This is a genomic window from Mogibacterium sp. CM50 (genome assembly GCF_000293155.1).
Lineage (GTDB): Bacteria > Bacillota > Clostridia > Peptostreptococcales > Anaerovoracaceae > Mogibacterium > Mogibacterium timidum.
In genome coordinates this window covers 1-45,127 of record NZ_ALNL01000004.1, presented here as the reverse complement: position 1 = coordinate 45,127, position 45,127 = coordinate 1, and the positions used below count along the sequence as shown (strand labels likewise).

Here is a 45,127-nt window from a genome sequence, read left to right as displayed (position 1 = left end):
CATACCTTATTTACGCTTACTTCACCGTTGCTTGGAATCTCATATGTATTGGTAATCGCATTGCCTTCCTGCGTTACTGCATACGTATGCCCATTCACAGTTACTTTATTATCTACTGTTACGCCGGCCTCCTTAACAGTGTATTTTATTTCACTGCCGGAGGTATTATATTTCTGCAAATTTGTCCACTTATATGTGAATTTATTTGCCGTTCCGTTTGTCGGTGTCACTGTCGGTGTAACATCAGTTTTCTTAACGCCGTCAGCATATAATTCAAAGCTCGGAGCTGTGTGATCAGCTTCGGGGCCGTTCACCCAAGTCTTGCTTGCTGTTACTTCGGTCTTATAGTCGTCACCTTTCGGTCTGTTTATTACCTCCACCGAAGCTTCCTTTCGATCTATCAACAGGTCTACCTTGCCGTCGTTTGTACCGTCGCTGTCAACAAAAGTCGGTGCAGGTTCATGACCCGGCTCTGAAACAGTATAGTGACCATAAGGAAGGTTATCTATTGTCCTTTCTTCCCCTGCAGACAATTCATGAACCGCCCTGTAAACTTCATCATTTCCGCCATAAGGATTAGTACCTACAACGGTAATTGCATACTTCGGAGCCGAACGATACAACGCACTCCTCGGCCCATAAATACCTCTGCCATTTGCAGAATCAGGGTTGAAGGTCTTCTTCAGCTTCAGCTTTCCAAGCTTTTTTTCTTTATTGGTAACAGTTATCTTTGTGTTCAGAGGATTATTGTCACTGCCGCCTCTAGGTACAACAAAGCTATCCAGTGATGTTCCTGTAACAGGTGCTGCGCTCTGAGTTCCGTCCCATGTTTTCCATTGTATTTCAGAATTATAATCGGAAAGACTGCTTGCCGGGCTGCCGGAAACAACATTCTCTTTAAGCTGATATGTTTTATCGACACGCAGGTCAACCATTACCTTGCTTTTGTTTCCGGGAACGAGATAATTCTGATTGAAGCCGGAGTCCTCTTTAAGCTTCATGTTGAAATTAAACTCACGCCCGTTTGCATAAGCGGCGGGAATCTCTCTGCCTTTAAAATCGAGCAGCCTTTTGTGCAGCTCCACGATTAACGGTTTTGCTTTCGGTTCAGGGAAAGCCTTGGTCTGTTGAACACCGTCTATATCCGTATAATGAACCGATGCTCCTGCATTGGTATTATAATTTCCATCTGAAGGTGATACCACATCCAAGATGCTGTCATTAATAACAACCTCGTACGTCATCTCTGCATAACGCGTCATCGAACCGGGTGAAACCGATGTCGTAAGAGTTCCCACATTCCAATTGATCGTGTTGTTGTTAAGTGTAGCAGTTCCCTGTGTAACATGAATATTCGAGGCAGTTCCGCCCTTAACCTCAAAGCCTGCACCCATAGGATCGGAAACATTAGCATCCTTCATTGCAGCTGCAATACTGGCTGCAATACTATCGAAAATGCCGCTCAAGGCCGCCGGATCCTCAGTGCTGTATGAACACCCCGGACTGGCCATCTTCTCAAGCACATCATTTCCCGTATTTCCTGCATTTACTGCAACCGTATATAACTTTGCGTTCTGTTTCGCAAACCCTGCTTCAGCTATGGCACAGTTTCCGCTGTTGTAATAGTGGTACTCGCGATGACCATTTATCCAAACTTTATCGTAACGGTGCCACATGCTGTTTCCCGCACCTGTGGTTTCTGAATAATTAAACGCAGGTCTTGGAACATTCGCACTCGTCTGTTTCTCATAGGCGTGACTTCCGGGTCCGCCATTTACCAGGTAATTATCCGGATTATGCAGCGCATAATTGAACGTAGGCACACCATCAGACAGCAAGACTATGTTCTTAAAGTCTGCCTGCGAATTATTCAACAAATCGGAAGCCGCCTTTATACCGCCTTGTGTAAAGGTACCTCCTCCGGCCCTAAGATCATCTATAGCATTTAGAAGCTGCTGCTTATTAGCGTAATTTGTAAAATTTTTCTTTACATGCACATTGGTTTCAAATGTTACAAGTGCAATTCTCGTATTAGGATGGTTTTCGTCAAGAAGTTTATTTACGAACTGCTTCGCCGCTTTTTTAGCTTCTCTCATTCGTCCGTTGTCATTCATACTGCCGGATGTATCGACAACCATGACGATATCATTCTTCTGTTCTTTATCTGTCGCCTCCATGCGAAGCGTCACCTTGAAGGTATTAAGCTTCCCCGGTACAGGTTCCGCCTTTTTTGTCAACGCCACCGCACCTTGTGCAGGTCCGCGTAATCCGGTTCCTGATGCAGATCTGAGCATCATTTTTTTGCCATTTGCACCGAGATATTGATCGGCTTTTCCGCCCGAAACATCGGGGGATGGGTTAGCTTTTTCAGGAGACTTTAAATGGTCCGGGTTAGGTGACTTTAACCATTCTTCTTTTTCCTCAGCGTTAACCGTCTTTTCATTTGATGCTTCTACCTGAACTTTCTCAGGTGCACGAGTTTCAGCCGTTTTCTCTGCTGCAGGCGCACTTTCATCTCCGGCAGCAAAGGCAAGGCTAATCCCCGGAGTACCAAAACCGGAGATTATTACAGCAAAACTCATAATCAACGCCAGTATGGAATTGCCTCTTCTCTTGTCTTTCTTCATTTTCCGTACCTCTACTAACAATTTACAAGCTTCTTCCTATACAATTTTAGAATTTGTTTCTCTAAAATATATTTATATATAAACGCTCTTTATACCGAGCGATAATTATATACACGTTTATATACCCGCTCATCGAGATGACATCTGCGGGAATTTATTTTTTCAATTTCCATCCATTGTTCTCAAGCGATTTAGTGAATTTCTTCAACGAAATACTTTTATCCTCCTGTGTCTCGACCGGAATCAGTTTTTCTTTCTTTATCTTTTCCATTGTTTTTTCATTGACCGGGATTGAGATGCTTTCAGTAATTTTATTTTTCCCTTTCTTTGTTGAATACTCCATGTCGTCAATAGCTTTATATGTTTTCTCCATTTCCTTTATTCTATATTCAACTTCTTTGACTTCCCGGTCTGAGTATCCTTTTATGTTCAATTCCGAAACCTGTTCGATCTTATATACGTCATCATTCTCGGCAAATACGGACAATTCCATAGATACATTTTCATCAGAGTATTTATATACTTCTGTCTTCTTTTCATTCATCCCACACGAACACCAGGTTAATGTAAAAATCAACATCAACAAAATTATCAAGATTTTTTTCATATTTTTTTGCCTTTAATTACAGTTTAATTTAAGATTCGCAGATTCTATTATTGCTTACCTTGCTAAATTTTCACATCTGCAGATTTCCCTTGTAAATTACTTTGCATATACTGTTTAAGTTCTTTTCTTCCGGATATATTAAGCTTCTGATAGACACAATCCAGATGTGATTTAACCGTATTCGCAGAGATTCCCATATGTCCGGCAATCTCTTTGTTCTTCCAACCGCTACTTGCCAACATAGCAACTGAAAATTCTGTGGTAGAGAGTATGTCTGCGACTTCTACGCCCAGAACTCCCTTATAAATCTTTCTCCATCCTGTACTGAATTGATAAACAATATCGACAATTTGATTAAAATCACTTTTATACTCATTTTTCAAGCACTTTTCCACGAGCCCTCCAAGAGAACCGTGATGCTCTCCAAACGCTTCAAGAAGACTATCTGCAGAAGCCGTTTCCCATGCCTTCATAAAATATTTCTCTGCATATTCAACCTTTCTTAAAGCCATATAGTTCATTGCCATAACAATATTGAGATATATTGAAGGAACAGGATAAATCTGTTCCTTCAAGGCCATAACACCCTTTATAAACCCGATTGACTCGCAATATTCACCTTTGAGATACATGCTGTACGCAATAACATAGCTTCCAAACGGTTGAAGGCCGTTAGGCAAATATTTTAAGCGATTGATAAGAGAACACTCTTCTTCTCGCTCAATATGAAGGAGAGTTCTGTATAGGAACGAAGCAAAGGACAACATTGCCCTACACGTATCATCGCAAGCATCCGTATCCTCCGCAAAAGTATTATCCACATACGCAAGCATCCTCTGTGTTTCCTGCACGCGTCCCAGAGTGAGGTTAGCAAAGCCGTATATCATATACCCGGAGAATCTTGCTGCAAAGTCAGGTTCTTCCAAGAGCTTTTCGGCCCGTTCAGATGCCCCTTCTGTATGACCCGTAAAGTAATAATACTCAGCCCATGCAATTTTCCGCATTTTGCAATCCGTCATAGCCTCAATTGCCGAATGTGCATCACCTTTCTCAAAGCAAGAGTTTACAAACGGCATCAAATATTTTCTGTTTATGGTCTCTTTGTTCGGATTCATAAGCGGAACTCCATTTTAGTTCACTATTATTTATGAAAGCATCTGCAAGTATAGGATAAATTGTATCGTATTTAACGCTTATATAAAATCACCTGTTTTTTATACGGAATGGGGGTTGACAACAAGATTGGCAATAGAGAAGTTTATATTTTCAAATTGCCAATAAATTAAAAACGGCTTACAGGAGACCGCTGATTTTAATATTTAAGACATATTTCTTCAGTTGAAAAATCAAATCCGCTGTGCATTAGAAGCATATAAAATTTTAATTACCCTGAGAATCAACCACATGCACATCCAGCTGGTTATATGGAATCTCGAGGCCCGACTCAATGATGCACTTCTGAAGCACACCCATCGCTGCTCTTCTCATCACCCATTTATCTTTAGGCTTGCACCAATACCTGATCCTATAGATAACAGACGATGCTTCAAAATTCTGAACAGCCAGGTATTCTGCGTTCCTAATACCTTTGATAGCTTTAATTTTCTTGGCACAGCCGGTGAACACTTCCTTGACATGGTCCGGGTCCTCGTCATACCTGAGCCCGATGTTGATATCGTAGATACCGCTCGACACGGCGACCTTGCTGATGTTGCGGTTGCATATTGTAACGTGGTCACCTGTATTTATACTGGTGTATTGCGTCGTCTGAAGCGTGAACAGTGTAACGATACCCTCATCTCCGTCAATTTTGATGACATCTCCGACCTTGAAGGACTTATCATTGATGATATGCATACCCATGAGGACGTCCTTGAACACATCCTGCATTGCCATACCGAAGACAGCGCCGGCAACACCAACACCGGCGATAATCGATGTTATGCGTATGTTGTTAACTTCGAGTACAGCAAGCAGCGCAATCAGCCATGCGGTTGTCTTGATCAGTCTGAACGTCGAACGTACAATTGCGTTCATCTGCACGGTGTTGTTTGTCTTCTTGAGATATATTCTATACCCGTGCTCAATAATAACCGTCGCAATTATGCCGAATGCGATGATTATGATGCTGCTTATAAAGTGTTGCGAAGTCACTATTTTAACCACAAAGCTCAATGCGTCCACCCTATCTATCAAACACAGATAAATCATCCCAACTAAACAGAGATGACAACACACCGAAACCCTCTACGTCCTGATAGTAGCCCTCGATAAATCTCGCCCCGTAGTGCCTGTATATCTCCTCCGCCTTGGAATTGCCTGCGAATACATCTATGACCATTTGAGAATAACCCGTCTGCGCAGCTCGTTTACCCATTGCAAATAAAAGCTTACGACCGCAACCCATATCTCGATACTCCGCTTCTACGTGAAGCATCTCGAGCCAGAAGGCACCGAGAACATCCGGAGATGGAGTACCGGCTACGAAGCCCTTGATTTGTTCCGAGCAACACGCAACCAGCAGCTCATTACCCGGAGCCAGATAATAGGCATCCATCCTGGCTGCGCAGCTGTCAGGATTTACCGATGCCATATATCTCCTGTCCAGTATGTCGGCATACGTATCGTGGTAATTGTCCGACATGATGCGACCTATCTCCGGGATATCGGGACGGTGCGCTTCACGGATTATAATGTTTGAGTTATTTCCCATAAATATGTGTCCTCTCATTCATCTTTCATCTTTGCAGACGACATTCAATACTTCTTTCATTACATCAAGCTTTAGCCCCGAAACACCGCACTTTGCGCTATTTCCATTTAAAAGTATCGGCTATTTGCTTGGCTGCTTCGTCACAATCGGATGAACCGTCAAAATTTGTCTCATACACCATGACGTATGAACGGTCACCGACTATATAATATTGAGTGCAGGTTCTATCACTCAAGGAAAATTTATATACTAACATTGTATCACCATGCTTCGTAGTTGTTCCCGAAGCGGTAATTTGTCCAACAGTCTATCCCCGCGTCTGCATGCCGAGCTGTTGCAATATTGAATTCCCGAACTCTTGAGACTGCTCTTTGGAATAATGATTCCTGCCGTACTCAATAGAGATATTATCGGGTACCCCATTTCCATCGTATCCTTTAGGAACAAAAAACGGCTTATCAGATGTGGAATCATCTTTATCTTTTGCCCATCCGGATGGCATGTCACAGCTACCGTATTTTAACTCAAATGCATTATTAGACGAAGTTCCGTCGGGCTTATGTTGTGATCCGCAGCCCGCGCAAAGGATTGCTGCAAACATTAAAGCAGTAATAAAGCTGATGTTTTACGGATTTTGCGTTGTTGCTTCATCATAGCTCCTCCCACCGCACACTTGAGCAGAATATACCTTCCGAACACAGACAAGCTCCCCCGGACAATCATTTCGACTCAAAAGGTCACTTATACCGATCCTGTGAAATAATTGAAATAATTGTAGATGCGGATATGACGGCACATCCGCCCCATTCAATCAGGCTTATGTGCTTGTGCAGTAGCATTCCCGGAATAGCCGAGTATTTCCAGAATAACTAAAAATCACATCTCAAGTCCAATCTTGTGGCCTGAAATATTCCCATAATCGAGACGAATGCGACGTTACTCCTTGTCTTGTCGTTCATATAACCTGAGCCCCCGGATTATAGACATTATAGCATGGGCATTTATCCTTGTGAACAAACTTGAATCATCAAATCTTGTCGGGTTATCACTACTGATGTGCATTTTTTGATATAATGAACAATTAGTTATTAAGACTATCAGACGCTTTTATTTCTACAATAAAGAATATTAGATACTATCAATAGGAGGAATCAAACGTGATAGAGACTGAACATATTATACTTCGAAAAGCATCCTTTGCCGACTGTGATCTCTTTGCAGAATGGGAGTCACGTCAAGACGTTATCGAACACTTCTGTACTACCGGCAAACGCGATCTCGATACAATCACTGACGAGTTTCACACAGTTATCCATGACCCAACCCGTGAGTGGCTAACCATAGCTGAGAGTAGCACCAAAAAACCGCTTGGAAAGATTGATATCACTAATATCGACCCTATTAACGACTCTCTCAATATCGCCATCATCTACCTGGCAGACGAATCAGTGCGCGGCAAAGGCTACGGAACAGAAGCAATGGAAGCACTGCTTATCCATGCATTCGAGGAGCTTACGGCTCACCGCGTTACGGTTTCGCATTTCCCGGATGATGTCGTTGCTTCTCACCTATATACGAAGCTCGGATTTAGAACAGAAGGTATACTCAAGCTTGCGGGTAAACGCAGCCACGAGTACTTTGACATGGAATTACGAGCTATTCTCAAGGAAGAATGGGAAGAGCAGAATGAAATGAAGGCTTTAAAAGCTTGACTTTAAGCGCTTCGGATAATATAATCTACGGGCGCATTGTGCAATTGGAGCAGGGTTCGCCCGGCAGCTCCGACACTAAGTTATTTTTAGTATGTCGAACAAGATCCTCGGATCCCAGTAGACAGTGCCGAAACCGATCCCTTGGATCTGAGTAGGTAGAAAGGGAACAAAATGAAGTCTTACATCGCTAAGCCTGCAGAGATCGACCACAGATGGTACGTTATCGATGCAGAGGACAAGACTCTGGGAAAGCTTGCAGCTGAGGTTGCAATGATCCTAAGAGGAAAAAAGAAGCCTATCTACACACCTCACGTTGACTGCGGAGATTACGTAGTTGTTGTAAACGCTGAGAAGGTTGCAGTTACAGGCAAGAAGAAAAATCAGAAGATCTACAGGAGCCATAGCGGTTATCCCGGTGGTCTCAAGGAAACAACTCTCGCAGAGCTTCGTGCTAAAAAGCCGGAGGAGATCATCCGTCACGCCGTTAAGGGTATGATGCCTAAGGGCAAGCTCGGCAGACAGATGTTCAAGAAGCTAAAGGTATACGCAGGACCTGAGCATCCACATGCTGCACAGAATCCTGAAGAGTGGAAATTCTAGGAAGGGAGGATTAGAAGATGGCTAAAGAAATGTATCAGGCAACCGGAAGAAGAAAATCTTCAATTGCTAGAGTCAGATTACTCCCTGGAACAGGAAGAATCGTTGTAAACAAGAAGGATCTTGAGGATTACTTTGGACTTGAAGTCCTGAAGAACGAGGTTAAGAGACCTTTTGAAATCACCGGAACAACCGGTAAGTACGATGTAATCGCGCTGGTTAACGGTGGTGGTACAACAGGGCAGGCCGGAGCACTTAGGCACGGTATCTCAAGAGCACTTTGCGAAGTAGATGCTGAGGCTAACAGACAAACACTTAAGGCCGCCGGCTTTCTAACGAGAGACCCTCGTATGAAGGAAAGAAAGAAATACGGGCTCAAGAAGGCCAGAAGAGCAAGCCAGTTCTCGAAGCGTTAATTTCACAGGATTGGCAAGTCCCTGAATTCGTTGGAATTTAGGGATTTTTCTTTGTCTGTATTCGTGCGTTTTCGTCTGCGTTAGTAACAAATAAGTGACAAAACAGCATAAAAAATAAGCTCGTAATCACCTAATATGATTATGAGCTAAAATCCACCAATTTACCGCAGAAGGCTAATTTACAGAAAAAGGTTTACACACGGAAATTTCATACGATCTTCTGCAAAATTATCACACAAAACACGCTAGCCGCTCTGCTGCTACAGGCGCTCCTTTTCTGCCTTCTTATCCATCTTGAACTGCTTCCGGAAGGGCAAGGCAAGACCATTGGATAAGAATGTTGGATTAATCGTTCCTATCATCCCGTCTGTTTTTATTGCGAATTCTGCATGTCTTAAATTAGTAAAGATGGCACTAAAAAAACACCGCCGATGAACTGCACCCCGAAAATTTAACTTTCGGGGTGCAGTTCACGATGCAGTGCTTTTTATCTATCTCTAAATGTTTAAGGGCATATGCTTTACATGCATATGCCCCGTAGGCTCTCAACTTACAGCGCAGCCTTGATTGCCGCCAGCAGATCGTCGAACTCATCAAAGGCCGGGATCTCCGGATACTCTGCCTTGATTGCATCAGTGCTTCTAAATAGGAAGCCTGCCTTGCCGGCCTGAATCATGCCTAAATCATTGAAGCTGTCTCCGGAAGCTATAGTCTCGAAACCGCAAGACTGCAGGGCCTTGACGGTTGTCAGCTTTGACTTCTCACAGCGCATCTTAAAGCCGTCAATCATGCCATCCTCACCTACAATCAATTCGTTGCAGAATAGAGTTGGCCGGTCCAGCTTCTTCATAAGCGGCTGTGCGAACTGCGAAAATGTATCGCTGATGATTATTGTCTGAACGGTCTCGCGGAGCTCGTCCAGGAATTCTTTGGCTCCCGGCAACGGATCAATTCCGGCGATTACAGCCTGAATCTCCTTGAGGCCGAGTCCATGCTCTCTCAATATATTCAATCTGTAGTTCATGAGCTTGTCGTAATCCGGCTCATCTCTAGTGGTCCTCTTGAGCTCCTGAATTCCGGTTTCTTCTGCAAAAGCTATCCAAATCTCCGGTACCAATACTCCTTCCATGTCCAAGCAAACAATGTTCATGTTAACCCCCTAATAATCTGTTAATCTTGCAATTATCTCCGGCAGCTCCTCTATCGAGTGTGCCCGCGCATCTGTCTCGTCGAGCTCACCTGCTCGTGCATATCCGTAGTCGCATGCGATAAACAGGATACGGTTCTTGACCGCGGCTTCCCGGTCGTTGAACCTGTCTCCTATCATCACGTATGTCATCTCCGGATTGTCGGCTATAATTGAGCTTAACACATCCGCCTTGGACTGCCAATCCCAAGATTCACAATCTACATATCTCTCGAACCACTTATCGGTTTCAAAGCTGTCTCTATTAAAATCGGCATACTCGTGATCCGAGTTGCTGAGAATCATCATCCTATAGCCTTCAGCCTTTAGCTTATCCAGTATCTCTCTGGTACCGGAATACCAGGGGTCAACACCTTCGCGAACCAGAGCGCGCATGTAGGCGGCGACCCTCGCCGCCGCGGCCGCCCTGGCGTCCGCGGAGAGCGCCGGGGCGAAATCCTCCCACATCTCTTCGTTGCGGAGCCCCAGCCAGCTCTCCATGCGCGCGTAGCCGGGATTTTCGACTCGATATCCGTATATATTGCGCAGTCTCTTGGCCATATCCAGAACGGCCGGCGCATATATTTTCATTGTTTCCTGAATAGTGCCATCATAGTCGAACACCAGCATTATCTTGCTTCTATCGACCTTGCTGCCACCGACAGCTGTGTCATCTTTAGGAATTCCGGTCCGGTTCTCCTCACCGGCTTGATTGTTTCCCATACATATAACTCCTACAGCTGATTTATCAGATTAACCATCTCGATTGCAGATAGTGCACAGTCGTACCCTTTGTTGCCAACCTTACTTCCTGCACGAGCAATTGCCTGCTCAATGTTCTCGGTTGTGATTACCCCAAACATAGTTGGAACGCCTGTCTGCATCGACACCTGAGCGGTTCCCTTTGCAACTTCATTGCACACCAGATCGTAGTGAGAGGTCTGTCCTCTGATTACAGCACCGAGTACAATTACAGCATCGTACCTGCCGGACTCGGCCATCTTCTTGGCTACAGCCGGAAGCTCAAATGCGCCCGGTACCCAGGCAGCTGTAATATTCTCCTCTTTGACGTTGTGACGAACAAGTCCATCAACAGCGCCGCCGAGCAGCTTGCTAACGACGATTTCATTGAAACGAGCAGCAACGATGCCGACCTTCATTCCTTCCTTAGCTACAACCTTGCCCTCTAATAGATTGATATTGTTCATGACGATTCCTTTCTACTTATCCAGCTCTATTTCGTTGAAAATGTGTCCCATTTTACTCTTCTTAGTCTTGAGATATACGTAATCGAACTTCTGTGGCGCAATCTCAATCGGCACTCTCTCGGTGATGTCGAGCGCAAAATCGCTTAGTCCGTACACCTTATCCGGGTTATTGGTCATCAGTCTGAGCGACCTGCATCCCAGGTCACGCAGAATCTGAGCCCCTACCCAGTACTCTCTGAGATCCGGTGCAAATCCAAGCTTGACGTTAGCCTCAACTGTATCGTAGCCCTCTTCCTGAAGTGCATATGCCTTGATCTTGTTAATGAGTCCGATTCCGCGGCCTTCCTGTCTCATGTAGAGCAGAACTCCGCGACCTTCCTTATCTATCATCTCCAGCGACTTCTCCAGCTGCAGTCCGCAGTCGCATCTGAGCGATCCAAAGGTATCTCCTGTGAGACACTCTGAGTGCACTCGGCACAGCACATCTTTGCCGTCTCCGACTTCTCCCTTTACAAGAGCTACATGATGCTCACCTGTGATGTCGTTGATGTATCCGTACATCGTAAAATCACCGTATTCGGTCGGCAGCTTAGCAACTGCTTCGCGGATTACGTGGCACTCGTTGATGCGCAGATAATCCTGAAGCTCCTTGATTGTTATGAATGCAAGGTCGTATTTCTCTGCGATTTCCCACAGCTTGGGCGTCCTCATCATGGTACCGTCACCGTCCATAACCTCGCAGCACACGCCGCACTCCTCAAGTCCGGCCAGTCTGAGCAGGTCAACAGTTGCCTCTGTGTGACCGTTTCTAACCAGCACGCCGCCTCTGCGAGCTACTAGCGGAAACACGTGACCCGGTCTCCTAAAGTCCTCCGGCTTTGAATCAGGATCAACACACTTTCTCATAGTATATCCGCGCTCCTTAGCCGAAATTCCTGTAGTCGTATCCACATGATCGATAGATACGGTAAATGCAGTCTCATGGTTATCGGTATTCTCCGACACCATTGCCGGGAAATTCAGCTTCCTGGCATATTCCGAGCTCATCGGCGTGCAGATCAGTCCCTTGGCAAGGCTGGCCATCATGTTGATATTCTCCTGCGTTGCAAACTCCGCAGCACAAATCATATCACCTTCGTTCTCTCTATCCGGATCATCCGTGCAGAGGATTATCTTGCCTGCTCTCAGATCTGCAATCGCGTTTTCTATTGAATCGTATTCGCGTTTTCTATTGCTCATCATGTCTCCTTTCAGAATCCATTCTCTGCCAGAAATTCCAGCGTCAAACGGCTTCCTCCATCTCCGTCACTTGTACCTGAGTTGTACAGTGTTGGATTGCCTAACCCCAATAACTTCTCGACATACTTGCCTACTACGTCATTCTCGAGATTGACCTTGTCGCCCGCATGTCTTGTGAGCAGCGTGGTTTCTGCTCCCGTGTGAGGGATAATCGACACCTTGAAGCGTTCGCTATCTACGTGGGCAACTGTCAAACTGATACCGTCTATAGCAATCGAACCCTTCTCAACTATCAGATTGAGAATCTCCGATGCCGCCTTGATGCTGACCCACACAGCAATTCCGTCATCCTCGAGCGACTCAACCGTACCGACTCCATCAATATGGCCTGACACTATATGCCCACCGAACCTGCCATTTGCAGCCATCGCTCGCTCCAGATTGACTCTATCACCTACTCCGAGTCGGGCAAACCCGGTTCGCGAGACAGTCTCGGGCATCACATCAGCAACGAAGCTGTCGGAATTAATCTCAACAACCGTAAGGCACGCGCCATTTACAGCAATGCTGTCGCCGATATTTGTTCCCTCCAGAACCTTGGACGCCGAGATCTCTATGCGCCCTGTCGCTCCGGAAATATCTAGAGAGCGCAGTCTCCCGGTTTCTTCAATAATTCCTGTAAACATTACTCTTCTCCATCCTCATCTTCCGGAATATATGTTCCGAGATTATCGATTCGCTTGCAGGTAATCATGAGGTCTGAACCGATTCTCTCAACGTCATCGAACGAGAATTTATATGCCATGTTGGGATGCTCAACTCCAAGTCCTTCAACCGGGCTCTTGGCCTTTCCTCCAAACACCTTTGGAGCGACAAATATCCTTACCTCATTGATAATACCCGCTCTCAGCGCACTTTCGTTGAGATTACCCCCACCCTCCAGCAGCAGACTGTCTATGTCGAGCTTGCCCAGGTATTGAAGCAGCATTATCAGATCCACTCTGCCGTCATGCCCGGGAAAGTTGAACAGTCTGACGCCTTTTTCATTTAGCTTGGCAGCCTTCTTGGTAAATTCGGCTCCGCCGAATTTCTTGGCAAGTGCCTTTGCCGGCGGATTGGTATTCTCGTCATCCATGTAGAGCGGAGCCTTCTCGCTAACCCGGATTTCTCCCATCGGAAGTCCTTCAACAGAGCACACAATAATTGTCTCGCTGTCGTACTCGTCCGCAGTCCTTACCAGCTGTGCGTCGCTTGGTATCCGCAGCTTGCTGTCGCAAACTATCCTGATTGGATCTCTACCGTCCTGAAGCCTGCAGTTCAGCATAGAATCATCGGCGATCACAGTGTCAACACCAACCATAACGCTCATGCACTCGTGGCGCATCTCATGCACCTTGTGGATTGCTTCCGGTCCTGTCACCCATCTGGAAGCTCCGGTCTTAGTTGCAATCTTGCCGTCTGCGGTCATTGCATACTTGAGACGTACATATGGACGCCCTGTGGTTATGTAATGGAAGAAAATCGGATTAAGAGCATCGCATTCCTCCATCAAGAAATCCTCTACTACTTCGACTCCGGCTTCTCTGAGTATCTTGACGCCCTTACCTGCCACCTTTGGATTAGGATCCTTTGAACCAATTACGACCCTGGATATCTTGTTTTCTATGATAGCAGCTGTACAAGGCGGGGTCTTGCCGTAGTGACAGCAAGGTTCCATCGTTACATACAACGTTGCACCCTCCGCGGATTCGCGGAGCGATGCTATCGCATTTCTCTCCGCATGCATCTGTCCGCACTTCACATGATAGCCTTCACCTATAATCTGACCGCTCTTGACAATTACCGCTCCGACCTTCGGATTGGGATTAACCCAGCCTTCACCTTTCTTGGCAAGCCCGATAGCTCGGCGCATGTACTCCTTATCCAGCATCATCAGCTCATCAGCTCTTTCTAGCAACATGTCTCTCTCCTCATTCCAATAAATATACAATTGACCCGTCCATTTAGAATGGATATGAATTAAAAAAGAAGCCCATTCAGAGCTCCTGCAATTCGTTCCCGTGCAGTAATCTGCACTCTTCAGAATAAAAGCTTCTCCCATCCAGACTATAACTGTCGGCTTCGGAATCTAACCGAATCATGCCTTTCGGCTCGCGGGCTGTACCGCCGGTAGGGAATCACACCCTGCCCTGAAGTCAATTACCATATTTATCAGTTCCTCATCATCCCGAGTTAAAACGGAATAACTTGAAACTAATAAGTATAATAGAACTTATAGTGTGCTATGTCAATAGCTGCACTCATTCTAAAATGTGTTGTTTTTAAGAAATAATTGTGTACTATTGAATTTTTCGTAGCATTATTTAATTGTTCGTGTATAATCAAGCTATAGAAACCTAACATTAATGGTTATTAAACACCGGAGGTGAATCTTATGAACACTAAAAAAGTTACAGTAGCCGGCGGCGGAGTTCTCGGCAGCCAGATTGCGTTTCAGAGCGCATTCTCAGGATTTGATACAACAATATGGCTAAGAAGCGAGGGTTCAATCGGCAGAGCTCAGCCTAAGCTTGACAGACTTCACAAGCTATATCTAGCTGATATCGAGTCTGTCAGAGCCGGCCTTGGTAAGCCGAACGCAGCTGCACCCGCAGGATTTGGCCTGAAGCCGGATGAACTCACTGACGAAAAGCTCGATGAGCTGGCAGCCAGGGTCGAATCTGCGTATAAGAACCTGAAAATCACGCTTTCCCTAGAGGAGTCAGCAAATGATTGTGATTACTATATAGAGAGCATGGCAGAAATTCCGGAGGATAAGCACGTATTCTACCGGAACCTCAACGAGGTTCTTGAGGACAAGACAATCGTCATGACTAACTCGTCAACACTGCTCCCCAGCACATTTAAGGTTGATTTCACAAAACCGGAAAGATACCTCGCACTACACTTCGCCAACAACATCTGGAGGAGTAACTCCGCAGAGGTTATGGGACACGACGGAACTTCACAAGCCGCATATGATGAGGCTGTTGAGTTCGCTAAGGCTCTCCATATGGTTCCTATCAAGGTTCTCAAGGAGCAGCCCGGTTACCTTCTCAACTCGATGCTCGTACCTTTCCTAAATTCCGCTCAGTATCTACTAGCTAACGGAATCGGGGATCACGAGAACATCGACATGGCGTGGAAGATTGGAACCGGTGCGCCATATGGTCCTTTCCAGATTCTGGATATCGTTGGTCTTACAACTGCGTACAACATCGTTGCTAATCACCCTGAGGCAAATGATCCAACTACAAACGCCGGTAAGATTGCCGCAATGCTCAAGAAGTATATCGATGCAGGCAAGACCGGTGTCAACGCAGGCGAAGGCTTCTACAAGTACAGATAATTACACGATAAATCATCAGTGCCGGTGACGGCCTTCAAATTACAGACCACGGCAAGGATCATCAGATACGTCGGCAATTCCAAGTATTTCCAAGTATAATGGAATCACATAGGGAGGCTGCATCGCATCAGTGATGTGGTCTCTCTTATTATTCGGTAATGACCAATGTGCTCTGCAGTGTTATAATACCAATGCTTAATAAGAATCAGAGGTGAACAACATGGCATATATAAATTTCAAGGAAATCGACAACTCAAACGTGACGATTGAGAGCACTGCCAGCAGCTGCCCGGATAGTTACAAACTGGGCACATTCTCTTGCGAGGAGTTTCTGCAGCATCTCATCGGCAAAGGTATAGTCCCTGTAGATGAGGAAGAAGCCCCAATCCCACATGAGCTTAACACTGTCCGAGAGCTATATGAGCTCTGCAACAATAATCCCGGGGATATGCAGATTATGACCGATGCAACTGCAGCTCAACTGATAGCCTCCAGAGACAACGCTGAGGATAACCAATCAAAGTTCACCGGTTATAAGCTGCTCGAGCTCAGATACTACGACTGTGAGCCTGAATCGCAGATCATCAACTTAAAATATCCATATACTGAGAACAAGCAGTTCGGCTGTAACTTCAACGTCAAGATGTTCATCAACAACCCTATATTCTTCAACACAGTCATCAGACTTCTATACGAATATAGCGGACCTGTCCTCATATATGACTACTGGAGACCGGTAGGTATGGATCTGCTGGGAACCGTTGATGGCATTGAGCAGATTGCCAGAGTCTAACAGGCAGCTACCGCTGTGTCGCTCCACAATGTGCCTGTTGATAATGCTGCCGGGCGTACCGGTCTAGCTAACGGCTACCGCTATATCGCTTCACACGCTGAGATTCTCGGGATGCAGAGTTTTATTATTGTATTTATAGTAGCCGCCACAGCTGCTGAGCTTTCAATATCAATATATGTGTGTTTTCCTTCATTGACATGATGGGCTCTCGGTGATAAACTGAAAACGATTTTTAATTTCGGTTTTATTTTCCGCTCTATCATTCCCCCTCGGTTCAAAAAGGAACCGGCACGGAGAGTCGGAAAAGTGTTATAACCGAGATTGTTTTTTTGAAGGATCTGTATTTACATGTAACAAGACACGGAGGTATGTATGAATCGCAAAAAATTCACAAAGCTGTTTGCAATTATGCTGATTGCAATTCTAACCCTGGGAGCCCTTTCCGGCTGTGGCAACAAGACCGAAAGTAAGAAAAAAATAAAGATTGTCGCGACGACATTTCCGCAATATGATTGGATTAGGGAAATTCTAGGCGACAAGGCTAAAGATGTCGACCTGAAGCTGCTGCAAAAGAGCGGCGGTGATCTGCACAGTTTCCAGCCATCCGCTGATGATATCAAGGCCGTTGCGGACGCCGATATCTTCGTGTATGTCGGCGGCGAGTCAGATAAGTGGGTCAGCGATGTACTTAAGAAGAAGACTAACAAAAATCTCGTAGCTATCAACCTGATGGATGAGATGAAGGACAGCAAGAAGGCAGAGGAAGTCAAGGAAGGAATGCAGCCTGAAAAGGAAGAGCATGACCATCACGACCATGACGGCGACAAAGACAAAGATCACAAGGACGGCCATCATCATGAGGATGCTGAAGAGGTTGAGTATGACGAGCACGTGTGGTTGTCGCTCAAGAATGCAATCAAGCTCTGTAAGCCTATCGAGAAGGCTATAGCTGACAAAGACAAGGACAATGCCGATACATATAAGAAGAATCTTGACGCTTATACTGAAAAGCTGAAGAAGCTTGATAAGCAGTATGCTGATGCTGTTGCAAAAGCAAAGGTTAAGACGTTGGTGTTCGGCGACCGCTTCCCTTTCCGTTATATGGTCGATGATTATGGCATCGATTACTATGCGGCTTTTGTAGGCTGCTCTGCTGAATCGGAGGCCAGCTTCGAGACTATCCACTTCCTGTCAGGGAAGCTCAACCAGCTCAAGCTAAAGCACGTTGTAACTATTGAGAATTCCGATCACAAGATTGCCAAGTCGATTATCCGCGATGCCGACAGCACTAAACGCGACATCAAGACGCTCGACTCTCTGCAATCGATCAAGAAGAGTGATCTCAAGGATAAGACATATCTCAAGACTATGGAGCAAAACCTTGAGGTGCTAAAGGAGCTTCTGAGCAATAAGTAAGCTTCTGCGGCTAAGATTATTAGGAGTACAAATGGAACAGATGGTTAACGGGACTGAATCTTCGTTTAGTATCGACTGCGAAGGGCTTGCTGTAGGATATTCCGGCAAGCCCCTCTGCAAGGAATTTGATTTGGGGATCAATAATGGCGACTACATATGTATTGTAGGAGAAAACGGTGCCGGGAAATCGACCTTTATTAAGACCTTGATCGGTTTGATTCCGGCTGTAAGCGGCGATGTCGCGCTGCGCGGCGATATTGTCAGGAGCGACATCGGATACCTGCCGCAGCAGCGTGAAACTCAGAAGGATTTCCCCGCTTCCGTATGGGAGGTGGTGCTATCCGGCTGCCTCAACAGATTGGGCTTCAGACCTTTTTATGGAATCAGGGAGCGAAAGCTTGCCTCTGCTGCTATCCGAGAGCTTGACCTCGAGGATATTAAGAATGACAGCTTTCGCGAACTTTCCGGCGGGCAGCGGCAGCGCGTGCTCCTGGCACGCGCCATCGCCTCGTCCCCGAAGGTCCTGGTTCTGGACGAGCCGATAACCGGGCTGGACCCGGTTGCCGCTGCCAAGCTATACCGAATGCTGGACAAGCTGAATCAAAAAGGCACGACAATCATAACCATATCCCATGACGTCGGCAAAGCTCTGTCAGCAGCCAACAAAATACTGATAATGAACGATACGCCTCATCTGGCATCAGATGAGGAGAGAAAGGAGGTGCTGGATGTCTAGTACGCTGGAACTTATCCGCATGTACCTTTCTCATGATTTTGTCGTATATGCGCTGATCGTAGGCGTTTCTATAGCGCTATGCGCGGCAATGGTCGGAGTAACGCTGGTTCTGAAGAGATATTCATTTATCGGAGACGGACTGTCGCACGTGGCATTCGGAGCGATGACAATTGGAACCATCCTGCACATATCCAGCAACCTGTATATTACCCTGCCTGTCACCGTACTGGCGGCAGTCATACTCCTCAGGAGCAACAGGAACAGCAAGGTCATGGGAGATGCCAAGCTGGCTATCCTGTCAGTTGTATCGCTGGCCTTCGGCTATCTGCTGATGAATGTGTTCTCGACATCAGCCAATGTATCCGGCGATGTGTGTACTACATTATTCGGATCAACATCCATACTGACGCTGACTTCACAGGATGTCGTGCTCTGCCTCACCATATCCGTACTTGTCATAATTGCATTTATATTCCTGTACAACAGATTATTTGCAGTTACATTTGACGAAGAGTACACCAAGGCAACAGGGACCAAGACAGATACCTACAACCTGATAATTGCCATTATCATTGCGGTTATCATCGTTCTGGGCATGAACCTCGTCGGTTCACTGCTGATATCTGCGCTTATCATCTTCCCTGCCCTGTCGGCGATGTGCGTATTTGGCAGCTTCAAATCAGTAACAATCTGTTCGGTAATAATATCAATAGTTGCAGCCTTGACGGGAATGTTCATATCAATCCTGGGCGGGACCCCGGTCGGAGCAACTATTGTAACAGTTGATGCAGCTATGTATCTTGTATTTATAATAATAGGCAAAGCAACCGCCCGTGGATAATTTACAATGAGACAAAATGGCTAACAAAAACAAGACAAAACTTATAGTAATAATCATTTCCCTATTAGCTCTGGTTGTGGTATGCGTTGCAGTGACACTGCACATTGCATCAGGTAGGAGCTCCGGGACAGATTCCGGTGTAGACACAGACCTCAGCACTATGAGTGCCACAGCTATCTACTCGGAAGTGTCCAACATGATGAATAAGCCTGAGAAATATGATGGCAAGCACATCAAGGTTAAAGGTTATTACGTAGTCAGCATAGATCCGGGAACCGGTAAACGATACGAATACTGCTTGATTCCGGATGCTACTGAATGCTGCCAACAAGGGCTGCTCTTCAAGCTCAAGAAAGGCGAGCGTGATAAGCTACCCAAGGAGGAACATCGATTTGTAATTTCCGGCAAATTTGTCAGAAAAAAGGCTCCTGGTACGGACGACCCGAACGCATATACTGTTATGCTGGAGGACGCCAAAATCTACAAAAAATAGTGCTCTCGATAGCACATCAGAATCCTTAATAATTGCAAGAGGGCTGACCTGCCGGGTCAGCCCTCTTCTTCAAACTTAACTCTTTGCCGATGCGGACTAACAAAGCCTCGAATTGTCTCATCACTTCAAGTCCGCAGACTTTGTATAATCCGCCAAGCAAACATAATCAGCCGCCCACTGTTCGCAGTGTCTGCTATTTGTCGCTAACCTTCACATCCACCCCGTTCACCGTCAGCCCTTCACTGATTGGAATCATCAGATATTGGCGTCCGTCTATAATCTCCGTCTTGATGCCGAATGCGTGCTCAGGGTCAATGCTGACGTTCATCTCGGCAGTCTCGAGCTTGAACTGCTTACGGTTTATCAAGTTCTCGGGATTAAAGAATTCCTCACCCTCAAAATAGTTCTTGCAGGTATCATGGAACTTCTCTATGGCTTCATCGGAAGTGCCGCTTTTCATCAGGATTTCCTCAAGCTCATTGATATGAATCTCAGGTACATCATCAGCTCCTACCCCCTTGAGCACATCAATCCTCTCGCCAATCCGGCTGTGCAGAGCCTTCACTACATCCATGCTGCACTCATCACCGAGCGAGTCTGCGAGAGCGCTGTCAAAAGCGTTTTTCTGAGTATTTGCAGCCATTGGAAGTTTGTCGAGGTTGAATACCGCCTTGAGGAAATCTTGGTGCACATCCGCCGAGCTCCTCGTGTAGTACAGTGCCCGGTAGATGTTGGTCATCCTGTCGTCAAATGTCGGGAACATAAAGCCCATCTGCGGTGCCCCGAGTATGCTGCCCGTCGAAGCGGCACGGAAATTTTGTTCCTCAGCTAGATACCTGAGTGCGCCCTTCGGGTCCTTTACAGGGCATAGGCAGCAGATAAAATATTCGAACTGATCCGTCGACTCCTCCGACCACTCATCGCTGCCACCGTTCTTGTAAGGCACATCGTAAGAGTCCGAAGCGAGCAGGATTACATAGCCGACATCACCCATATCCACATTGTCTATAATCCTCTGAAACAGGATTTTGCGCATTGTCTCGTTGCTGAGATGTGATGTTCTGAGCGTCTGCAGCAGCCTGTGCTCATCGCTGTCCTCGACCTGTGCCGTTGAAAATTCAACATTGAGCAGATTCTTGCCTAGTGCTCCCGACAGAGTTTTCTTGAGAGTCTTCATGTACATCTCTCGTTCCTCATTTCCCATGAGCATCGTCGGCGAATCCATATACGCGATAATTTCATGCGCCGCATTGACATAGCACCCGTAGATATGACCGAAATTGTCCATATCCGGATTAAATCTCTTCTTGATTTCTCTAATTTCCTTGCGATTCATCGTATCTCCTATTTTAAAACTATTAAGCAGCTTGAGTTTTATCCGCCGCACCTATTTATTTAAATTCAAAGAATTTCTCTGTCTCATCCTTGCACACTAAGTCCGTGACTCCGCCGCAATCGCAGACCGTTACTCCACCGCAACCCTCGCACCTATGGATTCGCACGCGCCGGTGTGTTAATATAATGCATACGATTAATTCTATAACACATTTCGGAAATATCAAGGAGAACATATGCTCACAGGTAAGCAAAGAAGTTATCTCAAAGGGCTCGCACAGAAGATCGAGCCGACAGTATATATTGGCAAGGCCGACCTCACGGACAACATTGTCCGCTCCATCGACGAGAATCTCACTGCAAACGAACTCGTCAAGGGACAGCTTCAGGAAGGTTCTATGCTAAATCCGGCCGACGTATGCAGCGAGCTCGCCGAGACGCTGCACGCTGAGTTCGTCGCTGCAATAGGTCGCCGTTTCGTGCTCTACAGAAGAGCCAAAAATCCTAAGAACGTCAAGATTGAGCTGCCACGCGCACCTCGCAAATAATAAACGTAACTTTTATCCGGAAATATCAGCGGTGCGAATCTTGAAGCTAAATGCCGATACCATCTAGGTATTAGGAATTCCGGCGATGAGAAGCTTGACTCAGCTGCTCCGGCTTCCAATCCGGGAACGCTATGAGGTTCGTCGGCAACTACCCCCTCGTGGACTTTCACCACAGATTGACAGCATGCCCGCCATACACTCACAAGCACTTACCCTGCACGGGCAAGTGCTTGTGCTATGTATTACAGAAACAAATTTTCAGGCAGTTCAGCTCACCATCAGCCTACAGCCCGATATCGTCCGCAATCTCGCGCATAGCCTCCAGAGAAATATCTATAAACTCATCAAAGCTGATGCCGGTCTCCTCAATTGCTGCCATATACTGCCTGTTCGCGCCGGCTGCAAACCTGGATTCCTTAAACCGCTTGTTGACCGACTTGTGCTTGACACTCGCAATCTTTTTATCGGGATATATCTGCGCGACAGCCTTGCAGAATCCGCTCATCGGATCCGCCGCAAGCAGCGCAATCTCAAGCGTAGACTTCGCTACAACACCCGACTCGGGGTTGTGAGCACATATTGCCTGTGCCATAACCGGCTCATCGTAGCCCTCGTCCTTTAGAATCTGCGCAGAGACCGGTCCATGAGTGGACATATCGTTACGCCAATCAGCTGTCTCCTCGTCGAGGTCATGCAGCAGTCCGCAGTTCCCCCAGAACTCTATCTCATCCGGAGCCAGCCTCTTGGCCAGCCCCCTCATAATCGCTTCAACCGCATACGAGTGTGTTATGTAATTCTCACCCTTTACATACTTGTGTAACAGAGCATTTGCCTGTTCTCTGGTTATGTGTTCACTCATTTTTATTCTCCTCTTATATCCTCTTAATCATCTAGCAATCATCTAGATTTTAACACCATTGTCATCGGTTTACTATAATGAAAATTTCTATTGAATTTGACTGCACGCCCATCTTGCAATAAGATATTGAGTGTTAATTCTATCGGCATACTGCGTTCCGGTTATTCGTAATTTAATTACGCCGATTGAAGCCGCCCGACGGCACAAGCGATATACATTATATCCGGATTCTATATAACCCGGAGATATACCGCATATATTGATAGCTGCAAGAGCAAAGGATATATACATAAAGACCGGAGAATACAAGGACTGAAAAATGGAAAAAGTCATACATGATAAAAATAAAGGAATATTGTTGATAATCTCGTCAGCGTTCTGTTTCGCGTTAATGGGAATCTTCGTCAAGCTTGCCGGAGATCTGCCTGCAGTCGAAAAATCTTTCTTTAGGAACCTCATAGCGGCGATAATCGCTGTAATTGTTCTAATCAAAGAGAAACAACCGATTGTAATAGGGCGCAAAAATTATCTGCCGATGCTCATCAGGGTGCTGGCCGGAACTATCGGAATACTCGGGAACTTCTACGCCGTCAGCCACATTATGGTTGCTGACGCCAGCATGCTCAGCAAGCTGTCTCCGTTCGCGACGATTATATTTTCTATGATAATACTCAAAGAAGTTCCTAAGAGGTATCAGGTCTTCTGCCTGCTGTTAGCATTGATCGGAGCAATGTTTGTAATCAAGCCGGGATTCTCGGGCAATTCTATGGGAATGGCAGCCGGTCTGATCGGAGGCGTCGGCGCCGGTCTCGCCTACACAATGGTCAGGATGCTCGGCTCTAACGGGGTGCCGCAAGCTGTCATCGTGTTCTGTTTCTCGACATTCAGCTGCCTATCGATGGTGCCGCTGATGATAATCCGGTACCACGAACCCATAAATAAATATCAGCTGCTGATGCTGCTCGGCGCCGGACTTGCAGCTGCGGGCGGACAGTTCAGCATCACCGGAGCATATCGCTATGCACCGGCCAAGGAGATATCCATCTATGATTATTCACAGATCATATTTACGACAATCATGGGTCTGCTCATCTTTAGGGAGCTGCCGGATCTATACAGCTTCATCGGCTATGCGATAATCATAACGGCTTCACTGATTATATTCCTAAAATCAAAGCAAGAACAATGATGCTACTCATCCGTGCCATTACGCTGAACTCGTTTTAATTGTAAGAGCAAATAACTTAATAAGGGACAAAAGCTTCTCATCCTCAGCAACTGTGCATGCTGCTTTCACTCTATCTATTCGAGAAGTCTCATATTTAGATGCATATTTGAAAGTCCGGATCACTTAACCAAATCCGAAACCATCTCCGGAATCTTTGCATAATCCTCTTCATCCGGATTCCAGGATGAGCGCACATGCCCTTCTATAACCTCAAATCCCGCATCCGCAAGCTTAGCCTGCAGAATTTTAACTGACTCACCGCTCCAGCCGTAGCAGCCAAATGCAGCAGCCTTCTTATTCTTGAACTTCAAAGTCTTTAAGAAAGATAGCCATCCTGCGACACTTGTCAACACATCATTTACGCAAGTCGGCGAACCAACGACAATAGCCTTTGATTTGAAGACCTCCGTCATGAGCTCGTTCTTGTCTGTCTTGGCGATATTATAAACCTTTACAACAGTATCCGGTGTCTGCTTGTGAATCTCATCAGCGATTGCGTGCGCCAGCTTAGTCGTACCCTCCCACATCGTATCGTATGCAACTGTAATCTGATTCTCCCGATAAGCATCTGCCCAAGCAGCGTACTTCTCAACTATCTGTCCGGGATTGTCGCGCCATATCACGCCGTGTGACGGAGCGATTATGTCAATTGGTAGGTTCAGCTCTGCAATTTCTGCGAGCTTCTTGGTTACAAACGGTGCAAAAGGATTTAAGATATTTGCGAAATACTTCATCGCTTCCCTGTCAAGCAGCGCTTGATCTGCACTGTCGTTGAACATCTCCTCAACTGCGAAGTGCTGTCCGAACGCATCCATAGAGAACAGGATGTTGTCCCTAGTCATATATGTAGCCATAGAATCCGGCCAGTGGAGCATCTTCATCTCGATAAACACCAGCTGCTTCCCGTTTCCTATATCAAGGCTATCACCGGTCTTCACCACGTTGAAATTCCATCCCTGCTTGCCGTACTGCCCTTCAAGGCTCTTTACACATGCCGCAGTGCAGTAGAGCGGCGTGCCCGGAATCTCCTTGAGCAGCGCCGGCAACGAACCTGAATGGTCCTGCTCACCGTGATTTACAATGATTGCGTCGATCTTGTCCAGCACTCCTTCAGCCTTCAGATTCTCTATAAACTCATCTCTGTGTGGAAGCCATACGGTGTCCACAAGAATAGTTTTCTCTTCCTCAATCAAAAATGCATTTTGACTTGAACCATTTAAAATCGAATACTCATCACCGTGAAAAGTCTTGAGCTCCCAATCCATGTATCCGACCCAACTTACATTGTTTTTTACAAGCTTCCTCATTGTTTCCTCCGTATTATCAATTGTTGTACAGATAATGCTACACCTTTTTTAAGGCGGATTATCCCATTTATTCTCTGATTTCTCTAGATATTTTTTATTTTGTCTTGGCGCCTGAAGTAGATTTCTTTAGCCTCCTTCTCTCTTTCAAATTCCTCGCATATAGAAACCCTATCGCATGCACCGTCAATGCTGCCACCATCACCGTTGTGACATACAGCACCGCCGCGTCATTATGCGCAAGGTTGAAACTCGTCATAAACCCTGCCACGAGGATCACCGCCTGAACTGCGAGATATCGCCGATTAAACCGCAGGTACGGCTTGCTGTACCGATTATTTGCAATGACCGCCCACTGGAACATAAAAAGGCCCATGTACAGAAACGCCGTGACAAAGTGAACATTTGCCGCATTTTCGCTTATAAAAGTCATGGCAACGGTAATCATGATCAACCCGATATAAATCGGATAATGGCTGTACAGCATGAATATCCCGTGCGTGTTCCGGTGCTCGTCTACCGCGTGGTTGAACGCACTGAAATAGTACAGAAACAGGTTCGCAACAATGACGAAATACAGCACCGACTTGAGCGTAAACGTCTGAGGCGTGAAAAACCGGGCGATACCCATGATCATCTCGCCAAAATTTATAATAGTAAGAAGCGCAACTCTCTCGACTAGGTGAACGAAATTGATCTCGACCTGCTCCTGTCTCCTCCTGAAATTGATAGGCATCCAGAAAGTCACCGCAATCGTAGCAAGATATATGTAAAAACCCGGAAACAGAGGAAACATACCTGCCGTAAATATTCCGACCGCCCGAATCCCGGTAACTGCAAGGAATCCTTTAATTGAGTGTCTCTCAGCAGCAGTTGTTTCGTCACTATAATATTGGACAAAATACTGCAGGAACAGCACGATCGACAGCAGACAGATAGTCCAGCAAAGGTAATCAAAGTGGTCGTACCAGTCGTTGACAATCATGCCCGAGAACACGAGCAGTATCACCATCTTGATGAACATAATCGAGATATTGAGAAACGAATTCTTGCCGTACTGATTCGTAAATACAGTCTGCAGCATCCATGCATCGACGAGCACAAAAAGTGTGACAAGGAAAGTCAGAAAGGCATCGCCACCCACGATTCCGTCATGCAGATGGTGAATCAGCCCGGTTGTCTTGGATATGGCATATACGAACACCAGATCATAGAACAGCTCGGTAAATTCGACATTTTTGTGCTTGATAGTGGATTTTAGCATTATGTCCCTTCTGTTCCTATTACAACTCTGAATTTATAAAAAATTGCGGTTTTTTGCTGTCGTCTTCACACATCGCTGAGTACGGCTATGAGGGTTTTACGGGATCTTTTCATATTCTTCCGCTTACTTATTTTTCTCATCTTAATCTCCATATCGCCGTTCTCATCGGCGGCACAAACAGCAATGAAGGGACTGCACACCTTTCATATTATTCAAGTGTCAGCAGCAATGCCATCTTGAAATTAGCCGTGGCCTTTACAGAATGCAGCCCACCTTTAGCAAAGTGGAAATTCTCCCCTGCCTTAATCACGTGATCCTTACCTTCGTAACTGATCACGCCTTCGCCATCCAGTGCAAATATTATTGCTTCGCCGGGTGCAGCGTGCTCGGCAAGCCCCGTATCTTTATCAAATGCCATTACAACAAATTTCATCTTGTCGTTATTGACAAGATCCATGTTTACGATTTTACCTTCCTGATAAGGAATAATTTCCGCTAAATTGAATACCTCTCCTGCTTTAATTGCTCCGTTCATAATAGCCTCCTTCTGAACTGAAATCTCTATATAAACTGCTCCCACCGATGTACGTATACCTATCGGTGCATCTGTAGGTGTTAATATTATATCTCCGTCGTTCAATCCCCTGTTAAAGCCATCGACTCCATATACCTCTGCACTTCCATCCGCAACCAGAATCAGCTTGTGATACGGATAAATCTCAGCACTGATATCTGTTCCTGCTGCCAGGGAAAAATAAGTAATGTGCTCTGTGCCATTATATATTTCCTTTGAAATAGTGCATCCCGAAATCGGTCTGTTATCCTTTGCTATGGAGAAAACCTCTCCTTCCTTTTCTTTCATACCCTGCTCTCCTTCCGGACTGCAATATCGTAAATCCTGTTTTGATCCGTTCAATTACATTATATACGTGTTTTACAGGCAATTCTGCATCTACAGTTATATTTCTTGTATTTTTATGTATAATGGAAAGTCGAATCATTTTAATCTTAAGTCAAGGAAACCGGCATGACTTATTTAAATTGATGATTTCCCTACGATTCATCTCTATTGGATTTTGGATCCGGGATTTGAAGAATCAAACACTTTGGTTTCCCTCAAAAGAGATACATGTAAAACAATTCTTGCTTTTGTTTTCATGTATTATACGGTAAGGTTAGGTTGGAGGTGGGGTATGTCAATCGGAACCAAGATACAAGAAATAAGAAAGTCGCATAATCTCAGTCAGCAGCAATTTGCCGAAAGATTCGGCGTTACACGCCAGACCGTTTCAAACTGGGAAAATGATAAGCACTATCCTGATATGGAAATCCTTAAACACATAAGCAACGAGTACGAAGTATCATTTGATACGCTTATCAAGGAGGATGAGATATACATTAAGAGTATTGATACTACTAGGAAAAAGCTGTCATTGTGGAAAAAAACGCTTCTTGTATCTGTTGTTTTGATACTCGGTCTCCTGACAGCATTGTTTACTGTTCTCCATTTTTCATACAAGCCAACTCCTGACAAATCTCGAATTACAACTGATACTAATATCAAAATGATGGTTGATATTTACGGGAGTTCACCATCCTCTGCCATTACAATGACCTTTGATGCCGGCAGCTATGAGTCTTTTTCGGAATCAAAGAGAATTAATATAAGAAGTAATACTTGTGGCAAAATTGAAGGTGATGTACCTTGCGTATTCATAAAAAATCGAGCTGAGTCCTACGTGAAGCTGCGATTCCAAGACACTGACTATAAAAATCAAGCTCCGAAGATAGACAGTATAAAACTCTACACTGCACCGGGAATGCCTGTAGCTCCTCAAGAAAGAAAAGATAAAATGGTTACATATAAAAAGGATGATGCCGGGGTTACTGTGTTCCTGTCAGACTTTCTCTTTGAGGATGAGGTAACGTTTAGTGACAATCTTGATGAAAACAAAACTGCTGTCTGGTTCTGTATTTTCGAAATCAAATATTCGATCGGCAACAATAAATATGTGAGTTTGACTTCGGTTGCCGTCGCTTATAAAGCATAACTCAATAGCCTGCAGATAAAGCAAGAGAAGCCGGCTCAAATGGCTTGGCTTCTCTTTTGCTTTTTAAACACTGTTTTTCTCTACTCACGGTTCTATTATGTTGAAGTTCAATACTAGTGGAGACATATATTTGATAAGCCGTAGCGGCACAGTTTGATCTCCTGTTACGGAAATCCGCTCCATAACTTCTTTTTTCCCAAACATAAGCGAGAGTAGCTGCAGACGCTCTAAACTAATGGAACAATCTGCCTTCCTTTTGGCTTTTCCCTTATAGACGAGCAGAATACCATCTCTTCTTACTGCGAGGTACTCCTCGTTCGTATCGGTAATTTTAAGATTTAGGGTGAAATTATCGTCCTGTGCTGCCAGAGCATCTGTCATAATATCTATGTATGACAGCATCATCTCTGTCGTCATCCCCATCATCATTACTTCATTGCCCTTTACGGTTCCTTCGTTGCATGACTGATTTCCATCAAGAAGCTCCCACGCTCCCATAAGGTAGGCGCTGCGCCACGGACCGCTTTCAGACTGATAACCGAGCTGTTCAAGAGCCTTTGCACACAGTTCCCTTGCTTCCCTGAGATCCGGCTTGGCAAATACGAGTTCCTTTGTCAACTGAGCTACCCACTGGTATTCCCCCTTGTCGAAATCCTCCTTCGCCTTGCTCAGAACCTTTTCTAAATCACCAAGGTATGAAATCCATTTTTTTGCGGTATCCTCGGGAGTAAGCGGGTTGAGATTGACCGGATTGGCATCGTACCAGCCCATATATCGTTGATAAACTGCTTTTATATTATGACTTAACGTGCCGTAATACTGGCGACAATACCAGACTTTATTGAGCCTGTCCGGGAGCTCCAGTTTCCTTGAGATTTCCGCAGGAGTGAGACCCCGGTTGATGTAATGCAGCGTCTGATTGTTTATATATTGATAAACTGCAGCCGTATCCTGCATATACTCCTTTACGGTTTCTTTTCCCCAGTGCGGCCAATTGTGAGATTGAAAAACCACCTCGGTTTCATCCACGAAAAGATATTCGGCCTCCAGTATGAAGCGTGCCCACGCCTCGGCATCGCGCACCTGAGCCCCGCGCAGAGTGTAAATGTTATGCATAGTCCCGGTGCAATTTTCAGCCATCCACAGGCCTTTATATTTAGGGAAATATGCGTTCATTTCCACCGGTGCTTCTGTTCCGGGCGTCAGCTGGAAGCGAATTTCAAGCCCGTCTATCGTGATAGTATCATTGCCAGTTATCTCTATTGTAGGTGCCAGCAGACCGACCGTTCCTCGTGACTGGCCAAGTCCTATACCTATTGCCATACGGTCTTTTTCTCCGGCTTTCATAATTGAACCGTACTGATACTGAGCTCTTCTTCCCATAGCAGCGCCGCAGTAAATGTTTTCGCTCACTGCATGCTTTAAGAATCCTTCGGGCGCTAAGATCAGGACCTTACCGGAAGCGAGCTGTTCTTCTAAGCTAAGGCTCGCATCAGCCACCTGATCGGCATTTATCGCACCCATAATTCCGCCGTAGTGATCTATGTGAGAGTGACTGTAAAGAATTGCCTTGACATTGAGCTTTCCGAAATGCTTTTCCATGAGCGCCATAGCTGATTCCATATTTTCCTTGCACATCATAACGTCAAAAATTATCCAGCCATGCTCTGTTTTAATGAAAGTTGCATTCGCCATATCGTAGCCGCGCACCTGGTATATACCGTCACATACTTCAAAAAGTCCCGCGTAAGTGTTGAGCTGCGTATGTCTCCATAGACTCGGATTTACCGTGTCGGGCGCTTCCTTGTCCTTGATAAAATCGAAATCTCCGAGATCCCACGCCACTTCACCGTCGTCACGCTTAATAACAAGTTCTTCCGGTGATTCAATCAGACCTCTCAGTGCACATTCTTTTTCACGTTCATCCGAAAAATTAAGCAAAGAATACCATGTCCTGTTAGCTTTAGCCGTACTCGTCGTTGCGCACGAGCAACACGACCTGCCTAAAAATTTTCTATCTATTCTCACAATATTTACCTCCTGTTAATATGTTTCCCCGGCAGCAATCGCAGCAATCTTTTTTATAGTTAAGATAGCTAAGTTTTACTATATTGTCGGTCTTTAGCCGATTTTCGTTATTTTAGGCGCTTCCCATGTTCCGTTCAGCACGCTGTTATCGGGTCTGTATATTCTAAGAAAAAGATGAAATCCGTCACTACCCACAGGTAGCCAATTCTCCTTATTTTCATTCGGCTCTTCAGTCTGGAGTATTAAATACAAGGAATTATCCTCGTTTAGCTTGAAACTGCTTCGATTGCTTATTGCATAACGGTCCAGCGGATTGGAAATCAAGAAATCATCATCGCCATATGCTGTTACCGACCAAAATCCATGCTCTCCAACCGGCGGCAGACTGTTCGACATGAAATGCAGCAAGTATTTGTTTTTGGCATTTAGCTTCTCTCCACTGTCGTCTTCTTCCGCTTTGAGATATACGGCGGTCTCCACAGGATTTGCACCGAAACCTGCGATTGCAACAAGACAACGGTATTCGTATTCCTTACCGAAACGGCTTATCGGATCACCGTAGAATTTAAAGCTGCCGTTTCTGACCATGAATTTCAATGTTGCTTTGATCAATTTAGGAAGAAGCAGGTCTTTCATTTCACACCAGAAATCTTCCAAATCCTCAGAAGAAAGACAAGGGCTAAAGCTCAGGCCGGCGCCTATTCCCAAATCCGCAAGCTCTCGGAGCAACTCATTATCCTCGGGATATGCAGGATTATCCATAAGAAGTCTGTTGAATCTCCCAAAATACTCTGTCGGTGAAAGATTCATTGCAATCGTAAGAGGAACACCGTCTTTGCTCGCATCATAAGAGCCTTTTGATATTTCCCCGTTAGACATAAAACCCGACAGAGTCTCGGCATCCATCTCACTTTGCAATTTGTAGATGTTGGGTATATCTTCGGCACCATAGCAGATTGTTCTTCCGAGCAGCCAACCGATAGATGTAGGAACCTCAATCCTATCCATTCCCTCGGGAATATCCCCTCTGAAATAAGGTCCTGTAAGTATATATGTTTTTTCTCCGTCCGTATCTCCACCCGTTCCCAAGGTTGCCACGGTATTGGACCATGCGTCCATAATCTGAAATGTCAGATACCTATCTGCATAAGGCTTTTTAACGACAAGAGCATCGTCCTTTAAATCGAAAAAAACCTGAGAATAAAGCGTGTCAACATTAGGTGTGACAACCTGCCTGAACTCCGATGTAGCGAGAGCCTTTGCATGAAAAAAACAGTTAACAGGGGCCTTTGATTTTGAGGGTTCGACTGTGTTGGTGCTGACTTCCTTGGTAATGTCCATCAGAACAAGTGGAAAAGAAAAAATAAACGCCTGCTCAATAAGCGATCTTGCTCTGTCATGTTTCATTTCTTCTCTCATCTTAAAATCCTCCTTAATACTTCATATTAGTTCCGCGATATCAGTTTGGCGTAAACTCACACATAAGCATATCTCTGAGTAAAATAAGCTCCTTATCCGACTCGCTGTCATTTTCGTAAACAAGTCCCACCGCATATCTTGTGACAGCGGCAAGCATGAGATGCATTATAGATAAAAACATTGTTCTTTCACTCATTTCCGTGCACAGTGTTTTGTCATTCTCGCCTTTAACATAAGTTCTATGGAAACGCATTGCAAGTCTGTCAATCATTTCATTATATGAGTTCAAAGCCTCTTGAGGAACTGCTTCATTCCTGATGTAAATGTTAAAGAACTGATTGAAGCAGAGCAGTCTCTTGTGGTTTTTATATAATTCAAGAAATGAATCAAGGAAAAATTCAAGTTCTTCCACGGCTGTTGCCTTGTCCTCGTTTATAAGAGGCATATAGCCTATTATGAATTTGCTCCATGCATGGGTTCCGACAGCGACCACAAGCTCGGACTTGGTTCGGTAATATCTGTATAAGGTTGCGACCCCTATCCCCGCTTTGTCCGCAACCTTTGCCATAGAGACCTTGTCTATATTCATTTCGGAAAATATACTGAAGCCCGCATCAAGTATTCGCCTATTGGTTTCTTCTTTTTGTAAAGCGTCCTGCTTAGGGTCAAATCCCATTCCTTTCTCCTTTTCCCCTTCTAAAGACAGCTTGCCTGCTGATGATAGATATTATATCATCAGCAGGCAAAATTACAAAGCAATTTAGATTGTCTATAGGAATTCTTAAATGTCTATAGAAATTACTACTCATAGAATACTACTCAAAATCGCTCAAAATCATAACATCGAAAAACCGCATCCTCAGTGGTCCGAGGTGCGGTTTTTAAGCGTATTTATCTTACCCATTGTCATAACTAATGGAAATCACTTCTTGTATTGTCTCTCCAAAATCGCAATTGACAGCTCTGTAGGTTTCAGCTCCAGTTCATAGATATCCTTGTAGATCCTGGGCACCTTCTTGAGTCGAAAATTCATATCCTCGATATCAAAAGCATGTAGATCCGGTTTATCTGTTCCAAGCCAATAGGAATAGTTCTCATAAGCTTCACCGGAGCCTTTTTGAAAGGCCTTTTCGATTTCATTCAACCCCCAAGTACCGCCGCAGTCCTCAATAATTCCATACCCTTCGCCGGCGATGACCCGGGGAAGTTCTCTGCCGGGGAGTGCTCCATCCTCGAAGACTTCTTCCAAGGTTACTTCCACCTCCCAGCCATCACCGAAATCATATTCCAGGGTGCAAGCATAGCCCGGCTTTGTCAGATGATGCTTTACCAACGTTTCCGCAGCATCAAGGGATTCTTCACCGAAGCGAGCAAAGTCATCCATCAATTCAAGATTGACTTCGAGATAGGTCTTATACCTGCCTCCTTCTTCATAGACTTTGATGAGATAGTCGCATAACTCATCTGTGCGTGTCCTGCGAATGTTCTCCACATTGTCGATCTCAATGCGAAACAGGTGGCTCGCCTGCATCTCGAACATCGTCATCAAAATATACGCCAGTCTGGAAAAGCGCACGTCATTAAGTGTCTGAAATCGGCGCCAGACAGGAAAGGGTGCATCTTTTAATTCTGCATAAAATTGCATAATCGGTTTTGAAGCCATGATTACATACCCTCCCGTTTCATCAATGTATCAGCCGTTTCGTAATCTCTACAACTTCCTTTTAAGAGAAAGTATCCGCCTATCCCATCCAATCCAGAGTTTTCGACCATAGAACTTTGACCTTGATACGCCTTCGACTGTTGCCATGAAATAATCATCACCATTGTGCCTAGTGCCTCACATCATAGTGGAACTACTTATTCCGTAAGAGTTAATAGAGGAGCAACTCATACACTTCCCGGTCGCTGCGGAAGAACTTGTTCTTATCTATAATTATTTTGCTTCCTTCGTATATTGGAGCGAGGTCTGCTTTCTACGGCTGATGGTCCCGTTGATCGCATATATCGTGTAATATATGTACTCAATTCACCTGCATTTTATCATACGGCTTCTTGTCTCTCAACGAGGAAAAATACCAAACGTTAAGTAATCAATGTAAAGTGCAACTTCAAAGCCTTTCATCCAATCTGACTTTACTTCAATATCGATATTTAGTGAGGATTCACGCACTCACTATTTAGACTAACATCATTTTTATTTATTTTTATTTCTTTGATATTTTTACAAGGCCATGGCAATACAAAACGATTCACATTATTATGAAATTTGAATTTTATTATGTCTCCGTCTTTTATTCCGCCGCTGCTGTTTAACGTGGTTAAGCACACTCTTTTTACGCTTTCCGCTTTTACAATTATGATTTCATCCAGTGTTCCCTCGTTTATTTTATCGTCTTTAGGGAGAACCGCATACTCACTACCGACTCTCTTAAGCTTAGTTTCTGTAATATATAAATCAATTCCTTTATTGTTATATATATCTACCAAAAATTCTCATCTCCGTCTTCTCTTACAAGCTTCCCTTTTCTCTCGACATTTAATTCTTTATCTTGTAAATAAACAACTTGTACTTTCCCCATTCGTTTCCATAAATAGCTTATAAAAAAACCAAATATAACACCTAATATGTTGTTTGATGTCTTCACAAATTGCAAAATTTCAAGCAAAAACCATTTCATAAAAGCCTCCAAAACTCAATATACGGCGAGTATACCACGAAAGAAAACCCGATACCAAACAGTACCGGCAATTCGTATTAAATTGGCTAATAGATTCAGTCGTTATGTGCGAGTGTTGTGTGGTTTAAGAAGTGGCGAAACGGCTCGAATGAGGTTCTGCGGTATTGACGATGGGTGGAATTATCAATTTCTACAATACCCGGCGGATACATGGCTATTGCGGCTATAGATCTCCGCTTGAGTATCAGAAAAATTGTCCGTTTTCTTGACAGAGAACCAAGGTGACACTTGTCACACAATCTGCGATAAAACGTGTCAAATTACGACAACGGACAAAAAACAAAAAATCACCTAGACGTTGTAAATCAGCTGCTTTCAGCGGTTACACGATTAGGCGATTCAGTATTGGCGGAGGCGTTATGGCTGCAGCTCTGTACATTTTCTAGTTTCAAGGGTTTCAGAGCGCATCATGTAAATTTCTCTAATTTTCCTCTAATTATTTTCAACCGGTTTCAGGCTCAAATAAACGCCTTAAACTACAGTTCTTCTACTCTATAGATATTGTATCCTTCATAATAGTAACTGTGATCAATGCCCTTCATATACATTTCTCTGTCATCAATCTTATCAGTCAATGCATTTCTCAATATATGCTTTATTTCAATATCCTTAATCGGACTGCGTTCCATTGCCATAAGGTAGTCATCTTTATCAACCTTGCTCCAGTCAACAACCTTATTGATTTCCTTCTTTAGTATGAGATCAAGCCAGATGCGTGTACTTCTGCCATTACCTTCTCTGAATGGATGTGCTATATTCATTTCAACATATTTCTCAACTATTTCATCAAAGGTCTGCTGTGGCATTTCTTCAATATGCCTAATTGATGCTTCAAGATACATCACAGGGGCAAAACGAAAATTTCCCTTGGAAATATTCACAGTTCTTAACGCCCCGGCAAAATCATATATTTCGTCAAACAATACTCTATGAATCTCCGAGAGGGCAGCAAATGAACCTGCTTCAAGCTCATCCAGTCTGCCGCTTTCAAATAGCCATGCAGCCTTCTTCTTACTGATTCTTTCCTCTGCTCTGGCAAGCTCAGCAGAGTCTGTTATTCCAAACTTATTAGCAAGCGCCATTACCTTACCTCCGGTATATGTTTATATTTAGACCCCAATCTGTGAAATAGGTTTTAAGACCATACCACAAAGAACGTTATAGAATCATTTCTGGTGGAGGCGGTGGGATTTGAACCCACGTCCAGGAGCATTTCCGAAAGACCTTCTCCGAGCGCAGCTGATACTTTATAATTCGCTCATGTATCGTCATGTCAGCAGACTACACAATCGCTATCCCGCAATTCCCTTGCGCTACCGGGAGCTCACGCAAGGTTTTCCTGCATAATCGACGCCAGCTCCGTTACCTGCAGGTGAATACCGGTTGACGCGCGTTGCTGAACTAAGCAGCTAGTGCGAAATTGTTATTCTTTTTAGCGTTTGAATTTAACCGCCGCTTTTTACGTGGCTCGGCTCCACAGCTCGCTTATCCTTGTTCCACAATCCTGTCGAAACCTGACGCCCCCACAGTTGTCAGAACCTCTCGGGTATCCCCGAAAGAATTATAAAAGTGTTATAAAGACTATATGAGTAAAGTATTATAGTGGAATTGCTCCCTAATTTCAAGAGGAAAAGTCGAGAAATCTTTAAAATCAAGAAGTCAAGAAACCTTTAAAGTCTTCTTCGAAGGCTGTCCTTAATCGCTCTGTCCATCTTGCGATCGGCCTCCTTCTTGGCGATAGTCTCGCGCTTATCGTAATTCTTCTTGCCCCGACAAAGACCGATTTCCACCTTGCAATAGCCTGCTTCATTGATATACACATTAAGCGGAATCAACGTCAGCCCATCAGTCTTGATTAAGCCTGCCAGCTTGAAGATCTCACGCTTATGCATCAACAGCTTGCGCTCACGAAGCGGCTCGACGTTGAACCTGTTGCCCTGTTCATATGGTGAGATATGCATACCGAGGATGGTAATTTCGCCATTGTATATGTGCGCGTAACTCTCCTTAATGCTGACGCGGCCAGCACGAACCGACTTGATCTCGGTACCGGTGAGTGCGATGCCCGCCTCGTAGGTCTCCTCGACAAAGTAATCATGTCTCGCCTTTTTATTATTTGCTACTACCTTCCTGCTTCTTGCCATCTTTTCCCTTTGATATACTCCCTCTCGAAATATTGCAGCACGTAAATTTTACATGCGATCCCACGTGACTTTCCGCGTATGCCGCCGAACTGCCTTGTCAGCTCGTACTCTTCTTTATATTAAGCCGTCACGACGTTATAGCCTCTTAATCTTGTTGAATGGGAACAATCTCAGTATTGCCCTGCCCCTGATCGCGGACTTCTTAATACATCCAACCTCACTATACCTGCTGTCTACGCTGACAACTCGGTTATCGCCCATCGCAAAATACTCGCCTTCAGGCACCTTGAGCTTATTGACACTTCCGGTCGTGTATCCGTCTTTCAGGTAGTCCTCGTGATATTCCTTACCGTTGATATACACGCTGCCATCCTTGATGGTAACCTCATCGCCGGGAAGCCCGATTACTCGCTTAATCAACAGCTTGTCCTTGCCTCTCTCATCCTTGAGCTCGGACTTAAATATAATAATGTCACCACGTTTAGGCTCCTTGTCGCCGGCATAGGCGCGCCTGGCCATGATGACGTAATCATTTGGATTTAGCGTGTCCTGCATTGAAGTCTGCTTGACAATCGTCGGCCTGATAAATGTCAGGATGACTGCAGCCAGAACCGCTGCGACGATTATGTCCTTGATTAAGCTCTTTGCAAATTCACTCATTAATAATCCCTTTCGATTTCCTGCGCTTCTCGAATCCGCTAACAGGCAGCTGATTCGATCCGCTATCCTTCGGCAGAGCTCATGCCCGTTCAAGATGCTTCTGCCGAGTTTCATCAACAAAACTCGGCAGCCTCAGCAGGGTTCAGGCCTGTGCCTGTTCGAGCCCGCTGATAATTCTTTCAAATTCCTCCGGCAAATCTACCTCTATCGACCGTCCCGTCAGTCGCTCCAGAGGTCCGATTCCCTCCTTGAAGGTTATCCTGCAGCTGTGCAGCAGCTGTGTGCTGAGTCCGAAACGCTGCTTGAGCTTCCTGTTAACATCGGCAGCCTTACCTCCGGCATACTTGACATCTCCGATTACCGGATGTCCGACCGACGCCATATGCGCCCTGATCTGATGTGTCCTGCCTGTCACAAGTTTAATCTCGACTAATGTAAAATCCCCAATCCTGCGAATCGGCCTCGCTATCGTCTCTATCTCACGTCCTTCGGAAGCTCCTATATCCAGTATTTTGACGGTGTTGGTCTTCTGATCCTTGATGAGCCTGCCCTTCAAGTCAATCTCCCCATCGGGATGTCCATACACGATAGTCATGTAGTACTTGTCGACCTTGTTCTCTCGTATCATCTCGTTGAGCGTCTTCAGCGAAGCGCTGTTCTTGCCGAACAGCACCGCCCCGGTCGTGTTGCGGTCGAGGCGATTTGCCGGCGCCGGTGCAAATACACGTTCGCGTGGATTGTACTTCCCAGTTTCAATCAGGTAATCCTTGACCTGGTTGGCGAGGTGATTCTTCTTCTCGTTACTATCGCCATGAGTCAGCAATCCGAACGGCTTGTCGGCAACCAGGATATCCTCGTCTTCGTACACAATCTTGAAGCTGCGGCGCACCTTAGAACCAGCGCCGGTCTCGGACGAAGCTGTCCACTCCGCAATCTGAGCATCGCTCATATATAATGTAAGCATATCGCCTGCAGCCAGCATATAGCTGTTGCCCTCACGCTTGCCGTTGACCTTTACGTCCTTGCGAATGACCTTGTAAATCGTGCTCAACGTCGCCTTAGCGAGGTACCTGCGCATGAATTTGTCGAGGCGTCTGCCTGCGTCGTTGGAGTTTATCTCGATTTGCTTCATTTAAGCCTGCTTCCTTTTCTCTAATCGCATCGTATATTATATCATGCAAAACGCTGATTAACAAGGAACAGAGCCCCTCTATCGTTTGCAATCACAAGTAAAAGAATGTATAATCTGCAGTAAAGTTGCGCTTGGTGCCGCAGCGTTAAGGAGAATCAACAATGAAGAATTTCAAGGATTTATTGCACAACACCAACGATATTATTATCGCGGTCATAATCGTGGTGATGGCTGCCGGCCTGATCGTGTGGCGCTTTAATGTCATTATGAAATACCCGCAGGTTCTCGCAAGCCAGTCGAGTCGCAAGCAGTCCGAAGAGGCTCTAAACTCAGCTTCGAAGCTCAAGACCGGAAGCGCATTTAAAAACGGCGTTCTCAAGAAAGACGTCAGCGTCACGATCAGCGGTGGCGGTGAAGGCGATATCTCTGAGCTGATCGACAAGAACCTGTTTACCGATTATCAGCAGTTCGCTGAAGATGTTAAAGCTCAAGGTTACAACACAGCTGATGTGGATGCGGGAACTTACGCATTCAAGAAGGGTGCATCTGCGGAGTCTGTTATTTCAGATCTTGTAGGTTACTAATACGAGGAGGGATAACAAATGCTTGATAAATACAATCTGACTATGCTCACCGACTTCTACGAGCTCACGATGGCTAACGGCTACTTCCGCTCTGAGGTTCGTGACTACGAAGCTTGCTTCGATATGTTTTTCCGCAAAGTTCCGGATCACGGCGGATATGCGATCATGGCGGGACTTGAGCAGGTCATCGAGTATCTTAAGAGCCTAAGCTTCACAGAGGAGGACATCGCGTATCTGCGCACAAAAGGGATTTTTAGCGAAGAATTTCTGGATTATCTCAAGGATTTCAAATTCACCTGCGACGTATGGGCAGTTCCCGAGGGCACTCCGATATTCCCTCACGAACCGATACTCACAGTAACCGGACCGCTGATTCAGACGCAGTTTATTGAAACCTTTGTACTTCTCACGATTAATCACCAAAGTCTGATAGCCACAAAGGCAAGCAGAGTTGTGAGAGCAGCACAGGGCAGACCTGTTATGGAATTCGGTTCGAGGCGTGCACAGGGTGCATCAGCTGCCATATATGGAGCAAGAGCTGCTTATATCGGAGGATGTGCAGGTACAGCATGCGCAATCGCCGACAGGGACTACGGAGTATCGGCACTCGGAACTATGGCGCACAGTTGGGTGCAGACATTTAGCAGCGAATACGAAGCATTTAAGGAGTACACCAGAATCTATCCCGACAACGCTGTGCTCCTCATCGATACATACAACGTCCTCAAGTCGGGGCTTCCGAACGCCATCAAGGTGTTTAAAGAGATGAAGCCGACCAAGATGGGCGTTCGTATCGACAGCGGGGATATTTCATACCTAACAAAAAAGACAAGAGAGGTTCTCGATGAAAACGGTTTAGAGGATTGCGACATCTTAGTATCCAATTCTCTCGACGAGTGGTTGATCAGAGACGTGATACTTGAAGGAGCTAAGATTGACGCTTTTGGCGTAGGAGAACGGCTGATTACAGCCAAGTCCGAGCCTGTATTTGGCGGTGTGTACAAGCTGGCAGCTATCGAGGATAACGGCGTGATGGTGCCTAAGATGAAGATCTCCGAAAACGTCGAAAAAATTACGAATCCCGGCTTCAAGAGAGTATACAGATTTTTCGATAACGACACAGGCAAGGTCATGGCTGACCTCATCGCGCTTCATGAGGAGAGCGCCCCATTTAAGGATGTCGTCGAGATATTTGATCCTAACGCAATCTGGAAGCGTAAACGGCTGACTAACTTCACAGCCAAGGATCTGTTGGTCAGGGTATTTGACAAAGGCGAATGCGTATATGAATCGCCTGACCTCGAAACCATCCGAGACTACTGCAGGTCACAGATAGAGACTCTATGGAGCGAAATGCTGCGATTTGAGAATCCCCAGACATATTATGTAGATCTATCCAAAAAGCTCTGGAATATGAAGCATGAGCTGCTCGGTAAATTCAGTGAATTTCCTGAGGAATTATAGTCTGAATGAGAATATGAATACATAAAAAGAGCTTGTGCCGTTGCGTTTAAACCGCAGCAGCGCAAGCTTTTTACATCGCAGCTTAGCATCTTCTTGAATACCTGTGCTATACCTTTTAGCCAATGCTTATATACCGAGTATACCGAACGTCAGATGCCGTTTTTTGTTATCCACAGCGGCATTTCACACGGTTCCGGGTCTTATTCCTAAAATCTGATCTAAACAGGAATCGGCTGTGTCACAGCCGCTATTCACCACTGCTTTAATACAGATAATCTTCCGTCAGATGCGACTTTCTAACCATAGCACCGTACAGCTCCGAGCTCTTCATGAGCTCCTCGTGACTGCCTGAACCAACTACACGCCCATCATCAATAACTATAATTTTATTAGCCTTCTCTATTGATTTCATTCTGTGAGATACTACAACTACAGTTTTATCCTTTATCAGCCTGTTTATGCTGCTCTGAATCTCCATCTCATTTTCCACATCAAGCGAAGCGGATATTTCATCAAGCAATATTATAGGCGAATTCTTCAGAAAAGCTCTTGCTATGGAGATGCGCTGTCGCTCACCTCCGGATAGCTTTGAACCGTTTTCTCCTATTATAGTCGCATATCCATTCGGAAGCTTTGAAGCTATCTCATCCACATTTGCGAACCTCGCAGCTTCCAGCACCTCTTCATCAGTAGCATCCTTTCTGCCCAGTCTGATATTCTCCATGACGCTTGTGTTAAAGAGCTCAACATTTTGGAACACAATTGATATCTTATTAAATAGAGATGCTGTACTAATAGCCTTGATGTCTTCGCCACCAACTGTTATCTTGCCTTTATCGTAATCGTATAAACGAGAGAGAAGCCTCAATATAGTGGTCTTACCACAGCCGGAAGGTCCAACTATTGCTGTAACGGCATTTTGATCAGCCTTGAAACTTATTCCGTTTATAACCTTATTGTCGCCATATTGAAATTCCACATCCTTAAAGCAGATATCATAGCTGTTTATCGCTTTATCAGCTCCTGTCTGCACATCCTCATCCATTAGTCCTCTGATTCGGCCGAAGCTGTCCTCAAAGAAAAACATCGTCATAATGAACTCGGCAAGAGCTGCGTACTGATGAGAAATCGTCGTTACCGCCATCAGATATCCTACGTAGTACAGAAGACTTATGCTCCCATTTGCAAATAATGCCGCTCCTATAGTTGCTACCAATACAGGCCCCAGCAGCGGAATAACCCGTATTATCGAACTGTTAATCGCCATTGTAAATTCCGCTGCGATGTGAATTTTCTCCGTATTATCAAGCTTTGATATAACATCGTCTCTGATTTCATTCTGCATCGAATAGCTTTTAATCTCCTGCTGCATTTCAAATGCATTCTGGAATGAGTTTGCGTTCTCAAGCAATTTCTTGTAATATACCTTGACCTTTTTTGTTTGCAGATTCCTGGTCATGAACAAAAAAGCAAACCCGAACCAGATAGGGAGTGTCACTGCAAGACCTAGAATAAGATTCCCGATACACATCATTACGGTTATTATGATAAAAAAAGCTGCAAACCCTAAGCTTTCCGGAACGGCGTGAGATATAGCCATTTCAATATTGCTAACATCCATCATAACTGTCTGAGACAGGTCTGACAGATTGTGGGTAGAAAAATACGAAAGAGGCAGTTCCTTAATCTTTTTAGCTAGTTCTATTCTGAGATTGGTGCTTTCCTCGTACGTAACATCGTATGTGAGTCTATATTCCCTAGCTGTAAGCAGGTACATCACAATCGCTATCGCCACTAGCATCCCGATATAATAGGAAGGTGACTTAAGCTTTCCCGATATCAAATCATTAAGAAAAACGAATACAAGAACAGGCGGCATCAAGAACGTCACATATTTACAAAACGACGCTCGAGCCGCTCTCATCATATTATCTATGCCGGTGTCGGTAAGCGAGAAATATCTCTGCAATTTATTTTTCATTATGATAGCCTCCATTCATTCGCCTGATTATACAGCTGCTGTAAGCTCTTGTACTTGCTGTCTGTTGACATAAGCTCATCATGCGGGCCTCGTTCGGATACCTTGCCGTCTTCAATAACAAGTATTTCATCAACATTCCTGATACTGGAAAGCCTATGTGCAATCATAATCACGGTTTTACCTTCCATAAGCTTTGAAAAGGCCTGCTGCATCTCATATTCATTCTCCGGATCGCTGGCAGCGCTCGCCTCATCAAGGATTATGATTGGAGCATCCTTAAGTATGGCTCTGGCAATCGCAATTCTCTGAGTCTCACCACCCGATAAATGAACTCCCTCGGCGCCTATAATCGTGTTTTCCCGTTCCTCGAATTTATCGATGATGTTCCCGCACATCGCATATTCAAGAGCCTGCATAACCTCTTCATGCTTGCATCCCGGTTTACCTATTCTCACATTCTCATAAATGCTTGTCTTAAACAGCTTGGCATTTTGAAACACAAAAGCAATCCCGCGCTCAAGTGTTTCACTTTTATATTCTGTGATATCAACCCCGCCGATTCTGAGATGTCCGCTTACTACCGGGTAAAATCCTGATGCAAGCTTGGCAATCGTGGATTTACCGCTGCCGGATGATCCCACCAGCGCATATCTTCTGCCTCCCGCAAGCTTTAGATTGAAATCCTTTAGTACATCAACGCCTTCTTCATAGCTGAATGTCACGTTGTCAAATTCAATGTCATAGCCCGTCATTGACTCGACCTTCCCGTGGGAAAGCTTATCCCTGTCCATTTCATCGAAAAGACCCTCGAGCTTGTCAATGGCATCCTTTGCCAGTTCAAAATTCTTGCTGAAGAACATCACCTTAACAAAGGCATTCATCAGAAGTCCCGAGAAGGATGCAAAGAACACAACAAGACTTATCACTTCGCTTATATTGGATGCATTTGGCAACAGCTTAAGGGCAACAGGTATAATGAGTGCCGCCAAGCACAGCATGCAGGTCTGAAAGGCAACATAGGGTCTCTTGCACATCTGGCATTGCCTGTTAACTACATCAGAATATCTGATAATTGATTTGTAAAGCCTCTCGAAGGATTCAACAACCATATCAAATATCTTGATCACCTGTATCCCCCTGACATATTCAACCGTCTCCGAGTTGATATCTTCCAGGGCTCCCATGTAATCCTTCATCATATCGGGATCTGAATACATGAATTTAAAGCATATGCTTGCCGCAATCACTGCTAATATTATCAGTATTCCAACATACCTGCTAACCATAAATGAAATAACCAACAGACATATCGGAAACAGCACTGCGTTTACAGAATCAGGCAGCATATGTGCTACAATCGTATGCGTATTTGAAGAATTATCATCTATAATCTTTCGCGTGCGGCCTGACGGGTTCATATCAAAGAACGAAAATGAAGCGTCAAGCAGCGCATTTAAGCCCTTCTTCCTCATATTTGTTTCAAGCCTAAAGGCGAATAAATGGCTGAATAAAAGTGCTGATAGATACACGACAGTATATAAAATTGTAGTTCCGAATATTAGATATGACAGCTTGCTGATCAACGTCCGGTCGGCATTTCCCGTTATCTCATTTAGCATCTGCCATAGAAAATAATAGGGGATAAAAGACAGTATCGTTGCCACACCCGACAATATCATCGCTGCAATCATGCAAGCCTTGCGTTCCTCGGCGTAGCTGAACAGCTTCCTAAAAGTATCCATTCTTAAACCTCCTCTAATCTTTTTTGTATCTTGAATTTACAATCTAAGTGCAACAAATGAATAATGACTCATTACTTCTGGTAAAATGGTGTTTGCTAAGACATCCAAATATCAGGAGGCATAATGAGTCATTACAAACATATTACACCAGAGGAGCGTGAAAAGATACTACTTCTCCATTCACAGAATTGCACAATTACATATATTGCTAACAGCATTGGCAGAGATAAGTCAACAATCTCTCGTGAGTTATCTCGTAATACTGTGGATAGTAAGTATTCTGCCATATCTGCTCAAGCTGCATACGAAGTTCGCAGAAAGAATTGTCGTCCGAAGCATAAACTCTCGAATCCAACGATTTTTAAATATGTTCAAGAAAAGTTTCTTGAACATCAATGGTCACCGGAACAGATTTCAGAGAGACTAAAACTGGAACATGCGAGTTTCAGCATTAGTTATTCAACCATTTATAGAGCTATCTATGCAAGAATGTTTGACACAAAAGCCGAACGCAAATCGAAGGGGAATCGAGGTGCGATACGGAAACTTAGACATAGAGGGAAAACTCGTCATACTAAAGAACACACTGAAAAACGTGGCAAAATAGTTATTAGCAACAATCTCTCAGAGCGACCTGCCGAGGCAGAGAGTCGTTCACGTATTGGGGATTG

The 45,127-nt window shown here is 44.9% G+C and carries 44 protein-coding genes, 1 other RNA gene and 1 riboswitch; of the genes, 15 read left to right on the top strand and 30 right to left on the bottom strand.

Annotation, left to right across the window (positions count from 1 at the left end; translation table 11 throughout):
* The 6 genes from HMPREF1152_RS00280 to HMPREF1152_RS00255 form a co-directional block, all read right to left on the bottom strand.
* Window positions 1–2,627 (bottom strand): VWA domain-containing protein (locus HMPREF1152_RS00280; protein ID WP_009643126.1); only part of this gene is annotated, 2,627 nt, incomplete at its 3' end.
* Between the two features lie 154 nt (window positions 2,628–2,781).
* Complete coding sequence (locus HMPREF1152_RS00275) at window positions 2,782–3,171, bottom strand: DUF1307 domain-containing protein (protein WP_009643085.1); 390 nt, start codon at window positions 3,169–3,171, stop codon at window positions 2,782–2,784.
* A gap of 125 nt (window positions 3,172–3,296) precedes the next feature.
* A complete protein-coding gene (locus HMPREF1152_RS00270; protein WP_009643091.1) occupies window positions 3,297–4,349 on the bottom strand; it encodes a response regulator transcription factor in 1,053 nt (350 codons plus the stop codon).
* Between the two features lie 265 nt (window positions 4,350–4,614).
* Window positions 4,615–5,400: a mechanosensitive ion channel family protein gene (locus HMPREF1152_RS00265; protein WP_242822256.1), complete on the bottom strand. Its 786-nt coding sequence runs from the start codon at window positions 5,398–5,400 to the stop codon at window positions 4,615–4,617.
* A 19-nt stretch (window positions 5,401–5,419) separates the two neighbouring features.
* Window positions 5,420–5,947, bottom strand: a complete 528-nt coding sequence (locus tag HMPREF1152_RS00260; RefSeq protein ID WP_198004053.1) for a GNAT family N-acetyltransferase — start codon at window positions 5,945–5,947, stop codon at window positions 5,420–5,422.
* A 307-nt stretch (window positions 5,948–6,254) separates the two neighbouring features.
* Entirely contained in the window at window positions 6,255–6,548 is a 294-nt protein-coding gene (locus HMPREF1152_RS00255; RefSeq protein WP_039883224.1) for a hypothetical protein, read from the bottom strand.
* Window positions 6,549–7,104: 556 nt separating this feature from the next.
* Between HMPREF1152_RS00255 and HMPREF1152_RS00250 the strand changes: the two genes are divergently transcribed.
* The 3 genes from HMPREF1152_RS00250 (at window position 7,105) to rpsI (ending at window position 8,672) form a co-directional block, all read left to right on the top strand.
* Window positions 7,105–7,659, top strand: a complete 555-nt coding sequence (locus HMPREF1152_RS00250; protein WP_009643133.1) for a GNAT family N-acetyltransferase — start codon at window positions 7,105–7,107, stop codon at window positions 7,657–7,659.
* Between the two features lie 171 nt (window positions 7,660–7,830).
* Window positions 7,831–8,259 (top strand): 50S ribosomal protein L13, encoded by a 429-nt coding sequence (gene rplM, locus HMPREF1152_RS00245; protein WP_009643103.1) that lies wholly within the window; start codon window positions 7,831–7,833, stop codon window positions 8,257–8,259.
* 17 nt (window positions 8,260–8,276) lie between these two features.
* Window positions 8,277–8,672, top strand: coding sequence for a 30S ribosomal protein S9 (gene rpsI / locus HMPREF1152_RS00240; protein ID WP_009643105.1), 396 nt, complete (start codon window positions 8,277–8,279; stop codon window positions 8,670–8,672).
* A 550-nt stretch (window positions 8,673–9,222) separates the two neighbouring features.
* Here rpsI and thrH read toward each other — a convergent pair.
* The 6 genes from thrH to ribD are packed head-to-tail and all read right to left on the bottom strand — an operon-like array spanning window position 9,223 to window position 14,265.
* Entirely contained in the window at window positions 9,223–9,822 is a 600-nt protein-coding gene (thrH, locus tag HMPREF1152_RS00235; protein ID WP_009643128.1) for a bifunctional phosphoserine phosphatase/homoserine phosphotransferase ThrH, read from the bottom strand.
* 9 nt (window positions 9,823–9,831) lie between these two features.
* Window positions 9,832–10,581 (bottom strand): HAD family hydrolase, encoded by a 750-nt coding sequence (locus HMPREF1152_RS00230; RefSeq protein ID WP_009643101.1) that lies wholly within the window; start codon window positions 10,579–10,581, stop codon window positions 9,832–9,834.
* A gap of 11 nt (window positions 10,582–10,592) precedes the next feature.
* Complete coding sequence (gene ribH, locus HMPREF1152_RS00225; protein ID WP_009643096.1) at window positions 10,593–11,066, bottom strand: 6,7-dimethyl-8-ribityllumazine synthase; 474 nt, start codon at window positions 11,064–11,066, stop codon at window positions 10,593–10,595.
* Between the two features lie 12 nt (window positions 11,067–11,078).
* A complete protein-coding gene (locus HMPREF1152_RS00220) occupies window positions 11,079–12,305 on the bottom strand; it encodes a bifunctional 3,4-dihydroxy-2-butanone-4-phosphate synthase/GTP cyclohydrolase II (RefSeq protein WP_009643129.1) in 1,227 nt (408 codons plus the stop codon).
* Between the two features lie 11 nt (window positions 12,306–12,316).
* Window positions 12,317–12,991, bottom strand: a complete 675-nt coding sequence (locus HMPREF1152_RS00215) for a riboflavin synthase (protein ID WP_009643088.1) — start codon at window positions 12,989–12,991, stop codon at window positions 12,317–12,319.
* Complete coding sequence (ribD, locus tag HMPREF1152_RS00210) at window positions 12,991–14,265, bottom strand: bifunctional diaminohydroxyphosphoribosylaminopyrimidine deaminase/5-amino-6-(5-phosphoribosylamino)uracil reductase RibD (RefSeq protein WP_009643093.1); 1,275 nt, start codon at window positions 14,263–14,265, stop codon at window positions 12,991–12,993. Before ribD ends, HMPREF1152_RS00215 begins: the two co-directional genes overlap by 1 nt.
* 125 nt (window positions 14,266–14,390) lie before the next feature.
* Window positions 14,391–14,506, bottom strand: a riboswitch (FMN riboswitch).
* A 233-nt stretch (window positions 14,507–14,739) separates the two neighbouring features.
* On the opposite strand from ribD, the gene HMPREF1152_RS00205 reads away from it, so the two are divergent.
* The 6 genes from HMPREF1152_RS00205 to HMPREF1152_RS08790 all read left to right on the top strand — a co-directional run bounded on the left by HMPREF1152_RS00205 (window position 14,740) and on the right by HMPREF1152_RS08790 (window position 19,972).
* On the top strand, window positions 14,740–15,693 hold the full coding sequence (locus HMPREF1152_RS00205) for a 3-hydroxyacyl-CoA dehydrogenase (RefSeq protein ID WP_009643097.1): 954 nt from the start codon (window positions 14,740–14,742) through the stop codon (window positions 15,691–15,693).
* A 220-nt stretch (window positions 15,694–15,913) separates the two neighbouring features.
* On the top strand, window positions 15,914–16,486 hold the full coding sequence (locus HMPREF1152_RS00200; RefSeq protein WP_009643114.1) for a hypothetical protein: 573 nt from the start codon (window positions 15,914–15,916) through the stop codon (window positions 16,484–16,486).
* Between the two features lie 372 nt (window positions 16,487–16,858).
* Window positions 16,859–17,902 (top strand): metal ABC transporter substrate-binding protein, encoded by a 1,044-nt coding sequence (locus HMPREF1152_RS00190; RefSeq protein WP_009643134.1) that lies wholly within the window; start codon window positions 16,859–16,861, stop codon window positions 17,900–17,902.
* Window positions 17,903–17,933: 31 nt separating this feature from the next.
* On the top strand, window positions 17,934–18,638 hold the full coding sequence (locus HMPREF1152_RS00185) for a metal ABC transporter ATP-binding protein (protein WP_009643108.1): 705 nt from the start codon (window positions 17,934–17,936) through the stop codon (window positions 18,636–18,638).
* Window positions 18,631–19,479: a metal ABC transporter permease gene (locus HMPREF1152_RS00180; protein ID WP_009643130.1), complete on the top strand. Its 849-nt coding sequence runs from the start codon at window positions 18,631–18,633 to the stop codon at window positions 19,477–19,479. Before HMPREF1152_RS00185 ends, HMPREF1152_RS00180 begins: the two co-directional genes overlap by 8 nt.
* A gap of 16 nt (window positions 19,480–19,495) precedes the next feature.
* Window positions 19,496–19,972 carry an aminoacyl tRNA synthetase anti-codon binding domain-like protein, PF12869 protein gene (locus HMPREF1152_RS08790; RefSeq protein ID WP_009643089.1) on the top strand — a complete coding sequence of 159 codons (477 nt, stop codon included), beginning with the start codon at window positions 19,496–19,498 and terminating at the stop codon, window positions 19,970–19,972.
* Between the two features lie 193 nt (window positions 19,973–20,165).
* Here the strand turns inward: HMPREF1152_RS08790 and HMPREF1152_RS00170 are convergent, their stop codons facing one another.
* The gene (locus tag HMPREF1152_RS00170; protein WP_009643115.1) at window positions 20,166–21,308 is read right to left on the bottom strand and encodes a DUF4317 domain-containing protein; all 1,143 of its coding nucleotides are present in this window, start codon (window positions 21,306–21,308) and stop codon (window positions 20,166–20,168) included.
* 235 nt (window positions 21,309–21,543) lie between these two features.
* Between HMPREF1152_RS00170 and HMPREF1152_RS00165 the strand changes: the two genes are divergently transcribed.
* The gene (locus HMPREF1152_RS00165; protein WP_009643104.1) at window positions 21,544–21,855 is read left to right on the top strand and encodes a YhbY family RNA-binding protein; all 312 of its coding nucleotides are present in this window, start codon (window positions 21,544–21,546) and stop codon (window positions 21,853–21,855) included.
* 283 nt (window positions 21,856–22,138) lie between these two features.
* On the opposite strand, the gene HMPREF1152_RS00160 is transcribed toward HMPREF1152_RS00165, so the two are convergent.
* A complete protein-coding gene (locus tag HMPREF1152_RS00160) occupies window positions 22,139–22,714 on the bottom strand; it encodes an HD domain-containing protein (RefSeq protein WP_009643125.1) in 576 nt (191 codons plus the stop codon).
* 319 nt (window positions 22,715–23,033) lie between these two features.
* On the opposite strand from HMPREF1152_RS00160, the gene HMPREF1152_RS00155 reads away from it, so the two are divergent.
* Window positions 23,034–23,903: a DMT family transporter gene (locus HMPREF1152_RS00155; protein ID WP_009643090.1), complete on the top strand. Its 870-nt coding sequence runs from the start codon at window positions 23,034–23,036 to the stop codon at window positions 23,901–23,903.
* Window positions 23,904–24,061: 158 nt separating this feature from the next.
* On the opposite strand, the gene HMPREF1152_RS00150 is transcribed toward HMPREF1152_RS00155, so the two are convergent.
* From HMPREF1152_RS00150 to HMPREF1152_RS00140, 3 genes are all read right to left on the bottom strand, one after another.
* Window positions 24,062–25,249: a flavodoxin domain-containing protein gene (locus tag HMPREF1152_RS00150; protein ID WP_009643118.1), complete on the bottom strand. Its 1,188-nt coding sequence runs from the start codon at window positions 25,247–25,249 to the stop codon at window positions 24,062–24,064.
* 94 nt (window positions 25,250–25,343) lie between these two features.
* Window positions 25,344–26,510, bottom strand: a complete 1,167-nt coding sequence (locus HMPREF1152_RS00145) for a low temperature requirement protein A (RefSeq protein WP_009643124.1) — start codon at window positions 26,508–26,510, stop codon at window positions 25,344–25,346.
* 208 nt (window positions 26,511–26,718) lie between these two features.
* Complete coding sequence (locus tag HMPREF1152_RS00140; RefSeq protein ID WP_009643086.1) at window positions 26,719–27,372, bottom strand: cupin domain-containing protein; 654 nt, start codon at window positions 27,370–27,372, stop codon at window positions 26,719–26,721.
* A 331-nt stretch (window positions 27,373–27,703) separates the two neighbouring features.
* On the opposite strand from HMPREF1152_RS00140, the gene HMPREF1152_RS09160 reads away from it, so the two are divergent.
* Entirely contained in the window at window positions 27,704–28,561 is an 858-nt protein-coding gene (locus HMPREF1152_RS09160) for a helix-turn-helix transcriptional regulator (protein ID WP_009643123.1), read from the top strand.
* Window positions 28,562–28,645: 84 nt separating this feature from the next.
* On the opposite strand, the gene HMPREF1152_RS00130 is transcribed toward HMPREF1152_RS09160, so the two are convergent.
* The 11 genes from HMPREF1152_RS00130 to HMPREF1152_RS00085 all read right to left on the bottom strand — a co-directional run bounded on the left by HMPREF1152_RS00130 (window position 28,646) and on the right by HMPREF1152_RS00085 (window position 38,685).
* Window positions 28,646–30,589 carry an alkyl/aryl-sulfatase gene (locus HMPREF1152_RS00130; RefSeq protein ID WP_009643110.1) on the bottom strand — a complete coding sequence of 648 codons (1,944 nt, stop codon included), beginning with the start codon at window positions 30,587–30,589 and terminating at the stop codon, window positions 28,646–28,648.
* Between the two features lie 93 nt (window positions 30,590–30,682).
* Entirely contained in the window at window positions 30,683–32,008 is a 1,326-nt protein-coding gene (locus HMPREF1152_RS00125; RefSeq protein ID WP_009643087.1) for a DUF1254 domain-containing protein, read from the bottom strand.
* A 40-nt stretch (window positions 32,009–32,048) separates the two neighbouring features.
* Entirely contained in the window at window positions 32,049–32,684 is a 636-nt protein-coding gene (locus tag HMPREF1152_RS00120) for a TetR/AcrR family transcriptional regulator (RefSeq protein ID WP_009643109.1), read from the bottom strand.
* Window positions 32,685–32,930: 246 nt separating this feature from the next.
* Window positions 32,931–33,671, bottom strand: a complete 741-nt coding sequence (locus HMPREF1152_RS00115; protein WP_009643122.1) for a plasmid pRiA4b ORF-3 family protein — start codon at window positions 33,669–33,671, stop codon at window positions 32,931–32,933.
* A 491-nt stretch (window positions 33,672–34,162) separates the two neighbouring features.
* Entirely contained in the window at window positions 34,163–34,498 is a 336-nt protein-coding gene (locus HMPREF1152_RS00110; protein WP_009643131.1) for a hypothetical protein, read from the bottom strand.
* On the bottom strand, window positions 34,492–34,689 hold the full coding sequence (locus HMPREF1152_RS00105) for a hypothetical protein (protein WP_009643119.1): 198 nt from the start codon (window positions 34,687–34,689) through the stop codon (window positions 34,492–34,494). Before HMPREF1152_RS00105 ends, HMPREF1152_RS00110 begins: the two co-directional genes overlap by 7 nt.
* 536 nt (window positions 34,690–35,225) lie before the next feature.
* Window positions 35,226–35,831, bottom strand: a complete 606-nt coding sequence (gene fic, locus HMPREF1152_RS00100) for a protein adenylyltransferase Fic (protein ID WP_009643107.1) — start codon at window positions 35,829–35,831, stop codon at window positions 35,226–35,228.
* 91 nt (window positions 35,832–35,922) lie between these two features.
* Window positions 35,923–36,274, bottom strand: a transfer-messenger RNA (tmRNA) gene (gene ssrA, locus HMPREF1152_RS09155).
* Between the two features lie 145 nt (window positions 36,275–36,419).
* Window positions 36,420–36,893 carry an SsrA-binding protein SmpB gene (gene smpB / locus HMPREF1152_RS00095; protein WP_009643113.1) on the bottom strand — a complete coding sequence of 158 codons (474 nt, stop codon included), beginning with the start codon at window positions 36,891–36,893 and terminating at the stop codon, window positions 36,420–36,422.
* A 135-nt stretch (window positions 36,894–37,028) separates the two neighbouring features.
* A complete protein-coding gene (gene lepB / locus HMPREF1152_RS00090; RefSeq protein ID WP_009643116.1) occupies window positions 37,029–37,553 on the bottom strand; it encodes a signal peptidase I in 525 nt (174 codons plus the stop codon).
* A gap of 142 nt (window positions 37,554–37,695) precedes the next feature.
* Window positions 37,696–38,685: an RluA family pseudouridine synthase gene (locus tag HMPREF1152_RS00085; protein ID WP_009643127.1), complete on the bottom strand. Its 990-nt coding sequence runs from the start codon at window positions 38,683–38,685 to the stop codon at window positions 37,696–37,698.
* A 161-nt stretch (window positions 38,686–38,846) separates the two neighbouring features.
* Here HMPREF1152_RS00085 and HMPREF1152_RS00080 point away from each other — a divergent pair, with 161 nt between their 5' ends.
* Together HMPREF1152_RS00080 and HMPREF1152_RS00075 are read left to right on the top strand one after the other, a co-directional pair.
* A complete protein-coding gene (locus tag HMPREF1152_RS00080; RefSeq protein ID WP_009643120.1) occupies window positions 38,847–39,269 on the top strand; it encodes a peptide chain release factor 1 in 423 nt (140 codons plus the stop codon).
* A gap of 18 nt (window positions 39,270–39,287) precedes the next feature.
* Window positions 39,288–40,733: a nicotinate phosphoribosyltransferase gene (locus HMPREF1152_RS00075; protein ID WP_009643132.1), complete on the top strand. Its 1,446-nt coding sequence runs from the start codon at window positions 39,288–39,290 to the stop codon at window positions 40,731–40,733.
* A 262-nt stretch (window positions 40,734–40,995) separates the two neighbouring features.
* On the opposite strand, the gene HMPREF1152_RS00070 is transcribed toward HMPREF1152_RS00075, so the two are convergent.
* Window positions 40,996–42,714 carry an ABC transporter ATP-binding protein gene (locus HMPREF1152_RS00070; RefSeq protein WP_009643092.1) on the bottom strand — a complete coding sequence of 573 codons (1,719 nt, stop codon included), beginning with the start codon at window positions 42,712–42,714 and terminating at the stop codon, window positions 40,996–40,998.
* Complete coding sequence (locus HMPREF1152_RS00065; RefSeq protein ID WP_009643111.1) at window positions 42,714–44,456, bottom strand: ABC transporter ATP-binding protein; 1,743 nt, start codon at window positions 44,454–44,456, stop codon at window positions 42,714–42,716. Before HMPREF1152_RS00065 ends, HMPREF1152_RS00070 begins: the two co-directional genes overlap by 1 nt.
* Window positions 44,457–44,579: 123 nt before the next feature.
* On the opposite strand from HMPREF1152_RS00065, the gene HMPREF1152_RS00060 reads away from it, so the two are divergent.
* Window positions 44,580–45,127, top strand: a 548-nt coding sequence (locus HMPREF1152_RS00060) for an IS30 family transposase (protein WP_009643098.1), incomplete at its 3' end; no start/stop codon positions are given.

Bases quoted from the DNA above. Each gene is read 5' to 3' on its own strand.
- HMPREF1152_RS00275 (WP_009643085.1), bottom strand. From the start codon at position 3,171: ATGAATGAAAAGAAGACAGAAGTATATAAATACTCTGATGAAAATGTA.
- HMPREF1152_RS00270 (WP_009643091.1), bottom strand. From the start codon at position 4,349: ATGAATCCGAACAAAGAGACCATAAACAGAAAATATTTGATGCCGTTT.
- HMPREF1152_RS00260 (WP_198004053.1), bottom strand. From the start codon at position 5,947: ATGGGAAATAACTCAAACATTATAATCCGTGAAGCGCACCGTCCCGAT.
- HMPREF1152_RS00255 (WP_039883224.1), bottom strand. From the start codon at position 6,548: ATGTTTGCAGCAATCCTTTGCGCGGGCTGCGGATCACAACATAAGCCC.
- rplM (WP_009643103.1), top strand. From the start codon at position 7,831: ATGAAGTCTTACATCGCTAAGCCTGCAGAGATCGACCACAGATGGTAC.
- rpsI (WP_009643105.1), top strand. From the start codon at position 8,277: ATGGCTAAAGAAATGTATCAGGCAACCGGAAGAAGAAAATCTTCAATT.
- thrH (WP_009643128.1), bottom strand. From the start codon at position 9,822: ATGAACATTGTTTGCTTGGACATGGAAGGAGTATTGGTACCGGAGATT.
- HMPREF1152_RS00230 (WP_009643101.1), bottom strand. From the start codon at position 10,581: ATGGGAAACAATCAAGCCGGTGAGGAGAACCGGACCGGAATTCCTAAA.
- ribH (WP_009643096.1), bottom strand. From the start codon at position 11,066: ATGAACAATATCAATCTATTAGAGGGCAAGGTTGTAGCTAAGGAAGGA.
- HMPREF1152_RS00220 (WP_009643129.1), bottom strand. From the start codon at position 12,305: ATGAGCAATAGAAAACGCGAATACGATTCAATAGAAAACGCGATTGCA.
- HMPREF1152_RS00215 (WP_009643088.1), bottom strand. From the start codon at position 12,991: ATGTTTACAGGAATTATTGAAGAAACCGGGAGACTGCGCTCTCTAGAT.
- ribD (WP_009643093.1), bottom strand. From the start codon at position 14,265: ATGTTGCTAGAAAGAGCTGATGAGCTGATGATGCTGGATAAGGAGTAC.
- HMPREF1152_RS00205 (WP_009643097.1), top strand. From the start codon at position 14,740: ATGAACACTAAAAAAGTTACAGTAGCCGGCGGCGGAGTTCTCGGCAGC.
- HMPREF1152_RS00200 (WP_009643114.1), top strand. From the start codon at position 15,914: ATGGCATATATAAATTTCAAGGAAATCGACAACTCAAACGTGACGATT.
- HMPREF1152_RS00190 (WP_009643134.1), top strand. From the start codon at position 16,859: ATGAATCGCAAAAAATTCACAAAGCTGTTTGCAATTATGCTGATTGCA.
- HMPREF1152_RS00185 (WP_009643108.1), top strand. From the start codon at position 17,934: ATGGAACAGATGGTTAACGGGACTGAATCTTCGTTTAGTATCGACTGC.
- HMPREF1152_RS00180 (WP_009643130.1), top strand. From the start codon at position 18,631: ATGTCTAGTACGCTGGAACTTATCCGCATGTACCTTTCTCATGATTTT.
- HMPREF1152_RS08790 (WP_009643089.1), top strand. From the start codon at position 19,496: ATGGCTAACAAAAACAAGACAAAACTTATAGTAATAATCATTTCCCTA.
- HMPREF1152_RS00170 (WP_009643115.1), bottom strand. From the start codon at position 21,308: ATGAATCGCAAGGAAATTAGAGAAATCAAGAAGAGATTTAATCCGGAT.
- HMPREF1152_RS00165 (WP_009643104.1), top strand. From the start codon at position 21,544: ATGCTCACAGGTAAGCAAAGAAGTTATCTCAAAGGGCTCGCACAGAAG.
- HMPREF1152_RS00160 (WP_009643125.1), bottom strand. From the start codon at position 22,714: ATGAGTGAACACATAACCAGAGAACAGGCAAATGCTCTGTTACACAAG.
- HMPREF1152_RS00155 (WP_009643090.1), top strand. From the start codon at position 23,034: ATGGAAAAAGTCATACATGATAAAAATAAAGGAATATTGTTGATAATC.
- HMPREF1152_RS00150 (WP_009643118.1), bottom strand. From the start codon at position 25,249: ATGAGGAAGCTTGTAAAAAACAATGTAAGTTGGGTCGGATACATGGAT.
- HMPREF1152_RS00145 (WP_009643124.1), bottom strand. From the start codon at position 26,510: ATGCTAAAATCCACTATCAAGCACAAAAATGTCGAATTTACCGAGCTG.
- HMPREF1152_RS00140 (WP_009643086.1), bottom strand. From the start codon at position 27,372: ATGAAAGAAAAGGAAGGAGAGGTTTTCTCCATAGCAAAGGATAACAGA.
- HMPREF1152_RS09160 (WP_009643123.1), top strand. From the start codon at position 27,704: ATGTCAATCGGAACCAAGATACAAGAAATAAGAAAGTCGCATAATCTC.
- HMPREF1152_RS00125 (WP_009643087.1), bottom strand. From the start codon at position 32,008: ATGAGAGAAGAAATGAAACATGACAGAGCAAGATCGCTTATTGAGCAG.
- HMPREF1152_RS00120 (WP_009643109.1), bottom strand. From the start codon at position 32,684: ATGGGATTTGACCCTAAGCAGGACGCTTTACAAAAAGAAGAAACCAAT.
- HMPREF1152_RS00115 (WP_009643122.1), bottom strand. From the start codon at position 33,671: ATGGCTTCAAAACCGATTATGCAATTTTATGCAGAATTAAAAGATGCA.
- HMPREF1152_RS00105 (WP_009643119.1), bottom strand. From the start codon at position 34,689: ATGAAATGGTTTTTGCTTGAAATTTTGCAATTTGTGAAGACATCAAAC.
- fic (WP_009643107.1), bottom strand. From the start codon at position 35,831: ATGGCGCTTGCTAATAAGTTTGGAATAACAGACTCTGCTGAGCTTGCC.
- smpB (WP_009643113.1), bottom strand. From the start codon at position 36,893: ATGGCAAGAAGCAGGAAGGTAGTAGCAAATAATAAAAAGGCGAGACAT.
- lepB (WP_009643116.1), bottom strand. From the start codon at position 37,553: ATGAGTGAATTTGCAAAGAGCTTAATCAAGGACATAATCGTCGCAGCG.
- HMPREF1152_RS00085 (WP_009643127.1), bottom strand. From the start codon at position 38,685: ATGAAGCAAATCGAGATAAACTCCAACGACGCAGGCAGACGCCTCGAC.
- HMPREF1152_RS00080 (WP_009643120.1), top strand. From the start codon at position 38,847: ATGAAGAATTTCAAGGATTTATTGCACAACACCAACGATATTATTATC.
- HMPREF1152_RS00075 (WP_009643132.1), top strand. From the start codon at position 39,288: ATGCTTGATAAATACAATCTGACTATGCTCACCGACTTCTACGAGCTC.
- HMPREF1152_RS00070 (WP_009643092.1), bottom strand. From the start codon at position 42,714: ATGAAAAATAAATTGCAGAGATATTTCTCGCTTACCGACACCGGCATA.
- HMPREF1152_RS00065 (WP_009643111.1), bottom strand. From the start codon at position 44,456: ATGGATACTTTTAGGAAGCTGTTCAGCTACGCCGAGGAACGCAAGGCT.